59 protein-coding genes and 1 pseudogene (1 of these 60 cut by a window edge) are annotated in these 54887 nt (G+C 69.7%); 27 read left to right on the top strand and 33 right to left on the bottom strand.

Annotation, left to right across the window (positions count from 1 at the left end):
- Positions 1-109, top strand: the final stretch of a protein-coding gene (locus ABZ824_RS29960) for an MFS transporter (protein WP_356967021.1). 2459 nt of this gene lie to the left of the window's left edge; only the last 109 of its 2568 coding nucleotides appear in the window; its start codon lies beyond the left edge, outside the window; the stop codon is at positions 107-109.
- 103 nt (positions 110-212) lie between these two features.
- Here ABZ824_RS29960 and ABZ824_RS29955 read toward each other — a convergent pair whose 3' ends face one another.
- Positions 213-1232 carry a crotonase/enoyl-CoA hydratase family protein gene (locus tag ABZ824_RS29955; protein WP_356967019.1) on the bottom strand — a complete coding sequence of 340 codons (1020 nt, stop codon included), beginning with the start codon at positions 1230-1232 and terminating at the stop codon, positions 213-215.
- 108 nt (positions 1233-1340) lie between these two features.
- Between ABZ824_RS29955 and ABZ824_RS29950 the strand changes: the two genes are divergently transcribed.
- The gene (locus ABZ824_RS29950) at positions 1341-1940 is read left to right on the top strand and encodes a TetR/AcrR family transcriptional regulator (protein WP_356967017.1); all 600 of its coding nucleotides are present in this window, start codon (positions 1341-1343) and stop codon (positions 1938-1940) included.
- 262 nt (positions 1941-2202) lie between these two features.
- The gene (locus tag ABZ824_RS29945; protein ID WP_356967173.1) at positions 2203-3063 is read left to right on the top strand and encodes a cutinase family protein; all 861 of its coding nucleotides are present in this window, start codon (positions 2203-2205) and stop codon (positions 3061-3063) included.
- A gap of 1 nt (position 3064) precedes the next feature.
- Here ABZ824_RS29945 and ABZ824_RS29940 read toward each other — a convergent pair whose 3' ends face one another.
- The gene (locus tag ABZ824_RS29940; RefSeq protein ID WP_355075745.1) at positions 3065-3514 is read right to left on the bottom strand and encodes a MarR family transcriptional regulator; all 450 of its coding nucleotides are present in this window, start codon (positions 3512-3514) and stop codon (positions 3065-3067) included.
- A gap of 92 nt (positions 3515-3606) precedes the next feature.
- Between ABZ824_RS29940 and ABZ824_RS29935 the strand changes: the two genes are divergently transcribed.
- Positions 3607-4392: a class III extradiol ring-cleavage dioxygenase gene (locus tag ABZ824_RS29935; RefSeq protein WP_356967015.1), complete on the top strand. Its 786-nt coding sequence runs from the start codon at positions 3607-3609 to the stop codon at positions 4390-4392.
- A gap of 9 nt (positions 4393-4401) precedes the next feature.
- Here the strand turns inward: ABZ824_RS29935 and ABZ824_RS29930 are convergent, their stop codons facing one another.
- Entirely contained in the window at positions 4402-4770 is a 369-nt protein-coding gene (locus ABZ824_RS29930) for an Rv3235 family protein (RefSeq protein WP_356967013.1), read from the bottom strand.
- 345 nt (positions 4771-5115) lie between these two features.
- Between ABZ824_RS29930 and ABZ824_RS29925 the strand changes: the two genes are divergently transcribed.
- From ABZ824_RS29925 to ABZ824_RS29910, 4 genes are all read left to right on the top strand, one after another.
- Positions 5116-6363: an alpha/beta hydrolase gene (locus ABZ824_RS29925; RefSeq protein WP_356967011.1), complete on the top strand. Its 1248-nt coding sequence runs from the start codon at positions 5116-5118 to the stop codon at positions 6361-6363.
- Between the two features lie 102 nt (positions 6364-6465).
- Positions 6466-7560: an LLM class flavin-dependent oxidoreductase gene (locus tag ABZ824_RS29920; protein ID WP_356967009.1), complete on the top strand. Its 1095-nt coding sequence runs from the start codon at positions 6466-6468 to the stop codon at positions 7558-7560.
- Positions 7557-8162 carry an FMN reductase gene (locus ABZ824_RS29915; RefSeq protein ID WP_356967007.1) on the top strand — a complete coding sequence of 202 codons (606 nt, stop codon included), beginning with the start codon at positions 7557-7559 and terminating at the stop codon, positions 8160-8162. The genes ABZ824_RS29920 and ABZ824_RS29915 overlap by 4 nt, the downstream gene beginning before the upstream one ends.
- A gap of 70 nt (positions 8163-8232) precedes the next feature.
- Positions 8233-8781 (top strand): YceI family protein, encoded by a 549-nt coding sequence (locus tag ABZ824_RS29910; RefSeq protein WP_356967005.1) that lies wholly within the window; start codon positions 8233-8235, stop codon positions 8779-8781.
- 42 nt (positions 8782-8823) lie between these two features.
- On the opposite strand, the gene ABZ824_RS29905 is transcribed toward ABZ824_RS29910, so the two are convergent.
- Genes ABZ824_RS29905 through ABZ824_RS29895 form a run of 3 tightly spaced genes read right to left on the bottom strand, consistent with a single transcriptional unit; the run spans position 8824 to position 12042 of the window.
- Positions 8824-9663: a DUF72 domain-containing protein gene (locus ABZ824_RS29905; protein ID WP_356967003.1), complete on the bottom strand. Its 840-nt coding sequence runs from the start codon at positions 9661-9663 to the stop codon at positions 8824-8826.
- 48 nt (positions 9664-9711) lie between these two features.
- The gene (gene glpK / locus ABZ824_RS29900) at positions 9712-11229 is read right to left on the bottom strand and encodes a glycerol kinase GlpK (RefSeq protein ID WP_356967001.1); all 1518 of its coding nucleotides are present in this window, start codon (positions 11227-11229) and stop codon (positions 9712-9714) included.
- A 48-nt stretch (positions 11230-11277) separates the two neighbouring features.
- The gene (locus ABZ824_RS29895) at positions 11278-12042 is read right to left on the bottom strand and encodes an IclR family transcriptional regulator (protein WP_355075728.1); all 765 of its coding nucleotides are present in this window, start codon (positions 12040-12042) and stop codon (positions 11278-11280) included.
- Between the two features lie 256 nt (positions 12043-12298).
- Here ABZ824_RS29895 and ABZ824_RS29890 point away from each other — a divergent pair, with 256 nt between their 5' ends.
- From ABZ824_RS29890 to glpD, 3 genes are read left to right on the top strand one after another with little or no spacing between them, the layout of a single operon-like run.
- Positions 12299-13108, top strand: coding sequence for an MIP/aquaporin family protein (locus tag ABZ824_RS29890; RefSeq protein ID WP_356966999.1), 810 nt, complete (start codon positions 12299-12301; stop codon positions 13106-13108).
- 38 nt (positions 13109-13146) lie between these two features.
- A complete protein-coding gene (gene glpK / locus ABZ824_RS29885; RefSeq protein WP_355075724.1) occupies positions 13147-14667 on the top strand; it encodes a glycerol kinase GlpK in 1521 nt (506 codons plus the stop codon).
- A 51-nt stretch (positions 14668-14718) separates the two neighbouring features.
- Positions 14719-16398: a glycerol-3-phosphate dehydrogenase gene (gene glpD, locus ABZ824_RS29880; RefSeq protein ID WP_356966997.1), complete on the top strand. Its 1680-nt coding sequence runs from the start codon at positions 14719-14721 to the stop codon at positions 16396-16398.
- A gap of 48 nt (positions 16399-16446) precedes the next feature.
- Here the strand turns inward: glpD and ABZ824_RS29875 are convergent, their stop codons facing one another.
- Positions 16447-16611, bottom strand: a complete 165-nt coding sequence (locus ABZ824_RS29875) for a hypothetical protein (protein ID WP_355075720.1) — start codon at positions 16609-16611, stop codon at positions 16447-16449.
- A 114-nt stretch (positions 16612-16725) separates the two neighbouring features.
- On the opposite strand from ABZ824_RS29875, the gene ABZ824_RS29870 reads away from it, so the two are divergent.
- Positions 16726-17400, top strand: coding sequence for a class I SAM-dependent methyltransferase (locus ABZ824_RS29870; RefSeq protein WP_356966995.1), 675 nt, complete (start codon positions 16726-16728; stop codon positions 17398-17400).
- A 6-nt stretch (positions 17401-17406) separates the two neighbouring features.
- Here the strand turns inward: ABZ824_RS29870 and ABZ824_RS29865 are convergent, their stop codons facing one another.
- From ABZ824_RS29865 to ABZ824_RS29850, 4 genes are all read right to left on the bottom strand, one after another.
- On the bottom strand, positions 17407-18669 hold the full coding sequence (locus ABZ824_RS29865; RefSeq protein ID WP_356966993.1) for an acyl-CoA dehydrogenase family protein: 1263 nt from the start codon (positions 18667-18669) through the stop codon (positions 17407-17409).
- Between the two features lie 7 nt (positions 18670-18676).
- Positions 18677-19672 (bottom strand): phosphotransferase family protein, encoded by a 996-nt coding sequence (locus ABZ824_RS29860; protein WP_356966991.1) that lies wholly within the window; start codon positions 19670-19672, stop codon positions 18677-18679.
- Positions 19669-19965, bottom strand: a complete 297-nt coding sequence (locus ABZ824_RS29855; RefSeq protein ID WP_356966989.1) for a DUF6285 domain-containing protein — start codon at positions 19963-19965, stop codon at positions 19669-19671. Before ABZ824_RS29855 ends, ABZ824_RS29860 begins: the two co-directional genes overlap by 4 nt.
- 72 nt (positions 19966-20037) lie before the next feature.
- The gene (locus ABZ824_RS29850) at positions 20038-20442 is read right to left on the bottom strand and encodes a GNAT family N-acetyltransferase (RefSeq protein WP_356966987.1); all 405 of its coding nucleotides are present in this window, start codon (positions 20440-20442) and stop codon (positions 20038-20040) included.
- Positions 20443-20636: 194 nt separating this feature from the next.
- On the opposite strand from ABZ824_RS29850, the gene ABZ824_RS29845 reads away from it, so the two are divergent.
- Positions 20637-21860: an Ig-like domain-containing protein gene (locus tag ABZ824_RS29845; RefSeq protein ID WP_356966985.1), complete on the top strand. Its 1224-nt coding sequence runs from the start codon at positions 20637-20639 to the stop codon at positions 21858-21860.
- Between the two features lie 245 nt (positions 21861-22105).
- Here the strand turns inward: ABZ824_RS29845 and ABZ824_RS29840 are convergent, their stop codons facing one another.
- A complete protein-coding gene (locus ABZ824_RS29840; protein ID WP_356966983.1) occupies positions 22106-22576 on the bottom strand; it encodes a helix-turn-helix domain-containing protein in 471 nt (156 codons plus the stop codon).
- Between the two features lie 106 nt (positions 22577-22682).
- Here ABZ824_RS29840 and ABZ824_RS29835 point away from each other — a divergent pair, with 106 nt between their 5' ends.
- Positions 22683-23936, top strand: coding sequence for a cytochrome P450 (locus ABZ824_RS29835; RefSeq protein WP_356966981.1), 1254 nt, complete (start codon positions 22683-22685; stop codon positions 23934-23936).
- A gap of 1 nt (position 23937) precedes the next feature.
- Here ABZ824_RS29835 and ABZ824_RS29830 read toward each other — a convergent pair whose 3' ends face one another.
- From ABZ824_RS29830 to ABZ824_RS29820, 3 genes and pseudogenes are all read right to left on the bottom strand, one after another.
- Complete coding sequence (locus tag ABZ824_RS29830; protein ID WP_356966979.1) at positions 23938-24591, bottom strand: SDR family oxidoreductase; 654 nt, start codon at positions 24589-24591, stop codon at positions 23938-23940.
- A 31-nt stretch (positions 24592-24622) separates the two neighbouring features.
- The gene (locus ABZ824_RS29825; RefSeq protein WP_355075977.1) at positions 24623-25075 is read right to left on the bottom strand and encodes an SRPBCC family protein; all 453 of its coding nucleotides are present in this window, start codon (positions 25073-25075) and stop codon (positions 24623-24625) included.
- A 399-nt stretch (positions 25076-25474) separates the two neighbouring features.
- Positions 25475-25870, bottom strand: a pseudogene (locus ABZ824_RS29820) (FUSC family protein); the annotation flags it as partial.
- 943 nt (positions 25871-26813) lie between these two features.
- Here ABZ824_RS29820 and ABZ824_RS29815 point away from each other — a divergent pair.
- On the top strand, positions 26814-28232 hold the full coding sequence (locus tag ABZ824_RS29815; RefSeq protein WP_356966977.1) for an amidase: 1419 nt from the start codon (positions 26814-26816) through the stop codon (positions 28230-28232).
- A 44-nt stretch (positions 28233-28276) separates the two neighbouring features.
- Here the strand turns inward: ABZ824_RS29815 and ABZ824_RS29810 are convergent, their stop codons facing one another.
- The 7 genes from ABZ824_RS29810 to ABZ824_RS29780 all read right to left on the bottom strand — a co-directional run bounded on the left by ABZ824_RS29810 (position 28277) and on the right by ABZ824_RS29780 (position 33754).
- Complete coding sequence (locus ABZ824_RS29810) at positions 28277-29278, bottom strand: cation diffusion facilitator family transporter (RefSeq protein WP_356966975.1); 1002 nt, start codon at positions 29276-29278, stop codon at positions 28277-28279.
- Positions 29279-29411: 133 nt separating this feature from the next.
- The gene (gene crcB, locus ABZ824_RS29805; protein ID WP_356966973.1) at positions 29412-29780 is read right to left on the bottom strand and encodes a fluoride efflux transporter CrcB; all 369 of its coding nucleotides are present in this window, start codon (positions 29778-29780) and stop codon (positions 29412-29414) included.
- A complete protein-coding gene (locus ABZ824_RS29800; protein ID WP_356966971.1) occupies positions 29777-30271 on the bottom strand; it encodes a CrcB family protein in 495 nt (164 codons plus the stop codon). The genes crcB and ABZ824_RS29800 overlap by 4 nt, the downstream gene beginning before the upstream one ends.
- Before the next feature lie 60 nt (positions 30272-30331).
- Positions 30332-30781 carry a universal stress protein gene (locus ABZ824_RS29795; protein ID WP_356966969.1) on the bottom strand — a complete coding sequence of 150 codons (450 nt, stop codon included), beginning with the start codon at positions 30779-30781 and terminating at the stop codon, positions 30332-30334.
- 58 nt (positions 30782-30839) lie between these two features.
- Positions 30840-32192, bottom strand: a complete 1353-nt coding sequence (locus ABZ824_RS29790) for an FAD-dependent oxidoreductase (RefSeq protein WP_356966968.1) — start codon at positions 32190-32192, stop codon at positions 30840-30842.
- A gap of 287 nt (positions 32193-32479) precedes the next feature.
- Positions 32480-33061, bottom strand: coding sequence for a TetR/AcrR family transcriptional regulator (locus tag ABZ824_RS29785; protein ID WP_356966966.1), 582 nt, complete (start codon positions 33059-33061; stop codon positions 32480-32482).
- A 6-nt stretch (positions 33062-33067) separates the two neighbouring features.
- Positions 33068-33754: a crotonase/enoyl-CoA hydratase family protein gene (locus ABZ824_RS29780; protein WP_356966964.1), complete on the bottom strand. Its 687-nt coding sequence runs from the start codon at positions 33752-33754 to the stop codon at positions 33068-33070.
- A 226-nt stretch (positions 33755-33980) separates the two neighbouring features.
- Here ABZ824_RS29780 and ABZ824_RS29775 point away from each other — a divergent pair, with 226 nt between their 5' ends.
- Positions 33981-35228, top strand: coding sequence for a hypothetical protein (locus tag ABZ824_RS29775; RefSeq protein WP_356966963.1), 1248 nt, complete (start codon positions 33981-33983; stop codon positions 35226-35228).
- 5 nt (positions 35229-35233) lie between these two features.
- On the opposite strand, the gene ABZ824_RS29770 is transcribed toward ABZ824_RS29775, so the two are convergent.
- From ABZ824_RS29770 to ABZ824_RS29755, 4 genes are all read right to left on the bottom strand, one after another.
- A complete protein-coding gene (locus ABZ824_RS29770; protein WP_356966961.1) occupies positions 35234-36442 on the bottom strand; it encodes an ROK family transcriptional regulator in 1209 nt (402 codons plus the stop codon).
- A gap of 29 nt (positions 36443-36471) precedes the next feature.
- Positions 36472-37710 carry an ABC transporter permease gene (locus ABZ824_RS29765; protein ID WP_356966959.1) on the bottom strand — a complete coding sequence of 413 codons (1239 nt, stop codon included), beginning with the start codon at positions 37708-37710 and terminating at the stop codon, positions 36472-36474.
- Positions 37707-38480, bottom strand: coding sequence for an ATP-binding cassette domain-containing protein (locus ABZ824_RS29760; protein ID WP_356966957.1), 774 nt, complete (start codon positions 38478-38480; stop codon positions 37707-37709). The genes ABZ824_RS29765 and ABZ824_RS29760 overlap by 4 nt, the downstream gene beginning before the upstream one ends.
- A 71-nt stretch (positions 38481-38551) precedes the next feature.
- Positions 38552-39628 (bottom strand): substrate-binding domain-containing protein, encoded by a 1077-nt coding sequence (locus ABZ824_RS29755; RefSeq protein ID WP_355075677.1) that lies wholly within the window; start codon positions 39626-39628, stop codon positions 38552-38554.
- Between the two features lie 405 nt (positions 39629-40033).
- On the opposite strand from ABZ824_RS29755, the gene ABZ824_RS29750 reads away from it, so the two are divergent.
- Genes ABZ824_RS29750 through ABZ824_RS29740 form a run of 3 tightly spaced genes read left to right on the top strand, consistent with a single transcriptional unit; the run spans position 40034 to position 42637 of the window.
- Positions 40034-40357, top strand: a complete 324-nt coding sequence (locus tag ABZ824_RS29750) for a hypothetical protein (RefSeq protein WP_355075675.1) — start codon at positions 40034-40036, stop codon at positions 40355-40357.
- Positions 40354-41658, top strand: coding sequence for a hypothetical protein (locus ABZ824_RS29745; protein ID WP_356966955.1), 1305 nt, complete (start codon positions 40354-40356; stop codon positions 41656-41658). The genes ABZ824_RS29750 and ABZ824_RS29745 overlap by 4 nt, the downstream gene beginning before the upstream one ends.
- Complete coding sequence (locus ABZ824_RS29740) at positions 41645-42637, top strand: hypothetical protein (RefSeq protein WP_356966953.1); 993 nt, start codon at positions 41645-41647, stop codon at positions 42635-42637. The genes ABZ824_RS29745 and ABZ824_RS29740 overlap by 14 nt, the downstream gene beginning before the upstream one ends.
- A 46-nt stretch (positions 42638-42683) precedes the next feature.
- Here ABZ824_RS29740 and ABZ824_RS29735 read toward each other — a convergent pair whose 3' ends face one another.
- Entirely contained in the window at positions 42684-43094 is a 411-nt protein-coding gene (locus tag ABZ824_RS29735) for a nitroreductase family deazaflavin-dependent oxidoreductase (RefSeq protein WP_355075669.1), read from the bottom strand.
- 113 nt (positions 43095-43207) lie between these two features.
- Between ABZ824_RS29735 and ABZ824_RS29730 the strand changes: the two genes are divergently transcribed.
- Together ABZ824_RS29730 and ABZ824_RS29725 are read left to right on the top strand one after the other, a co-directional pair.
- Entirely contained in the window at positions 43208-43864 is a 657-nt protein-coding gene (locus tag ABZ824_RS29730; RefSeq protein WP_356966951.1) for a response regulator transcription factor, read from the top strand.
- Positions 43861-45024 (top strand): HAMP domain-containing sensor histidine kinase, encoded by a 1164-nt coding sequence (locus ABZ824_RS29725; protein WP_356966949.1) that lies wholly within the window; start codon positions 43861-43863, stop codon positions 45022-45024. The genes ABZ824_RS29730 and ABZ824_RS29725 overlap by 4 nt, the downstream gene beginning before the upstream one ends.
- Positions 45025-45063: 39 nt before the next feature.
- Here the strand turns inward: ABZ824_RS29725 and ABZ824_RS29720 are convergent, their stop codons facing one another.
- Positions 45064-45441, bottom strand: a complete 378-nt coding sequence (locus ABZ824_RS29720; RefSeq protein ID WP_356966948.1) for a hemophore-related protein — start codon at positions 45439-45441, stop codon at positions 45064-45066.
- Positions 45442-45606: 165 nt separating this feature from the next.
- Here ABZ824_RS29720 and ABZ824_RS29715 point away from each other — a divergent pair, with 165 nt between their 5' ends.
- Complete coding sequence (locus ABZ824_RS29715) at positions 45607-46419, top strand: DUF1460 domain-containing protein (protein ID WP_356966947.1); 813 nt, start codon at positions 45607-45609, stop codon at positions 46417-46419.
- Positions 46420-46439: 20 nt separating this feature from the next.
- Here ABZ824_RS29715 and ABZ824_RS29710 read toward each other — a convergent pair whose 3' ends face one another.
- Complete coding sequence (locus ABZ824_RS29710; RefSeq protein WP_356966945.1) at positions 46440-47945, bottom strand: NAD(P)/FAD-dependent oxidoreductase; 1506 nt, start codon at positions 47943-47945, stop codon at positions 46440-46442.
- A 34-nt stretch (positions 47946-47979) separates the two neighbouring features.
- On the opposite strand from ABZ824_RS29710, the gene ABZ824_RS29705 reads away from it, so the two are divergent.
- Positions 47980-49053, top strand: coding sequence for an AraC family transcriptional regulator (locus ABZ824_RS29705; protein ID WP_356966943.1), 1074 nt, complete (start codon positions 47980-47982; stop codon positions 49051-49053).
- Between the two features lie 136 nt (positions 49054-49189).
- Positions 49190-51136: a UvrD-helicase domain-containing protein gene (locus ABZ824_RS29700; protein ID WP_356966941.1), complete on the top strand. Its 1947-nt coding sequence runs from the start codon at positions 49190-49192 to the stop codon at positions 51134-51136.
- Positions 51137-51201: 65 nt separating this feature from the next.
- Here ABZ824_RS29700 and ABZ824_RS29695 read toward each other — a convergent pair whose 3' ends face one another.
- Positions 51202-52182, bottom strand: a complete 981-nt coding sequence (locus ABZ824_RS29695; protein WP_356966939.1) for a sigma-70 family RNA polymerase sigma factor — start codon at positions 52180-52182, stop codon at positions 51202-51204.
- A 156-nt stretch (positions 52183-52338) separates the two neighbouring features.
- On the opposite strand from ABZ824_RS29695, the gene ABZ824_RS29690 reads away from it, so the two are divergent.
- The 3 genes from ABZ824_RS29690 (at position 52339) to ABZ824_RS29680 (ending at position 53952) form a co-directional block, all read left to right on the top strand.
- Positions 52339-52728 carry a PPOX class F420-dependent oxidoreductase gene (locus ABZ824_RS29690; protein ID WP_356966937.1) on the top strand — a complete coding sequence of 130 codons (390 nt, stop codon included), beginning with the start codon at positions 52339-52341 and terminating at the stop codon, positions 52726-52728.
- A 62-nt stretch (positions 52729-52790) separates the two neighbouring features.
- Positions 52791-53165, top strand: coding sequence for a hypothetical protein (locus ABZ824_RS29685; protein WP_356966935.1), 375 nt, complete (start codon positions 52791-52793; stop codon positions 53163-53165).
- Positions 53166-53223: 58 nt separating this feature from the next.
- Positions 53224-53952, top strand: coding sequence for a VIT family protein (locus ABZ824_RS29680; RefSeq protein ID WP_355075648.1), 729 nt, complete (start codon positions 53224-53226; stop codon positions 53950-53952).
- Between the two features lie 97 nt (positions 53953-54049).
- Here the strand turns inward: ABZ824_RS29680 and ABZ824_RS29675 are convergent, their stop codons facing one another.
- Genes ABZ824_RS29675 through ABZ824_RS29665 form a run of 3 tightly spaced genes read right to left on the bottom strand, consistent with a single transcriptional unit; the run spans position 54050 to position 54849 of the window.
- Entirely contained in the window at positions 54050-54223 is a 174-nt protein-coding gene (locus ABZ824_RS29675; RefSeq protein WP_355075646.1) for a CsbD family protein, read from the bottom strand.
- 9 nt (positions 54224-54232) lie between these two features.
- Positions 54233-54388, bottom strand: a complete 156-nt coding sequence (locus ABZ824_RS29670) for a DUF6131 family protein (RefSeq protein WP_086006372.1) — start codon at positions 54386-54388, stop codon at positions 54233-54235.
- Between the two features lie 23 nt (positions 54389-54411).
- Positions 54412-54849, bottom strand: a complete 438-nt coding sequence (locus tag ABZ824_RS29665) for a hypothetical protein (RefSeq protein ID WP_356966932.1) — start codon at positions 54847-54849, stop codon at positions 54412-54414.
- Between the last annotated feature and the right edge of the window lie 38 nt (positions 54850-54887).

The following is a 54887-nucleotide window of genomic DNA, read 5'->3' as shown; positions in this document are numbered from 1 at the left end:
CGCGGTGACCAGCCGGATCACGGTGAGCGGCGGCGAGGTGGCCCACGACGTGCGGCTGGGCTACGACGTCGAGGACGAGGCGACCGGGAAGGTCCCGCCCGTCCGCTGACGGATTTTCCGGCGTACGGAGGAGGGGCGGTGGTCACCGGACCACCGCCCCTCGCCGTTCGCGCCGGTGGATTCGGCCGATTCTCACTCGGCTCAGAAGCGAATCATCCCTCCGGCCGGCCGCGTTTGTGGTCGCCGAATGGTTCGTCGCGTTCCCGGACCGCCGTGCGGAAACCGGCGGTAGCAGCGCGGGTTTGGAAGGCGTAACCCTCCGTGGTGTGCCGGGAGATCCCGTCGAAGACGGTGCTGATCATGCCGGAGTTCGCCACACCCTGGGCGTACAGCGCCGAGTTCAGCGCCAGTTTGGCCATCATCAGCTGGTTGATCGGCATGCGCGCGATCCGCGCGACGAATTCCTCGGTGCGCGCGTCGAGTTCGTCGGCCGGCCAGGATTCGATCGCCAGGCCCCATTCCACCGCTTGCCTGCCCGTAAGGCAGTCGCCGGTGAACAGCAGACGCTTGGCGCGCTGGTCGCCGAGGCGATGCGCCCACATGCCCGCCGCCGGGACACCCCAGACCCGGGTGGGCGGGTAGCCGATCTTGGTGTCGTCGGCGCAGATGATCTGATCGGCGAACAGGGCGATGTCGCTGCCGCCCGCCACGGCGAAGCCGTGCAGTTTGGCCACGGTCGGCTTGTTCGCGTGCATCAGGCTGGCGAAACCGCGGTTGAACCGACTCATCATCGCGTAGTCGATCATCGGGTCCCAGGTCCGCGCCGGATCGTGATTGCGGCCCTGCACCACCGGGTCGACGACCGTCCCCGCCGCGTCGCCGGGACCGCCTGCCACCGTGAAACTCTGCTCGGCGAACATGCTCAGGTCGTATCCGCCGCAGAATCCCTTGCCGCGCCCGGACAACAGGATCACGTGCACCCGCGGGTCCAGATCCGCGCGTTCCACCGCGTGCGCCAGGTCGTTCGGTGTGTCGGGCGTGATCGCGTTGCCCTTCTCCGGCCGGTTGAAGGTGATGCGCGCGATGCGGCCGTCCCGCTCGTAAGTCAGCGTCCGGTACTCGCGTGCGTCGTCCGGGTCCGGGCGTCCGGCCCACTGTGAGTCCGGCTGCTCGGTCCACCCGCGATACCACGCGCCCGAGTCGCCATCGGCCCTGATGTCACTGTCCGTCATCGCTTTCCCTTCGACGCTGGTCCCGAACCCGTCTCCGCAGTCTGGCGCAAACGGCGATTGACAGTCAATATTGACTGTGAAAACGTCGCGCCGACGGAGGGAGCCGGAATGGCCGGACTACGCGAGGAGCAGAAACGGGCGACCCGCGCCCGCATCCTCGACGCCGCCGCCGACCTGCTGGCCGAACAGGGCTACCGGGCACTGTCCACCCTCTCCGTTCAGCGTGCCGCGCAGGTCAGCCGCGGAGCGCTGCTGCATCACTTCCCGACCCTCGGCGCGTTGATCACCGACCTGGTCGGCCATCTGGTCGCGCGCAACGAAGCGGCGGTACGAGAGATCGCGGCCGGACTCGGCGACGGAGCCGATCCCGTGCTGCGCGCCTTGACCGCCCTCTACGAATCGATGGCGCGACCGGCGGCGCAAGCCGAGTTCGAACTGTGGACGGCCGCGCGGACCGATCCGGCGCTTGCCGAGGCGTTGCGCGTGGCCGAACGAGAAGCCGGGCGCGACTTGCGGCGCGTGGTGGACGCGCTGTTCGGCCCGAGCCTCGTCGCCCACCCCGGCTATCCGGCCGTCCGCGATCTCACCATCGCGATCCTGCGCGGCACCGCGATGTCCCGTCCGCTGCGCACTTCGGAGCGCGCCGCCACGGCAACCATCGACCGATGGGCACAGGCCATCGCAGTTCTGCTCGCACCAGGCATTTAGCAATTAGGGAGCGTCGAGGCGACCGAACTCGCTGTGATACGCGTCACTTGCGCCCCGGATTGTGCCGTCTCACACACTCTCGCTATCCTGGCTGCACTTTGAGACCACCGAGTCTCAATGCAGCCTTCGACGGGGCCGGGTTCGACCACCGCGCGGCGCCGGCGAAGGCCTTTCCTGCCGGGGAGCGCCTGCGGCGCCTGTACTACCAGGAGCAAACGCCATGCGATCGAAGTGGATCTCGGCGGCCATCGGTTTCACGGCGATGGCGCTGTCGTGCGTAGGGCCGGGCAGCGGGCCCGCCGTCGCCGAGCCCGAGTGCCCCAGCATGTACGTGGTGGCCATCCCGGGCACCTGGGAAACCACCACCGATGGCGAGCGCCCCGGCCCCGGGATGCTGGCCGGAGTCACCAACGGCCTGCCGTCCTCGGTGCGGGTCGACTACGTCAGCTACGCCGCGACCGCCTTCCCTTGGGAGACCGAGGTTTACGGCGCGTCCAAACGCGAGGCCGTCGACAACGCGCGCGGCATGATCGGAGCGATGGCCAGGGCGTGCGGCGCGACCAAGATCGCATTGCTCGGCTACAGCCAGGGCGCGGACGCCGCGGGCGATCTGGCCGCCGAGATCGGCACCGGGATCGGCGTCGTGCCGCCGTACCGGATCGCGGCGGTCGGACTCATCTCCGATCCGCGCCGCTCCCCCACCGATGCGCTGGTCGGTCCGCCGGTGGGCGGCGCGGGCGCGGGTGGTCCCCGCATCGGCGGCTTCGGCTTCGTCAGCCCGCAGACCCGCACCATCTGCGCGGTCGGCGATCTGTACTGCACCACGGCGTCGGACGATTTCGTGACCCGGTTCGCCGGCTTCCTGGCCCAGACCTCCCATCCCGACCCGGCCGATCTCTGGCGCTACCAGATGGAAATGGGCGCCATCGTCGGCGATCTGATGTCCAACGGCGGAATCCCGTTGCTGCAGAGCCAGTTGTCGGAGTCGGCGAACCAGGAACGGGCCCGGTTGCTGGACCAGTTCTACCGCTCCGAGGCGCACACCGCCTACGGCAGCTACCGCGTCGGCGGCGGCGCGACCGCGCTGTCGTGGATGCACGACTGGCTGGCGTCGCTGGCCTGAGTCAGGGCGCGAGCCGCCGCGCGACCTCGCCCAGGCCCTCCGCGACGGCGCTCTGCTGAGCGGCGCTGAGCACGTCGACGAGGACGCGGCGGACGGTCGCGACATGGTCCGGCGCGATCTGCGCCAGCCGTTCCCGGCCCGCGCCGGTGAGCACGGCGATGACCCCGCGCACGTCGGTCGGGCAGGCCTCGCGCACCAGCAGTCCGGCCTTCTCCAATTGCGTCACCTGATAGGTCAGCCCGCTTTTGGAGGTGTAGAGCGCGTCGGCGAGTTCGGTCATCCGCAGGCGGCCCTCCGGCGCGTCCGCGAGCCGCACCAGCACCTCGTACTGTGTGTGCGACAGCCCTTCCCGCTTGAGCTGCCGTTCCACCTCACGGCCCACCAGCGCGCCCGCCGCGAGGAAGCTGTGCCACACCTGCATCTCGCGCGCGTTCAGCCACCTGGTCTCCACAGCTCCACCCTAACCATATTGTTCAAATTTGAACAATCAGCTACAGTTGAGTTCGAATTCGAACTACCTGCGGCCGAGCGAGGAGGAGTGCCATGACCAGCGTGAACACCGGAAGAATGCCGGTGCTCTATCTCTCCCACGGCGCTCCGCCACTGGCCGATCACGCGAGCTGGCCCACCGAGCTGGCGGCGTGGTCGGGCGCATTGCCGCGCCCCCGGGCGATCCTGATCGTCTCCGCGCACTGGGAGGCCGCGCCGATCGCGCTCGGCGCCACCGAGACGGTGCCGCTGGTCTACGACTTCTGGGGCTTCCCCGAGCGGTACTACCAGGTGCGCTATCCCGCGCCGGGCGCGCCGGAGCTGGCCGAGAAGGTGCGAAACCTGTTGCGCGGACCCGGCGTCGCCGTGGCCGACGTCCCGGAGCGCGGGCTCGACCACGGCGCCTACGTGCCGCTGAAGGAGATGTACCCGGACGCCGACGTCCCGGTGTTGCAACTGTCCATGCCGACGCTGGACCCTGGGGCGCTGCTGGACATCGGACGGAAGCTGGCGCCCCTGCGCGACGACGGCGTGCTGATCGTCGGCAGCGGTTTCTTCACTCACAACCTGCGCGCCCTGACGGCCGACGACGAACACGTGCACTCCTTCACCGCCGAATTCGACGAGTGGGGCCGCGACGCGCTGGCCGCACACGACCTGGACGCACTGCTCGATTTCGAGCGGAAAGCTCCCGCCGCGCGCCTGGCCCACCCCCGCGCCGAGCACTTCGCACCGCTGTTCGTCGCACTCGGCGCGGGCGAAGACGACCTCGGCGCGCTGCGCACCGTCATCGACGGCTACTGGTTCGGCATGGCGCGCCGATCCGTCCAGCTCGGCTGACGCACCACGTCATCGGATGCGCAGCGCCGTCAGCCGCCAGCCCGCCGAGCGCGTCCGGACGATCCTCGCCGCCACGGCGAAACGGCGACCGCCACGGGCATATGCGGCGAAGACCTCGGCGGTCCTGGCATCCACGAGCGCCACGCTCACCCGGATCGGCACCGCGACGCCGAGTGCGTGACCGGGCACCAGACCGGCGTCGAGCAATGTGCGCACCGCGGCGACGACCGTGGCGTCGGCGACCGCGGCCAGTTGCGGTACGGGTCTCCTACGGTCGAGTACCTCGAGGACGATGCGCACCGCCGACTCGGCGAACCGGCGTGCCGCCGAGCGGGTTTCGTCCCCCGTCTGCGCGGCAGACGCATGACTACGCCGCACCGCGCTACGGATCCCGGCACTCGACCGGCCGGACACGGCGCGCGGCCGCGTGCGGCAAGGTAGCGCCCGAGCGGGCGCAGGATCGCGAACTTCGGCGCGCCCGCGGCTGTCCAAGGGCGGCTCCGGATTCGGAGCAGGCGCCAACCAATCGTGATAACCAGCCATGCAAATCCCTTCGAAACCCCGATGTCGAAACCCTGTGACGACCGATTCTGCGGACGAGACACGGGAAAACGCGCGTAGTCGGCTACCCGATTCCGCCCCGGCTCACCAGCACCCGCATCCGGCACGCACGAAGACCGACCTAGGTTGGAGGGCAGCCCCGACCGGAAACGGAGACCTTGGATGACCGACGAGCCAGGAGCGGATGTGACCGTGCCCGGAGAATCCGCGACCCCGCCTCGCCTGGCCCGCCTCGCGCTGCTGGTATCCGCCGGAGTCCTCGCCGGGTATCTCGCGCTCGGCCAATTGATCGCGATCCTGCCGGTTTCCTGGATGATGCCGCTGCTGGGCAACGCGATCGTGCAGTCGGCGGTGCTCTTGCTCGGCTCGGTCCGTGACGCGCTCGGCTCGTGGAACATGGTGCTGGCGGTGGCCGCGACCGGGCTCGCGCTCACCGCGCTTCGCTCCGGCGAGCGGGGACGGCGCCCGGCGGCCGCGGTGACCGGAGTGGCCGTCGTCGGCCTGGTGCTGTCCGTAGTCACGAGCGCGACGCTGGTGTTCGCGGCGCACGACGCGGCGGGCGTCTGGGTTCCGTTCGCCCCGGCCGTCCCGTTCAGCACCGTCGGTGACGCGCCGGACGAGACCGTCACCTACGCGACCGTCGACGGGCAGCCGATCCAGGCGGATCTGTATCTGCCCGCCCCGGGACCGGCCCCGGCCCCACTGGTGGTGAGCATCCACGGCGGCGCGTTCGTCGCGGGCAGCCGCAGCACCGACGCCTACACGACCTGGCTGGCCGACAACGGATACGCCGTCCTCGACGTCGACTACCGCCTCTCCGGCGCGACCGAGCACCGCTGGGACACCGCGGACGCCGACGTCGCCTGCGCGCTGACCTGGGCCGCCGCGAACGCGCAGCGGTACAAGTGGGACCTGCGGCGGATCGCCACGTTCGGTGAGTCCGCGGGCGGCAATCTGGCCGTCAACGTCGCGAACAAGATCAACGCGAGCGCCTTGCGGCCCAGCTGTGGCAGCGCGGAGGAGCTGCCCGAGCTGCGCGCCGCGGTCGCGCTGTACCCGGCGGTCGATCTCACCGCTTCCGGCACCGAGACCGCGCTCGGCGTCGACGCGGCCCGGCAGTATCTCGGCGGTACGCCCGAGCAGTATCCCGAGCGCTACACCGCGAGGAGCTCCGCTCCGCACGTCAGCGCAGCCTCCCCACCCACCCTGTTGATCCAGGGGTCCAGCGATCACCTGGTGCGCGCCGAGCACACCGCGGCCTACGCCGCCGCGCTCGAGACCGCGGGCGTCCCGCAGCGCTACGTCGAGCTGCCTTACGTGGAACACGCCTTCGGCACCACCGAACTCGACACGGGCGCGCGGGTCACCCGCGAACTCACCAGGACCTGGCTGGCGGAATACCTGCCGTAACCGGCGTCACACCGCCGCGCGGGGAATACTCGGGCGCCCCACCCGGTTCCTTTGGTTGCCATATCCACCAAATTGAGTCAGACTGAGAACGAAGGAGGCGTCGTGCAGTTCGGAATCTTCACGGTCGGTGATGTGACGACCGACCCCACGACCGGCCGGACGCCGAGTGAGCACGAACGCATCACCGCCATGGTGACGATCGCGCGCAAGGCCGAGGATGTCGGTCTGGACGTGTTCGCCACCGGCGAGCACCACAACCGGCCGTTCGTGCCGTCGTCGCCGACGACGATGCTCGGCTACATCGCGGCGCGGACCGAGCGGCTCCAGCTCTCCACCGCGACGACCCTGATCACCACGAACGATCCGGTGAAGATCGCCGAGGACTTCGCGATGTTGCAGCACCTGGCCGAGGGGCGCGTCGACCTCATGCTCGGCCGCGGCAACACCGGCCCGGTCTACCCGTGGTTCGGCAAGGACATCCGCGACGGCATCCCGCTGGCCGTCGAGAACTACCACCTGCTGCACCGGCTCTGGCGCGAAGACGTGGTCGACTGGGAAGGCAAATTCCGGACGCCGTTGCAGTCGTTCACCTCCACGCCGCGCCCGCTGGACGACGTTCCGCCGTTCGTCTGGCACGGCTCGATCCGCAGCCCCGAGATCGCCGAGCAGGCGGCCTACTACGGCGACGGCTTCTTCGCCAACAACATCTTCTGGCCGAAAGAGCACTTCCAGCGACTGATCCGGTTGTACCGGCAGCGCTACGAGCACTACGGCCACGGCTCCGCCGACCAGGCGATCGTCGGCCTGGGCGGACAGGTGTTCATGCGCAAGAACTCCCAGGACGCGGTGCGCGAGTTCCGCCCCTACTTCGACAACGCGCCGGTGTACGGACACGGCCCGTCGCTGGAGGAATTCACCGAGCAGACCCCGCTCACCGTGGGCAGCCCGCAGCAGGTCATCGACAAGACGCTCACCTTCCGCGAAACGTTCGGCGACTACCAGCGCCAACTGTTCCTGATGGACCACGCGGGCCTTCCGCTGAAGACCGTGCTGGAGCAGCTGGACCTGCTCGGCGAGGAAGTGGTGCCGGTGCTGCGCAAAGAGTTCGCGGCCCTGCGCCCGGCGCACGTGCCGGACGCCCCGACGCACGCGAGCCTGGTCGCCGCCCGCGACGCTGCCGTGGAGGCGACCCGATGACCCGCATCGCCGTCGTCTCCGCGGGCCTGTCGCAGCCCTCGTCGACCCGGCTGCTCGCCGACCGGCTCACCGCGGCCACCGCGGCGGCGCTGTCCGCGTCCGGCGCGGACGTGACCGTCGACGTGGTCGAGGTGCGCGAGCACGCGCGGGATCTGGCCGACAACCTGCTGACCGGATTCGCGCCGACCGGGTTGCGCGCGACGCTCGACACCGTGGCAGGCGCCGACGGCCTGATCGCCGTCACGCCGATCTTCAACGCCTCCTACAGCGGCCTGTTCAAGACGTTCTTCGACGTGCTGGAACCGGACGCGCTGGCAGGGATGCCGGTGCTGCTCGGCGCGACCGGCGGCTCGGCCCGCCACTCCCTCGCGTTGGAACACGCGCTGCGACCGATGTTCAGCTACCTGCACGCGGTGGTCGCGCCCACCGCGGTGTACGCGGCGTCGGAAGACTGGGCGTCCGCGGCGACCGAGGGGTTGAGCTCTCGGATCGACCGCGCCGCAGCGGAATTCGCCGCCGCGCTGACCAACACGCCGCGAGCGCGTGGCACCGATCCGTACGACGACCCGGTACCGTTCGCACAGCTGCTCGGCACTCACTGATCTTCCCCCGACCGATCCCACCCCCATTCACACCCAACTAGTTCAAATCTCAACTATCAAGGAGAACGCCATGTCGACCGGAACCACCAACGCTCTCACCGCGGGCACCTGGGCCATCGACCCCGCCCACTCCACGCTCGGCTTCTCGGTGCGCCACCTGATGGTCAGCAAGGTGCGCGGCCGCTTCACCGACTTCTCCGGCAAGCTGGTGATCGGCGAGGACGGCAGCGCCTCGGCCGAGGCCGAGATCCGGGTCGACTCGGTCACCACCGACAACGAACAGCGCGACGCCCACCTGCGCACCGCGGACTTCTTCCAGGCCGAGCAGTTCCCGGTGGCCACATTCAAGTCCACCGGTTTCCGGGTGAAGGGTGACGATTTCGTGGTGGACGGCGAATTCACCATTCGCGGTGTCACCAAGCCGGTATCGCTCGAGGTGGAGTTCCTCGGCGTCAACCCCGGCATGGGCCAGGGGCCGGTCGCGGGCTTCGAGGCCAAGACCGTGCTCAACCGCCGCGACTTCGGCATCACCATCGACATGCCGCTGCCCGACGGCGGCGCGGTGATCGGCGACAAGATCACGCTCACCCTCGAGGTCGAGGTCGGCCTGCAGGCCTGAGCCGCGCGGTCCCGCGGCTCGATGCCGCGGGACCGTTTTCCGTCAGAACAGCGTCATGGGCTCGGCGGCGGCGGGCTCGGGCAGCGGCTCGAGCCCGGGCAGCCGGGCCCTGACCGCGTCATGGAAACGGCGGGCCAGCTCCAGCGAGCCCGCATTGTCCGGCGTGTGCAGGAACACGGTGGGCGAGCGGCCTTCACGCAGCCATTCGGCGACCGTGCCGACCCACGGCCGCCAGCCGTCGACGGTGCGCTGGACGTCGTCGCGGCCGTGATAGCGCACGATCGGGTATTCGGTCAGCGCGCGCATCCTGCGCCGCACCCGCGGCTTCTTCGCGGCCGCCTCCTGTTCCGCCGCGCTGGCGGGCGGACCGTCGAAAAGCACAGTGGTGTCGAACGGCACCCATTCTGCGCCGACCCTGGACAGTACGTATTCCAGCCTGCGCGCCGCCTGCTCGTCCTCGAAGAACGCGGGGTGACGCACCTCGACGGCGACCCGGTACGAGCGCGGGAAGTCGCGCAGGAAACCGGCCAGCGCACCGAGATCGGTGGGTCCGAACGAACCCGGCAGCTGGATCCACAGGGCGTGGATGCGTTCGCCGAGCGGCTCCATCGCGGCGAGGAAGGACCGCAGCTCCTGCTCGACGCCGGTCAGTCTGCGTTCGTGGGTGATCGGCTTCGGCAACTTGAGCACGAAGCGGAACGCGGGATCGCATTGCGCCGCCCATGATTCGACTGTGCGCAGCGACGGCGTTGCGTAGAACGTCGTATTGCCTTCGACCGCGTTGCACCACGTGGCGTACCAGCGCAACCGCTCTCCCGGGGAGAGCTGACGTTCCTGCCAGGCCGCGTGCGTCCACATCGCACATCCCACGTGAAGCCGCATGCTCTCGACGCTAACCCACGCTCCCGACACGAGCGCCGGGCCCCGGACTCACCGCCGCGCCCGCTTCTTCGACCGCACCCAGCCGAAGGTCAACTCGACCGCGCGTTTCCAGTTCTCGTACTCGTCCTCCCGCAGCTCCGCGTCCATGCGCGGAACCCATTGGGCGGCAAGGCGCCAATTGTTGCGCAATCCCTCGAGGTCGGGCCAATACCCCACGGCGAGACCCGCGGCGTACGCCGCGCCCAGTGAGACCGTCTCGGCGACGAACGGACGCAGCACCGGAACATCCAGCACATCGGACACGATCTGCATGAGCAGGTTGTTCGAGGTCATCCCGCCGTCCACGCGCAGTGCCGCGGCTTGCAGGCCGGAGTCGGCGTTCATCGCCTCCACCACGTCCCGGGTCTGCCAAGCGGTCGCCTCCAGCACGGCGCGCGCGATGTGGCCCTTGGTGATGTAGGAGGTCAGCCCGGCGATGAGACCGCGCGCGTCGCTGCGCCAATGCGGCGCGTACAGCCCGGAGAACGCGGGCACGACGTAGCAGCCGCCGTTGTCTTCGACGGTGCGCGCGAGGGTTTCGATCTCCGGCGCACTGGTGACCAGTCCGATGTTGTCGCGCACCCATTGCACGAGCGATCCTGTGACCGCGATCGGCCCCTCCAGCGCGTAGACCGGCTCGGGGCCGATCTGGTAGCCGATCGTGGTGAGCAGGCCGTGCTCGGAACGCACCAGGTCGCGTCCGGTGTTCATCATGAGGAAGCCGCCGGTGCCGTAGGTGCACTTGGTCTCCCCACGCGCGAAACAGGTTTGGCCGAACAACGCGGCATGCTGGTCGCCGAGGGCGGCGGCGATCGGGATGCCGGGCACGACCCGGCGCGTGTTGCCGTAGGACGCGATCGAGGGCTGGATGCGCGGCAGCATGCGGGCGGGGATGCCGAAGAACTCCAGCAGTTCGTCGTCCCAGGCGAGGGTGCGCAGGTTCATCAGAAGGGTGCGGCTGGCGTTGGTGACGTCGGTGCAATGCAGCCCGCCGTCGGGGCCTCCGGTGAGGTTCCAGATCAGCCAGGTCTCCATGGTGCCGAACAGCACCTCGCCCCGTTCCGCGCGCTCGCGCAGACCTGGCACCGAGTCCAGCATCCAGCGCAGCCGCGGCGCGGCGAAGTAGCTGGCCAGTGGCAGGCCGCACAGCTCGCGGATCCGGTCGGCGCCCGGCTTGTCCCCGAGCTCGCGGACCAGTTCCTCGGTGCGCACGTCCTGCCAGACGATGGCGCGTCCGATCGGCGTGCCGGTGCGGCGGTCCCACACCACGGTGGTCTCGCGCTGGTTGGCGATGCCCAGCGCGGCGATCCGGTCGGCCGTCACACCGGAATCCCGCAGGGCCTGCGGCACGATCCGCTCGACATTGCGCCAGATCTCCAGCGCGTCCTGCTCCGCCCAGCCCGGCCGCGGATAGTGCTGCCGGTGCGGGCGCTGCGCGACGCCGACGAGCCGGGCACGCTGGTCGAACAGGATGCACCGCGTGGAGGTGGTGCCCTGGTCGATGGCCAGCACGTAACGCTGCTTCATGCTCGGCTGCTCCTGATCGACATCGGACGGTCACCGCGGGGACGAAAGTCAGTGACTCGTACCGAGATCGCGCGACACCGCCCGTGCGGCGTCGAGCACCTGACCGACCAGCGCGGGCCGGTGCCGCAACTGGGCGTCACAGAGCCGGTCCACCGCGCCGGTGATGCCGATGGCGCCGACCACGAGGCCACCGGGCGCCCGGATCGGCGCCGCGATACCCGCCTCGCCCGTCCGGAATTCCTCGGTGTCGCCCGCCCATCCGGCCTGCCGGACGCCGCCCAGCGCCCTTGCGAGCGCGGTGCGGTCGACCAGGGTGCGGTGTGTGAGCGGGGCCAGCTCGGCGCGGCGCGTCGTGGCGGCCAGCTCGGCGTCGTAGGCGAGCAGGACCTTGCCCAGCGCGGTGGCGTGCGGCGGCAGCAGTTCGCCGAGTTCGAGCGCCTGCTGGGTATTGTCCGGCCGGAACACGTGATGCACCACGACCACCGCGCCGTCCATCGGCGCGCCGATCCGCACCGATTCGCCGGTGCGCGCCGCCAGCGCGTCGGCCCAGTTGATCGCGCGGGAGCGCAACTCGTTCGCGTCGAGGTAGCTGGTGCCCAGGTGCAGCAGCGCCGCGCCGAGTTGGTACTTGCCGGTGGCCGGATCCTGTTCGACGAAGCCGACGCCTTGCAGCGTGCGCAGGATGCCGTGCGCGGTCGGCTTGGGCAGGTCGAGCGCGCTCGCGATGTCGCCGACGCCGAGCCGCCCTGAGCCGCGGGCCAGCAGCCGCAGAACGGCCGCCGCCCGCTCGATCGATTGGATCGCACCTGGCATATCGGGGAACCTACCCGTGTGGTGATTCGACAATGTCGAACGGCTGGTGATACCTGAGCAACATCATTGAAACCCAGTGTGAGCTGCGCCATACATCCTCCTCGCGCGTCGGACGGTAGCGTCGCCGCCTTCCGGCAACCAGTCGAGGCGTTCGACATTGTCGAACGGCAGCTGTATCCGGGTTCCGTATCCCGCCGTAGTTTCCGTTTCACGCACGGTCGCGTCCGCGACCTGCGGGGCGAACGGAGGCTCAACGATGAACTTCGGCTCGATCTTCCTCAGTGAAGCACTCGGCACAGGCGTGCTGGTGCTGCTCGGGGTCGGTGTGGTCGCGAACGTACTGCTGGCGAAGTCCAAAGGATTGGACGGCGGCTGGCTGCTGATCAACATGGGATGGGGGTTCGCGGTCCTGGCGGGCGTCTACGTCGCCTACAAGACCGGCGGCCATCTCAACCCCGCGGTCACCGTCGGCATCCTGTTCAGCGGGGCCGACGAGTTCGCCCCCGGCATCGCGATCTCCGGCTCGACGACACTCGCGTACCTGAGCGGCCAATTCGCCGGCGCCTTCCTCGGCGCGACCGTGGCCTACGTCGCCTACAAGCGCCACTTCGACGCCGAGACCGACGAGGAGAAGAAGCTCGCGGTGTTCGCCACCGGCCCCGCGATTCGCGCCCTGCGCTGGAACTTCGTCACCGAAGTGATCGGCACCTTCATCCTCGTCCTGGTGATCCTCACCTTCGGCCACACCCCGAGCGGGCTCGGCCCGGCCGCCGCCGCGCTCCTGGTCGTCGGCATCGGCGCCTCCCTTGGCGGGCCGACCGGATACGCCATCAACCCCGCTCGCGATCTCGGTCCGCGCATCGCGCACGCGCTGCTGCCGGTGAGCAAGCCCGCCCCCGCCGACGCGGTCCTGGTCCCCGTGGGCGCGGGTGCGCCCGCTCCGGCCGAATCGCCCGACGCCGCACCGCACGGCAAGGACTCCGACTGGGGTTACGCCTGGGTGCCGGTGCTCGGCCCGCTGCTCGGCGGCGCGCTGGCCGGACTCGCCGCGCAGTTCCTGTTCTGAATCCTGCTCTTTCCCAGTAATTTCCCGAAAGGACCGCGATGAGCCAGTACGTCGGCGCCATCGACCAGGGCACCACGAGCACCCGCTTCATGGTGTTCGATCACGGTGGCAACGAGGTCGCCCGCCACCAGCTCGAGCACGAGCAGATCCTGCCGCGCCCGGGCTGGGTGGAGCACAATCCGACCGAGATCTGGGAGCGCACCCGCGCGGTCATCCAGACCACCTTGACCAAGGCCGATCTGGTCGCGAGCGACCTGGCCGCGGTCGGCGTCACCAACCAGCGCGAGACCACGGTGGTGTGGAACCGCAAGACCGGGCGGCCGTACTGCAACGCGATCGTCTGGCAGGACACCCGCACCGACCGGATCGCCGCCGAACTGGAACGAGCCGGGCACGGCGACATCATCCGGCGCAAGGCGGGCCTGCCGCCCGCCACTTACTTCTCCGGCGGCAAGCTGCGCTGGATCCTGGACAACGTTCCCGGGGTGGCGGAGGACGCCGAACGCGGCGACGCGCTGTTCGGCACCACAGACACCTGGCTGCTGTGGCAGCTGACCGGCGGTGTCGACGGCGGCGTGCACGTCACCGACCCGACCAACGCCAGCCGCACCATGCTGATGAATCTGGAAACCCTGGACTGGGACGACGAACTGCTGTCCCTGTTCGGGGTGCCGCGCGCGATGCTGCCCCGGATCGCTCCCTCGGCAAACCCGGAACTGTTCGGCACCACCCGCGCCGACGGACCGTTCGGCGGCGCGGTGCCGCTGGCGGGCGTGCTCGGCGATCAGCAGGCCGCCACCGTCGGACAGGTCTGCTTCCGTCCCGGCGAGGCGAAGAACACCTACGGCACCGGCAACTTCCTGCTGCTCAACACCGGAACCGAGATCGTGCGCTCGCAGCACGGCCTGCTGACCACGGTGGCCTACCAGTTGGGCGGGGAGAAGCCGGTGTACGCGCTGGAAGGTTCCATCGCGGTGACCGGGTCGGCGGTGCAGTGGCTGCGCGACCAGCTGGGCATCATCTCCGGCGCGGCGCAGAGCGAATCGCTCGCCCGGCAGGCCGAGGACAACGGCGGGGTGTATTTCGTGCCCGCGTTCTCCGGACTGTTCGCGCCGTACTGGCGCTCGGACGCGCGCGGCGCGATCGTCGGTCTGTCCCGCTACAGCACCAACGCCCATCTCGCGCGGGCGACGCTGGAATCGATCTGCTACCAGACCCGCGACGTGGTCGAGGCGATGCAGGCCGACTCCGGAGTGCGGCTGGACGTGCTGCGGGTGGACGGCGGCGTCACCGCCAACGAGCTGTGCATGCAGCTGCAGGCCGACTTCCTCGGTGTGCCGGTGTCGCGTCCGGTGGTCGCCGAGACCACCGCGCTCGGCGCGGCCTACGCGGCGGGGCTCGCGGTCGGCTTCTGGAACGACACCGACGAGCTGGAACGGAACTGGAACGAAGCCAAGCGCTGGCATCCGACCTGGTCGGAAGAACAGCGCGAGCGTGGCTACGCGCGCTGGAAGAAGGCCGTCGCCCGCACCCTCGACTGGATCGACGTCGACGAATGAGGGGCGACGCCGTCCTACCCGAATAACCCCGAAACAAGGAGAGATACCGCTGTGTCCGCACGATTGGACGCCCAGTACCGCGCCCGCGCGGTGAACGCACTCGGCGACACCGAGATCGATGTACTCGTCATCGGCGGCGGCGTGGTCGGCGCGGGCGCCGCCCTCGACGCCGCCGCCCGCGGCCTCACCGTGACCCTGGTGGAGGCCAGGGACTTCGCGGCAGGCACCTCGAGCCGCTCCAGCAAGCTCATCCACGGCGGGCTGCGCTACCTGGAGCAGCTGGACTTCTGGCTGGTGCGGGAGGCGCTGAAGGAACGCGGCCTGCTGTTGCGCCGGCTGGCCCCGCACCTGGTGCGGCCGGTGTCGTTTTTGCTGCCGCTACGCCATCGCGTCTGGGAACGCGCCTACATCGGCGCGGGCGTCGCCCTGTACGACACGATCGGCGGTGCTCGCGCCTTGCCGATGCATCGGCACCTGTCGCACACCCGCGCGCTGGAGCTGGCGCCCGCGCTGCGCGAGGACGCGCTGACCGGAGCGATCCGGTACTTCGACGCGCAGGTCGACGACGCCAGGCACACGATGATGATCGCGCGCACCGCCGCCCAGCACGGCGCGACCGTGCTCACCCGCACCAAGGTGACGGGGCTGCTGCGCGACGGTGAGCGCGTCGTCGGCGCGGAGGTCACCGACCTGGAAACCGGCCGGGTGCACACGGTGCGCGCGCGCCGGGTGATCAGCGCCACCGGCGTGTGGACCGACGAGATGAACCGGATGACCGGCGTCGAGTTCCCGTTCCACGTCCGCATGTCGAAAGGCGTGCACATCCTGGTGCCGCGTCATCGCCTGCATCTGGACACCGGCCTGATCATGCGCACCGAGAAGAGCGTGCTGTTCGTCATCCCGTGGCACGGCCACTGGATCATCGGCACCACCGACACGGACTGGTCGCTGAGCAAGGACCATCCGGCCGCCAGCGACGCCGACGTGCAATACCTGCTCGACCACGTCAACCAGGTGCTGCGCGAGCCGCTCACCCGCGACGACATCGTCGGCACGTACGCGGGGCTGCGCCCGTTGCTGTCCGGCGCGTCGGCCGACACCGCGACGCTCTCGCGGGAGCACGCGGTCGCCGAACCGGCTCCCGGTCTGTTCGTGATCGCGGGCGGCAAGTACACCACCTACCGGGTGATGGCCGCCGACGTCGTGGACGCGGCGGTGGCGGGACTTGGCCGCGCGGTCGCGCCGTCGGTGACCGAGCACCTGCCGATCCTCGGCGCGGTGGGTTACCAGGAACTCGCGGCCGACCTCGACAGCCTGGCGCAACGCGCGGGCCTGCCGCGGGCGACGGTCGAGCGCCTGCTCGGCCGCTACGGCTCGACGATCACCGACCTGTTCGACCTGATCGCCCGCGAACCGGACCTGGGCCGTCCGCTCACCGGCGCGCCGGAGTACCTCGGCGCGGAGGCCGTGTACGCGGTGACGCACGAAGGCGCGCTGCACCTGGACGACGTGCTCACCCGCCGCACCCGCGTCTCCATCGAGGCCGCCGACCGCGGTCTGGCCGCCGCGCCCGAGGTGGCCTGGCTGATCGGCGCGCACCTCGGCTGGGACGCCGCCGCCACCGAGCGGGAGATCACCCGGTACCGCGAGCGGGTGCGCGCCGAACTGGCCGCCAACCAGGCGGCCGACGACGAGTCCGCCAACGCGGCTCGGATGGTCGCCGTCGCCTGAGCGCGGTCGCGTGGCACGGTTTCCGCGTGGAACCGTGCCACGCCGTGCTCACCGATCCATTCCGCCGTGGCCGCGCGGGGTCGATTCGTCGGTCTCGAGCTGCTCACCGGCTGGGTGCTCGTCGGCGTGCGTCGGTTTGGTGTGCTCCTCGGCGAAATCCGCGTCCTGCTGCATCGACTCCGCCGTTTCGGGATCGATATTCGGTGTGCTCATACCCGGCGCGTACCCGCGACCGTCGCGTCGACGCAGCGTACGTGGTCCGGACCTCGCACAATCCCGGCCGCGTCGGGTTGACCTCAACGGCGGTTGAGGATGAAGCATGGTGGCATGACTCGTCCAGCTGATTTCTGGAACACCGTCTATGACAACGACACCGCACCCTGGGTGATCGGCGAGCCGCAACCGGCAATCGTCGCGCTCGAGCGGGACGGCGGCATCACCGGACGCGTGCTCGACCCGGGCTCCGGCGCGGGTGAGCACACGATCCTGCTGACCCGCCTCGGATACGACGTGCGGGGCATCGACATGTCGCCGAGCGCGGTGGCGTACGCGCGCGCCAACGCGGCCGAACAGGGTGTGCCGTCGGCCGTGTTCGAGGTGGCCGACGCGCTGGCTCTCGGCGACCGGCCGGACTTCTCCGGTGACCCGCCCGGCTCCGCGCCCGCGTTCGACACCGTCGTCGACAGCGCGCTGTTCCACGTCTTCGGGACCGAGGACGAGGCGCGCGCCGCGTACGTCCGCAGCCTGCACGCCGTCTGCAAGCCGGGCGGAACGCTCTACGTTCTCGCGCTCTCGGATGTCGAGCCGGGGTTCGGGCCGCGGATCAGCGACACGTTGATCCGGGAGTCGTTCCGCGACGGCTGGTCGGTGGAGGACCTACGAGCGACCCAGTACCGCGGACGGGTCACCGATTTGGTCGCGCAAGAAGCGACGGACCTGGAGATCTCCGAGTCCGGCCAGGTCGACGCCGCCGCATGGCTGGCCCGGATCCGCCGCCTCTGACCCGGCTCATACGCCCTTCGGCGCTTTGCTGCCCATGAAGCCGAACAGGTAGCCCGCGACGCGGCGCATCTGGATCTCCTCGGCGCCCTCGGTGATCCGGTAGCGCCGGTGGTGGCGGTAGATGTGCTCGAACGGCTTGTGCCGGGAGTAGCCGAGGCCGCCGTGCACCTGCATCGCGCGGTCGGCGGCCTCGCAGCACAACCGGTTGGCCCAGTAGTTGCACATCGAGACCTGCTCGGAGACGGCGAACGTGCCGTAGGTGTCCATCGACCAAGCGGTCTTGTGAATGAGGGCGCGCAACATCTCGCACTGGGTGTGCAGTTCCACCAAGGGGAACTGGATCGCCTGGTTGGTGGCCAGCGGCTTGCCGAAGGGCTTGCGCTGTTTGGCGTAGGCCACCGACTGGTCGATGCAGTACTGCGCCGCGCCCAGACTGGACGCGGCCTGGCGGATGCGGTTCTCGTTGAAGAAGTGCTGGACCACCGCCAAGCCGCGTCCCTCGCCGCCGAAGACGGCGGAGCCCGGGAGCCGGACGCCGTCCAGCGCGACCCGGGCGTGGTCGGTGGGCATGTTGAAGGTCCAGAGATACTCCTCGACGACGAACCCGGGTGCGTCGGTGGGCACCAGGAACGCCGTGATGCCCGTCGCGTCGCCGGGGCCGCCCGAGGTGCGCGCGAAGATCAAGTCGGCGTCGGCGATGTGCACACCGGTGTTCCAAGTCTTGCGCCCGGTGATCACCCAGTCGTCGCCGTCGCGGACCGCCGAGGTCTCCATGTGCGTCGCGTCCGAGCCGTGCTCGGGCTCGGTGATGCCGAAGGCGAAGAACTTCGTTCCCGAGGCCAGTCCGTCCACCCACTCCGCCTGCTGCTCGGGTGTGCCGTACTCGAGCATGAGCAACAGGCCGACATTGTTGGCCACGATGGCGTGCTCGTTCTGCAGATCGCAGTGCAATCCGAGGCCACGCCGGGCCAGGTGCTCGCGGATCACCGCCATGCCGAGGTTGGTGCCGTCCCGCCCGCCGTAGTGCGCTGGGAACGCGTAGCGCAGGTGACCGGCGGCGTCGGCGCGCCTGCGGACCTCGGCCAGCAGTTCCTCCCACGCCCCGTTCGGCAGGCCGCCGCGCTCCCAGTCGGTGCGGGCGTCCTCACGGCGGTGGTCGAAGAAGCGGATGTTGTCGTCGGCCTGCTCGAGCGGGGTGATCTCCCGATCGATGAACGCGTCGAGTTCGGCGAGATAATCGACCAGTTCCGCAGGTAGCTCGAAATCCATCGGGCATTCAGCCTTTCGCAGTGGGTCGGATCTGCATCAGCAGGTCCCATTCGATTTCCGACACGCGGCGTCCGCTGGCCGCCATCACGATGTCGCGCACGCTGCCGTCCAGATGGGCCGCGGCCTGCCCGGCCAGTCCGACGCCCCAGCCGAGCGTGCACAGCACCTTCCACCAGCGGAACCGGTCTTCGTCGAAGCTCCCGCCACCGCGGTGGTAGCCGCGCACGAACGCCTCGCGGCCCGCCAGGCCGCCGAATTCGCGGTCGTCCGCGCGGAAGCGCCACATGCGCAGCGCGGGCCAAGCCACGTCGCGCATCGGATCACCCTGACGCTGCGCTCCTTCCCAGTCGAGCACGGCGCGCAGGCCGTCGGGACCGACGACGATGTTGCCGTTGCGCAGGTCGGTGTGCAGCAGCGCGGTGCGGGGCGGCGCGGGCGGGCAGTGGCGTTCCAGCCAGCGCAGCGCGAGGGGGAATACCGGACGGTCGGGCAGGAGTGCGCGCACCTGCTCGTCGGCCTCGATCAGCTGGCGCTCGGGATCGGCCGCCGCGACGGGCAGCCGTGCGGGCGCGTCCGCCGGGTCGATCGCGTGCAGGCGCCCCAAGGCCTCACCCAATTGCTCGGCGACCCGTTCGCCGATATCCGACGCCTCGACCAGCCGTAACACCTTGCGCGGCACGGTTTCCCCATCGACGCGCTCGGAGATCACGAACGGGCCCCCGACATAGGCGGCGTCGGTGCAGATCGCCACCACGGGCGGCACCGGAACACCGTGCGTGCGCGCCAGTTCCCGGACGGCGGCCTCCACGTCCACCGGAACCAGCTCGATCGCGCTCGGCACGATGGTCGCGACCAGGCGACGCGTCCCGCCGCCCAGATCGGCCTCGAAGGCGACGTTGCGGCGGCGGGCGCCCGCGGAGAGGTATTCGAGGTTCGACACCGTCACCTCGCGGGTTCCCGACCCGAGGAATTCGGCCAAGCCGCGCGCCGGATCGGCGCTCACTCGGCCGCCCAGGCGTCGTAGCCCGGCTTGGCGATCGCCAGATCCGCCCGCACGACGGAGACCAGGGCCGCCCAGAGTCGCTCGTCATCGCCCTCGGCCACCGCGGCGAGCAGCTCGCGCTCCCGCTCGTCGGCGCCGGGGCCCGATTCGATCTCCCTGCGCACGATCCTGGCGAGGTTGGCCCCCACCCGCGCCTTGTGCTGCAACCCCGCGGGCAGGGCGGGTAGCAGCGTCTCCTCGAGCAGCTCGGCGAGCGAGTCCAGCAACTCCGCTGCCGATGGGCGATTCTGCATTCGTTCCCCTCGGTCGACTCCGGCCCTCAGCATGGCACGCGCCGGCGCGGTCCCGATCGGTACTTTCGGCCGTCAGCCGTGGCCGCGCAGTCGCAGAAGTCCGGCTGTCGTGGCGCGGAAACCGCAGGCATCGAAGTAGAACGGCGCGAGGCGATCCTCGAAATCGACGTGCAACCAGGTGCAGCCCGCCGTCCTGGCGCCGTGCGCGGCCCTGGCGACGAGTTCGGTGCCGATGCCTCGATGCTGCCATTCGGACCGCACCTTCGGGTCGAGCAGGAACGCGTGGTCGCCGCCGTCCCACGCCACGTTGACGAAACCGGCAAGCGCGTCAGCGCCGGTCCGGGCGGTGACCCAGCCGAGGCTGTGCCGCGCCGCGCGGTCCCACCATCCCGGGTCCGCGTCGCCGCCGTGCGATCGCGTCAAGTCGGCCAGTTCGCTGTCGGTCAGAGCGCCTCGCCATCGGTAGTCGATCTCCATACGCCGTGACGGTAGAAAGGTCGACCGCCCGGGAGCCAGCGGTTTTCCGCCGAGGCCCTTCCTGTGTAGTGGCTGGGAGTCTGCCGTGGGCCCGCTCCGCACGGGTTCGCGCGCGAAACGGGTCGGTAAACTGCGAGGGGGATAGACAGGCGCGGGTGCGCCATTCGTTGCGCTGGGCGGATACAGGAGATTTCATGGCGACCAGTCGCGTCCGATCCGGAATCGTCGCGGGGTTCGCCCTGATCATGGCGGTGCTCGTGGCGGCGTGCTCGTCCTCGTCGGGGCCGGGGAAGACACCGGGTGCGGCGGGCCCAGCGCCCGCGCCGATCACGATCACGCCCTCCTCGGGCGCGGGCAATGTGGATCCGCTGGCGCCGGTGCAGGTGAGCACGGCCGACGGCCAGCTGACCCGGGTCACCATGACCAACGAGCAGGGCAAGACGGTCGACGGGATCATGACGCCGGACAAGACGGCGTGGAAACCCACCGAGCCGCTCGGCTACGGCCGCACCTACACGGTGACCGCGGAGGGTTTGAGCATCACCGGCAGAACCGGCCCGACCACCTCGACCTTCTCCACGCTGACCCCCAACAACCAGACGAAGGTGTCACTGACCACCACGGGCGGCACGCCACTGTCCGACGGCGGCACGTTCGGCGTGGGCACCGTGGTGGTGGCGCACTTCGACGAGAACATTCCCGACCACGCCGCCGCCGAGAAGCACCTCGCGGTCACCACCGATCCGCCGGTGGAGGGCTCCTGGTACTGGCTGGACGACCGCAACGCGCACTGGCGTCCGAGGGAGTACTACGCGCCGGGCACCAAGGTCAGCGTGGCGGCGAACGTCTACGGCCAGGAACTCGGCCGGGGGCTCTACGGCCAAGAGGACACCAAGACCACGTTCACTATCGGCGCGGCGCACGTCTCGATCGCCGATGACAACACCAAACAGGTCCAGGTCTTCGAGAACGGCAGGCTGATCCGCACCATGCCGACCTCGATGGGCAGGGGCGGCAGCGAGGTCGTCGGGGGCAAGACGATCACGTTCTGGACCCAGCCCGGGATCTACACGGTGATGGACAAGGCCAATCCGGTGATCATGGACTCCTCCACCTACGGACTGCCGATCAACTCCCGGCTCGGCTACAAGGAGGCCATCGGCTGGGCCACCCGGATCAGCACCGACGGCATCTATCTGCACCAGCTCGACTCCACCGTCTGGGCTCAGGGCAACACCGACGTCTCGCACGGCTGCCTCAACCTCAGCGGCGAGAACGCGCAGTGGTTCTTCAATTTCGCCGTCCCCGGTGACGTGGTGGAGATCCGCAACACGGGCGGCGCCCCGCTGGAGGTCTGGCAGAACGGTGACTGGGGTGTGCCCTGGGAGCAGTGGGTGCAGGGCAGCGCGCTCCACTAGAGCCGACACGCTGCCCGGTGTTGCCGATGGTGGGAAGCTGCACTACATTCCTGCACTCGCGAGACCACCCGGTCTCCCATCCCTGCGCGACGTTCCCGCGACGGCACCGCGTGGGACCCGCGTTGACGATCGGAGCCGGCTCGATGGCGATGCTGCTGTACTACCTACTCCTACCGCTGTACTTGGCCGAGGCGTTCGTCAACCAGCTGGATTGAGCGCGGAGCAAGTCCGGGTTCCCGCATCCCTCAACCGGCTTGTTCGGCCCCGGGTGGCTGGTGGAAGCCGGGCCCGGCCTTGGGTTCCACATCGCGCGGATCGATCGGTTCGCGGCAGTGGTCGCAGACCAGCATGGGCGAGGTCTCGTGTCCGCAGGTGCGATGTTCCAGGACGATCGGCCTGCCCTCCGGCCCGGTCAGGTGGTTGTCGCCCCACACCATCATCGCGGTGACGATCGGATACAGTTCGCGGCCCGCTGCGGTGAGGTGATAGTCGACCCGGCCGCCGCCGTGGTCGGTGCGGGTGAAGATGCCCGCGTCGATCAGCATGCGCAGGCGGCTGGTGAGCAGGTTGCGGTTGGTGATGCCGATATTGCGCGCGAAATCGCTGAAACGGTGCACCCCGAAGAACGCCTCGGCGATGAGCAGGATGGTCCACCGGTCGCCGAGTAGTTCGACGACGCGGGTGACCGAATCGTCGACCGGGCGCCGCAGTGTCATGGCGACATTTTCGCATCCCGCATCGGTATTGCTTTCCTACCGATGGTATCGGAATAATACCGAGCAAGACCGGTGCCCGCTCCGGGCCGGACAGCTGGGAGTGTCGATGACGACCACGAACCACCCGACCGACGACTACGTGCGCCTGCTCGACCCCGCCGTGCGGCCGGACCCGTACCCCGTCTTCGCGCGGCTGCGTGACTCCGGCGCGTTCCGGATCGGCACCGCTCCGGTCGTCGTGCTCACCCGCTACGCCGACTGCGCCGCCGTGCTGCGCGATCCGCGCGCGAGCGTCGACCGGTCGCTGGCCCGGTTGCAGCTGGGCTCGATGCCGATCCACGACGGCACGCGGGAAGACGGTGCGGCCCAAGCGAAACCCTCGTTCTTGTTCCTGGATCCGCCCGATCACACTCGCCTGCGCCGCCTGGTGTCCAAGGCGTTCACCCCGCGCGTCGTGCGGCAACTGGAGCCTCGGATCATCGAGATCGTCGACGACCTGCTCGACCAGCGCGCCCGCGCGGGGAGCTTCGACGCCGTCGATCACTTCGCCTATCCCCTGCCGGTGACCGTGATCTGCGAATTACTCGGCGTCCCGCTGGCGGACGAAGCCAAGCTCAGCGCCTGGTCCGCCCTGCTGTCCCGCACGCTCGACCCGACTTCTCGCGCGGCCGCCCAATTCCGCGCCGACCCGGCGGAGATCCAGCGCGCCGGGACCGAGTTGTACGCCTACTTCGAAGAACTCACCGACCGCCGCCGCCACACTCCCGGCCCCGATCTGCTGTCCGAACTCATCGCCGCCGAAGACGCCGGAGACGTGCTCACCCATGCGGAACTGATCTCGACCTGCGCGCTGCTGCTGGTCGCCGGGCACGAGACGACGGTCAACCTGATCGCCAACGCGACCCTCGCCCTGCTGCGCAGGCCGGACGAACTCGCCGCCCTCCGCGCGGAACCGGACCGCGCGGCCGGCGTCGTCGAGGAGACGCTGCGCTTCGACCCGCCGGTCCAGTTGATCCCGCGCATCGCCGCCGACGATCTGACGATCGGAGGCGCGGACATTCAGCGCGGCGATCTGGTGGTGCTACTGATCGCCGCCGCGCACCGCGACCCCGCGATGTTCAACGACCCCGACGGATTCGACCCGGCGCGCGAAAACCGCCATCTGGCCTTCGGCCTCGGGGCTCACTTCTGCGTCGGCGCTCCCCTGGCCCGCTTGGAGGCGCGGGTGGCGTTGACCCGGTTCGCGCAACGAGTCGAGTCACCGAGGCTGACGGTCGACCCGCCACCGTATCGGGAGCACGTCAATCTGCGCGGGCCCGCGCACCTGCCCATCGAGTTCACGGCGATCCGGCCCAGGTAGGTCAGCCGTCGTAGGAGACGTGTGGCGTCCATCCTTCGGCGGGGCGGGTGGCCGCCGCGTACAGCGCCCCGGCGACCCGGTCCCTGGTGAACGCTCCCTCGCCGAGAACGCCGTTGATCTGCACCGCGACCGCTCGGATGCCCTCGGGCGCGAGGGTGGCGTCCACACTGGTCACCAGGTTGCGCACCGCCGCCTTCTGGACACCGAGCGAAGCGGCCCGATGCCAGGGCTTGTCCGCTGCCGCGCTGCCGGTGACCAGCACGCGGGCGCCCTCGGACAGGAAGGGACGCGCCGCTTGCACGGCGGGCAGCAGCGCCCCGGCGCCCACGGTGAGGTCCTCGAGCAACTCGGCGACCGACAGCCGCAACGGATCGGCCTCACGGAAGACGCTGGGATTGAAGTGCAGCACGTCGATGCGGCCGTGCCGCTCACCCACCCCCGCGACGACTCGGGCCACGTCGGCGGGATCACGCAGATCCACGCCGATGCCCTCCGCGTCGAACCCCTGCTCCCGCAATTGTTCGGCCAGAGGCTCGGCCTCTTCGGGCAACCGGCAGGCCAGCACGGCGGTGAAGCCGTCGGCGGCGAACAGGCGGGCGACCGACAGCCCGACACCGGGACCGGCGCCGAGCACGAGGAGCACGGGAGCGGTCATGCTTTCCCGCCTCGGGTCTCGTGCGTCCCGATCATTCGACGACGGCCTTGATCCGGTTGAGGGTCTCGCGCATTCCCTCGACGTTCGTCTTGCCGCGCGCCCACCCGGCCAGCAACCAATACAGCCGCAGCACCGGATTGCTGTGCAGCTGAAACGACTCGGTGACCTCGGTGCCGCCGTCCACCGGCCGGAAAACATAGCGCCACGTGTTGATCGGCATGCCCTGTGGTCCGAGCACGGTGAAGGCGAACTCGCGACCCGGCTCGCAGGCGACGATGCGGCACACCGTCGCGTATTTCAGTCCCCAGCCGTTGCGGTTGACATGGCCGCGGAACTTCACGCCGACCGCGGGCCCTGTCGCGCCGCCGAGCCACTCGGCGGCGAACGTCTCCGGACTGAATCGCCCGGTGTTCTCGATGTCGCTGACCAGTTCCCAGATCTTGTCGGCCGGGGCGGCCATCCGGACCGTGACGCTGTCGTGCATGCGCCGAACGCTAGCAGGCGGTCCGGACGCCGCTCCCGGCTCCGACCGGGCCGCGGCCAAGCGGGCCGCCCAGCCGTCCACGTCCGCCAGCCGCTGGCCCGGCCGCAGCACCCAGCAGGCGGCGAGCAGGTCATGACCGAAGTGCGCCAGTGCCGTGTGCTCCGGCCAGTATTCGCGGGTCCACTCCGGATCGTCGGTCGCCGAGTCGATGCCGCTGCGCACCACGCCGACCAACTCGAATTGCAGATGCTGGACCAGCACCCACGCTTCGGCGTCCATCGGCTTACGGCGCAACCGGTCGAGCAGGGTGCGCGCGGTGGTGCGCACCCGGTCTTCCAGCCGGCGAAAGGTGCGCCGGTGCCCGTGGGGTGCGACGCCGTGCAGCGCGAGCACGGCGACGGCGACACCGAGCAGTGTCTCCCACAACCGATCACGGATCACGGGTGCGATCGGCCCGCCCGTCGTGGCGACTCCACCCGCGATCAGGGCGACCGGCGTGATGAAGACGACGGCCAGCGCGTAATTGCGCGGCACGAACAGTTCGATGCAGAACTGCAGCGCGGCGACCAGCGCGATCAGCGCGTAACCGGTCGGCCCCAGCTGGTAGATGAGCGCGAACAGACCGAGGCCCGCGATGGTGCCGACGAACCTGTGGATGGCCCGCACCTGTCCGCGCACTCGATCCGGTCCGGTCTGCAAGACGATCAGGGCGCTGAGCACCGCCCAGTGCGGCCGCTCCAGACCGAGCAGCGCGCTCAGCGCACCCGCGCCCAGGCTGCCCACGGCGACGCGCATCGCGCTGATCGCCGCGTGCGAGGAGAACGACAGGGAACGCTCCAGCCGGAAACCGATGCCCGGGCGGGCGAACGAGACCAACGGATCGACCAGCAGATCGTCGGTGTCGTCGTCGGGGGCGTGCCCGGCGAGGTTGCGCCGCGCCTCCTGCAAGGTCGCCAGCAGCTCGGCTTCCCCTGGGTCCGAGGGCAGGCCCGCGTCGTAGACCGCGGCCCACGCGTCCGCCATCGCGGCTCCCGCCCGGTGGCGCAGGTCGATAGCGGGCGTTCCGGCCTCCCGCGCCGCGACATAGGCGTCGACCGCCCGGACCGCAGCGCCGACCGCCACCCGTTCGGGCTTGCGACGATCTCGCAGCACCCCGGCCATCGAGACGATAATCGACGCGACGACACCGCAGGCCGTGCAGAACAACAACGTCAACACCGAGGTCCCGACCTCGGCGGCTCTCATCGCGCCCGCGCAGACGAGCGCGAAGAACAGCGCACCGGGCGGACCGAGCCGCAGCGCATCGATGACGAACACGGCCACGACCGCGATCGCCGACACCACGACGACCATGAGCAGCGATGACCCGAACCCGGTGTCCAGCAGACTGCCGACCACCGCACCGACACCGCAGGCGGCCAGCAGCGCCGAGCCCGCGGCGAGGACCACCCGGCCGCGCACCCGGAACGGCCGCCCTTCGCCGTAGAGCACGGCGAAGGCGCCGAACATGACGAACACCGCCGCATCCGGATGGCCGAGACCGGTGATGATCGTGGCGGGAGCGGCGAACGCGAGCGCGGCACGCAACGCCACGCTCCACCGTCGGCCCGCGGGCGGCAAAGCGAACAACAGCGAGCCGACTCGGCCCTTCGGTGGCACCGGATCCGGGTATGTCGCGGCCACCTGCTGTCCTTTCTGTTCTGGACGATCTACCTGCTGGACACATTAGATTCGGGTCATGACCGCCGACGCTCATCTTCCGCTACCCTCGCGCGTCCACGCCTTCGCCGACGACGCACTCGGTGATCACGACGCCGTCGCCCTGGCCACGCTGGTGCGCGACGGTGCGGTGTCGCCGCGCGAACTCGCCGCCGCCGCGGTGGCGCGCGCCGAGCGGGTGGAACAGCTGGCGGCCGTCGCCTACCGGAGCTACGCGGAGCCGCTGCTGCCCGCCGAGCGGACCGGCGCCTTCTACGGCGTGCCCAGTTTCGTCAAGGACAACACGGACGTCGCGGGCATGCCGACCAATCAGGGCACAGCCGCGTTCCGCGCGCGGCCCGCCCGCGCGCACAGCGGCTACACCCGGCAGTTCCTCAGCACCGGCCTCACCGTGCTCGGCAAGAGCGCCATGCCCGAATTCGGCTTCAACGCCAGCAGCGAGACCCCGCATCTCGCGCCCACGCGCAACCCGTGGCACACCGGCCATTCCGTGGGCGGCTCGTCGGGCGGGGCGGCCGCGCTGGTGGCGGCGGGTGTCGTCCCGATCGCGCACGGCAACGACGGCGGCGGTTCGATCCGGATTCCGGCGGCGTGCGCGGGGCTGGTCGGCTTGAAGCCGACGCGGGGGCGGCACGTGGTGTCCGGGCTCGCCCGCACGCTGCCGGTCGACATCGTCAGCGAAGGTGTGCTGACCAGGACGGTGCGCGATACGGCCGCGTACGCCGCTGCGGCCGAACAGTATTGGCGCAATCCCGCGCTCCGGCCGATCGGCCGCGTCGACGGTCCCCCGACCCGGCGCATGCGGGTAGCGCTGGTGCTCGACAATCTCGCGGGGCCGCTGGCCGCCGGGCCCACCCGGGCGGCCGTCGAAAATGTCGCGCGCACACTCGAATCAGCCGGCCATTCGGTCGAGCCGGTGCCGCTGCCGTTCGATGCCGCGATCGAGAGCGCCTTCCTGCACTATTGGGGCCTGCTCGCGGCCGCGATCACCACGACGGGCCGGTTCCTCGACCGCCGGTTCGACGCGCGCCGCGTGGACGACCTGACCGTGGGCCTGCGCGCCTTGTTCCTGCGCCGGGCACTGCACGCCCCGCTCACGCTCTACCGGCTCCGCGCGGCGGCGGCCACCTACGAGCGGGCGCTCGGACCCTACGACGCGGTGCTGCTCCCCACGCTCGGTCACACCACGCCGGAGCTCGGCTATCTCAGCCCGACCGTGCCATTCGACGAACTCATCGAGCGGTTGCGCGCCTACGTCTGCTTCACGCCGATCAACAACATCACGGGAACGCCGGCGATCACGGTTCCGGCGGGCCTGACCGACGCGGGACTGCCGATCGGCGTACAGTTCGCCGCCACCCGCGGCAACGAGCGCACCCTGCTGGAGCTGGCCTACCTGATCGAGGCCGAACGACCGTTCCCCCGCCTGGATCGCTGAGCCATCCGATGTTCGCGTCGTCCGTGCGCGTGGCGGTCGGTGGGTCAGACGACATTCGCCGCGGACGACGGACGGTCGCGGTGCACCGGGCCGTGGGCGTCGTCGCAGTGGTCCTCCAGCACCGGCAGCAGGCGCTGCGCGTCCACCGCGGGCGAGGAGGCGACGGCATGGGAGTGGTCGACCTGCAACGTGGTGTGGGTGATGCCGTAGTCGTGGTCGAGCAGGTGCTCGATCCGCTGGCGCAGGCCGTGGCAGTCGGCGCCCGGCCGGACCAGCACATGCGCCGACAGCGCGATGTCACCGGAGGTGATCTGCCAGACGTGCAGATCGTGCACCTCGTCGACGCCGTCGATGCCCACCAGCCCGCGCCCCAACGCGTCCGGATCGACGCCCGCGGGAGCGGCCTCCAGGAAGATCCGGCCGGATTCGCGTACCAGCCCGAGCCCCGCCTTGACCATCAGCGCGACGACGATGAGCGTGGCGATAGCGTCCGCCCTGGCGAAGCCGGTGGTCAGCACGACGAGGCCGGCCACGGCGGTGGCGATGAACCCGTACAGGTCGTTGAGCACATGCTGGAAGGCGCCTTCCACGTTGAGGCTGGCGCGGTTGGCCTTGCTGATCGCCCAGGTGGCCGCGATGTTGACCACCACACCGGCCAGCGCGGTCGCCAGCACGAGCCCGCCGGTCACCTCGGGCGGCTCCAGCAGGCGGCGCACGGCCTCGTAGGTGAGCCAGCCCGCCAGGACGAGCAGCGTGACGCCGTTGGCCTGCGCCGAGAGGATCTCGGCGCGTTTGTAGCCATAGGTGTACTTGCCGTTCGCCGGACGCGCCGCGAGCCGGATCGCGACGAGCGCGAGGACAATGGACGCGGCGTCGGTGAGCATGTGCGCCGCGTCGGACAGCAGGGCCAGCGAGTTGGCCAGCAGACCGATCACGACCTCGACCGACATGAAGCCGACGATGAGGGCGAGCGCGATGGTCAGCCACCGGCGATCGGCCTGACCGGAGAGCGCGTGCCCGTGCGCGTGACCGTGTTCGTGTCCCATCGACCCAGCCCTTCCCACACCTGATGTATGCGCATATCTGCATCTGTTCCGTCAGCTTAACCCACCACCAGCGGCGGGCGACAGAGCAGCCGCGTGAGCTGGATCACGTCGCAGAGGTAATCGACGGAACGCCTCACCCGACCAGGGCGTGCACCAACGCATAAGTCGACACAGTGGCGATCAACCCCGCGGAGACGCTGACGACCACGTTCATCGCCGCGTAGAAATACGCGGCCCGCTCGGCCAGTCGCACGGTTTCGTAGCTGAACGTGCTGTACGTGGTCAGCGCTCCGCAGAACCCGGTGCCGAGCAGCAGGAAAAGCGGCGAGGACAGCGCCGATCCCGCTCCGCTGAGGGCGCCGAGGACGAGACACCCGATCAGGTTGACCATGAAGGTGCCCCACGGGAACAGGCTGTCGCGGCGATCCTGCACCACGCGATCGATGAGATACCGCAGCGGTGCGCCGATCGCGCCGCCCACCAGGACCAGCAACACCGTCATCGAGCCGCCTTTCGCGCGCATCGAAGGCGTTCGTATCCCGCCCTCGTGAGCCACATGGCGGCGAGGGTCGCCGACAGGGCGCAGATCAGCGTGCCCGCGAGGTAACCGGCCGCGACGACGATCGTGCCGGGCCGCAGTAGGGCGCGGATCTCGTTGACGTAGGTGGAGAAGGTGGTGAACCCGCCCAGCACACCCACTCCGAGAAAGGGACGCAGCAACCGATGGGCAGCCCAGATCTCGGTTACCGCGACCATGAGCACTCCGATCGCGAAACAGCCCGTGACATTCGTGATGAAGGTGGCCAGCGGAAAGTGCCCGGGGCGAGCGGGCAACGCCTGCGCCAAGCCGTAGCGGGCGAGCGCGCCGAGCGCCCCGCCGAAGGCGACGACGACCGATGCCGGGCCGTGGGTACGCCAAAATTCCCACCGGCGAGCGCGGCCGGCCGCGCGATCGGCGATGCCGGTCGGTTCCTCGGTCAGTTCACCCGCCACGCAGATCTTCTACCCGACCGTCCGCGGCGGCGCCACCGCCGGGCACCACTGCCTCCGCACTCACCGGCGCTCGGTCCCCGCGTCGCCGTCGTGCGCGACGAGAACCGAGCAACCGACGTGCCGGGCGGCCTTCTCCGCGGTGCTGCCCATGAACCGTCCCCAGATGCCCGAGTGCCCGGTGCGCCCCAGCACCAGCAGGTCGGCATCGTGATCGGCGGCGGCCGTGGCGAGTTCGCGCGCGGCCTGACCCGCCCGCACCTCGGCCCGCACCGCTATGCCGTGCTGTTCGGCGGTCTCGGCCGCCGTGGTGAGCCAGCGACGACAGGTGACCTCGCCGATCGAGCGTTCGTCCTCGATCTCGCCGACCACCGGTCCGTAGTGCGGCAGGTACTCCTCGACCGCGACGACCGTGAGCGTGGCGTGGTGTACCGTCGCCAACTCGAGCGCCATCGTCAAGGCGGCCCTGGCGCCGGGTGAATCGTCGTAACCCACCACGATCCGCTGGAACACCTCTCCATTGTGAGCCCTCGGCTGGGTCAGAGCCAGCGTTCCAGCAACACCGCGGCAATCACGCCGTGGCCGTGGAGCGATCGGACGCGAGCACTTCGGCGGCCGCGCGCTCGCCCGAGCGGATCGCTCCCTCGATGTAGCCCGACCACTCCGTCGCGGTTTCGCTTCCGGCCCAGTGGATCGCACCGACCGGGTCGCGCAGCGCGGAGCCCGCGGTGGTCAGGACGCCCGGGGGGAAGAAGGCCCCGTAGCCGCCGCGCGTGTACGGATCGTCCGCCCATACCTTCTCGTGCCACTCGATCGGCTCGCGGGCGGCGTGCCCGAAGGCTCGGACGAGCGAACCGATGATCATGGCGCGTCGCTCGGCCGGGGGCAGGGCGGCGAGCCGCTGAGCGGCCCGGCCGGGCACCAGCGCGCCGAGTACGCCAGGACCGCCGGGCCGGGTCGCGTCGAAGGTGACCGGCACCGGATCGTGCAGGTTCAGCGATTGGCCGGTGAGCAGGTCGTCCCGCCAGAACGGCCGCTCGTAGACGGCGAACGCTTTCAGCACCGAGCCCATCGGCATGCGCTGGGTCAATTGGTCGCGCGCGGCGGGCAGCGGCGGATCGTAGGCGATACGTCCGGCGAGGGTGGGCGGCACCGCCACGATCACGTGCTCGGCGTGCACGTCACCGGAGTCGGCACTCACCACAACGCCATCCGCTCGCCTGCGGATACGCGTCACCGGCACACCGAGACGCACCGCGTCCCCCAGTTCGGCGGCGACGGCCAGCGCGGGCCCGTCGGCGCCGTCGACGAACAGGCGGTTCACCGTCTCGGCGGCGACCCCGGCCTCGACGCCGCCCGCCGAACGGATCGTGGTGAGCAGACCGAGCATCGAGATGCTCCCGACGTCAACGCACAACTCCTCGCCGATCATCACCTCGGCCAGGTTCCGCGCCCGCCGCTCCGGCAGATTCCGGCGCAACCAGGTGGCCGCCGTCATCGCGTCCAGCCGATCGGCGCCCGGTGCGGCCCATGGCCGCGTGAGATCCACCCGTGCGGCCATCCGTTCCAGCCGCCACATCGCCTGGGCGAGCACGACGAGGACGAACGTCGGAAGCGGTGGGCGGGCTCCGGTGAAGCGCCGCCGGACCACGCCCTCGACCAGCAGGTCGACTCCTTCCGGCGGCGGGTAGGTCGCGGCCCCGTACTCTTCGGCCAGCGTGGCGAATCGCGTGTGCGCGCCCGAGATCCACTGGCCGCCGAGGTCGACGGCCCATCCGGCGCCGACCCGCGCGGTCCGGGTGCGACCGCCGACGCGATCGCTCGCCTCCAGGACGACGACATCCCGGCCGGCCGCTCGCAACGCCCGCGCCGCGCACAGCCCGGCATATCCCGCACCGACGACAACGACGTCCGTACGGTCCATGGTGGCCTCCCGTCGCAGCACCGAAACTCGACAACCACTGTTGATCACCCGTCGCCGTTCCGCAACCGATTCGCCGGGCATCGACCGGGCGCCGATGCTCCCGACTCCCCGCCGCCGGGCGCGGTCCGACTGCACGCGAGACCGACCGGCGGTTCGGTGTCATCGACGGCTGACATCTCGGGCTCGCCGAGGAGGGACGCGCCACTCGGCCGAAGCCGTAGGAATCGCGGTATTCGCCGCATCGCCACCCGAACCCGCTGCGCCGGTTGGCCTACGGTGGCCGCCGCCTAGCGAGTCAGCGTGGCGAGGGCGGCGATGGCGGCCTCTTGAAAGATCGCCGTCAGCGTGCGCGGCCGCGCCGTGACACGTCCGCGCACCCATTGCCTGCAGTACTCCTGCGCCGGTCCGGCACAGATCGCATGGGCCATCGGATAGCCGCCGCCACCCGGTTCCGCGGTTCCGAGCAACTCTCGATACCGGCGTGCCAGCGCATCGAAGAAGACCCGATTGTGCTGGGTGAGTTCGGGTTCCGCGAAGCCGGTCACCTCGTCCGGCAAGGTGGCGAACAGAAACCGGGCCAGGTCGCGATGGTCTTCCACCCAGCCGAGATGGGCCGCGAGCATCGCGCGGATCGCTTGCTCGGCGCCGACATCCGGCGCACCGAGGCACGCCAGCATCGTCCGCTGGTAGTCGAGCATCCCGGAGACATAGACCGCGGCCGCCAATTCGGCTTTCGAACCGAACGCGTGGAACATGCTGCCGCTGGACAAACCGAGCCGATCCCGCACACCGGCCACCGTGAACGACGCGTACCCCTTGGCCAGGAGCTGTTCCGTGGCTTCGGCCAGAATGCGCTCGCGGGTGCGCACGGCGAGCTACCCGCCGAACTCGGCATCGATGCCGGAACGGACCGCGGCGAGCACCTGAGCGCGCACACGCAGCTTCGTACCCGTGTGCGCCGCGGAGTCGATTCCGGTCAACCGGTGCGCTTCGGCCGTCGCGCGCGTGCGCAGGTCGTCGGCATCGGTGGTGAGCACGTCGAGAAAGCCCAGTTCTCTGGCTTCTTCGGGCGCGACCAGGATCCCGGTGTTCGCCGCCCGGTCGAAGCCAGGCGCGGTGAGCCGGTGCCGCGCCAGCTCCACACCGTAGTGCGGAATGGTCAGCCCGATCGCGACCTCGTTGAGACCCAGCTTGAAATCCCCCGATACGCCGAACCGTACGTCCGTGGCCAGCAGCGTGAACGCGCCTTGGGCGATGGCATGCCCAGGGCATGCCGCCACGACGGGATACGGGAAGCCGAGCAGCCGGTGCACCAGGTTGCCGCCGGCACGCAAGGTGCGGCGGATGTCGTCGGCGGATCGGGAGAACGTCGCCAGGTCGTAGCCGGCGGAGAAAACGCGCGCGCGGCCGGTCAACAGGACGACCGCCCGGTCCGCCTCGGCCCGGTCCAGGGCGGCGGCGATGGCGCCGAGCATGTTCTCGGACATCACATTCGCCTTGCCGTCGTCCAGCGTGATCGTGGCGACACCGCCGTCCAGCCGGTAGGTGACGAGTTCGGTCATGGCAGCCTCCTCTAGAGCAGGACTCTAGAGTAGCACTCTAGGGGCCGCTGGCTAACCGCGAGCTGCGGGGTCGGACGACCGGACCTGAACAAGGTGTCGTTGTGACAACGACGCGAAACAGCGGCCAACGGTCGCCCGATACAGGAAACACACGATGCTGCCGAAAAAGCCTGGCGCGTCCGGGCTTCGGGCTAGCCTCTGGACAGGCTCAGGTGAAGGAAGCGACATGACCGCAGCAACCGTCATCCGCCCGCTGGCGCCGAGCGAGGCGATCTTCGCCAACAGCGAAGTACTCGTCGGCTACTCGATTCGGGTCGCGGGTCGGTTGGATCTCGCCGCGCTGTCGGCGGCGTTCGAAGCCGTGGTTCGCTCACGTCCCATACTCGGCGCCCACCTCGAGCCGGACGGCCGCGGCGGCCACCTGCTGCTCGAATCCCACGGCGCCACACCTGAGCTGACGATCGCCGCGGGCGATCCCGAGCGGTTGCTCACCGGAGCCAGGCTGGACCAGCGCAGGGCGCTCTCCTCGCTGTGCGTGGTGCGGGACGGCGACACCGCCGGAATCACGTTGGTGACCCACCACAGCGTCGCGGATGCCTATCATTCGCTGGCCGTGTTCGGCGAGCTGTGGTCGTGCTACACCGACCGCACCGAGAGGCGATCCGCCGAACTGCCGCCGCACGGCTTCCCGCGGTCGGTGGAGGACCTGCTGCGCGAGCGCGGCGTGCGGAAGATCGACACACCGGTCATGCCGCACCGCCCGGTGGGCGTCGCTCGGAGCTACTCCGGCCCGGACGATCCCGATTACCTCGTCCCGCGCACCGCGCGCTGCAGACTGACCCGGCAGCAGACCACCGCGCTGATCGAACTCGGGCACCGGGAGCACACCACGATCAACGGCCTCGCCTCGGCCGCGATCCTGCTCACCGAGGCCGAGCTGCGCGGATTGCCGCTGACCGAGCTGGCCTACACCTACTCGGTCGACCTGCGCACCCGGGTGTCCCCGCCGATCGGGATGACCGAAGGCACCAACGTGCTCGGCTTCGCGAATTTCATCCCCGCGCTGCGGACCGGCACGACGCTGGTCGAACTGGCCCGCGGCATCAGCGACACGCTGCGCGCCGGCCTGGACACCGGCATCGTGCAGCAGACCCCACTGCACATACCCGAGATCGCCGCCGGACCCCCGCCGCGCGCACCGGGAATCGTGCTGGCCACCAATTGGGGACGAGTGCGCAGGCCTAGGGTGCCGGACGAGTTGCGGATCACCGACTTCCGCTCGATCATGCTCGGCAAGCCCGACAAGACCGGGCACCGGCTCCAGCAGCCGAGCGGCACCATCATCATCAGCACCTTCGACGACCGGCTGAGCATAGAGATCCACCACCCCGAGGAAACCACCGAGGAACAGCGGGTGCGGGTACGACTGCTCACCACCCACCTGTCGGAGTTCAGCGCGGCGGGCGCCGCCTGAACCCGTCAAGCGCGCGCGGCCTGCTTGCGGGACAAGGTCTGCAACGGATCGGTGAGCACGTCGGTGAAGGCCAGTTCCGCGGCTCCGATCAAGGTCGCGTCGCCCGCCAGCGCGCTGGTGCGCAACCTGACCCGCTCGCGGACGGCTTGCAGGCCGTTCACCGCGACGCGGCTGCGCACCTGGGCCGCCGAGGCCAGATAGATCTCCCGCAGCACGCCACCGAACACCACCATCGACGGATTGAAGATGTTCACCAGATTGGCGACGCCGTAGCCGAGCCATTCACCGACCTGGTGCAGCGCGTCGCGGGCCACCGCGTCGCCGCGGGCGGCGGACTCGACGATCGCGTCGACCGCCGCCTGTCCCGCCGGATCGGTCCGTCCCGCCGCCGCGATCAACCCGAGTTCACCCGCTTCGGCCTCGAGGCAGCCGCGGGAACCGCAGGCGCACGGCCGCCCACCGGGATTCACGATCATGTGCCCGACTTCCCCGCCGTAGCCGCCTTCCCCGCCGAGCAATTCGCCATTCATGATGATGCCGCCGCCGATGCCGACATCACCGTGCAGGTAGATCAGGTTCGCCAAGCCTTCGCCCACACCGCGTTCGCGTTCGGCCAGCGCGCCGAGGTTGGCGTTGTTGCCGACCGCGACGCGGAGGCCGAGTGCGAGTTCCCGCGTCAGCTCGGCGCCGAACGCGACGTCCACCCAGCCGAGATTCGGCCCGTACCGCACGACGCCGTCCGCCTCGCGGACCATGCCGCAGAACGCGACTCCGACGCCGACGCACCGGGCGTCCGGCGCGGCCGCCGCGATCATCTCCCTCGCCATCGCCGCGAGCGCGGCGATCACGTCGTCCGGGTCGAACGCGCCGCCGGGACGGGCGGTCGCGGTGCGCTCGAGCACCGACCCGCCCAGCCCGACGCGTGCGGCGGCGAGCCGGTCCGCGCCGACGTCCAGCGCGACGACGTAGACCCGCTCGGCCTGCGGACGCACCACCAGCGACGGCCTGCCCGCCCGTCCGGTCTGGCCCGGCAATTCCTCGCTGACCAGGCCTGCCGCCGCCAGATCCGTGGTGAGCGCGAGAATCGTGCTGCGATTCAGTCCCATTCGCTCGGCGAGCGCGGCACGCGACACCGCCCCGTCACGGTGGACGTGCCGCAGCAGCGCGGCGAGGTTGCGCGTGCGGATCTCATCGGGCGAAGGTGCTGCTCGCATTCACCGGGCTTTCGTCACAGGGCTGGGATTCATCGCCGCGGGAGCGCACGCTTACGGGAGAGGGCGTCCACTCCGGCCGCCAAGAGCAGCACAAATCCTGTCACAACGAATTTCGTGCCCGCGCTGTAGCCCATCAGCCCCATGCCGTTGTTGATCACGGCGACCACCGCGGCGCCGAGCACCGCGTCCAGCATCCGCCCGCGGCCGCCGAAGAGGCTGGTGCCGCCGATCACCGCCGCGCCGACCGCGGTGAGCAGCACGTCGCTGCCGCCGGTGTTCGGGTCGACGGAGTTGGCGCGCGAGGCCGCGATCAGTCCGCCCACCGCCGCCATCGTCGAACACAGCACGAAGGCGGTGATCTTCACTCGATCCACCGCGATGCCCGCGCGCCGGGCGGCCTCCGCGTTGCCGCCGACGGCGTAGACGTGCCGCCCGAACGCGGTGCGGTCCAGCACGAACGTCCACAGCAGCAACAGCGCGGCGATCATCGGCACCACGATGGGCATCCCCGTCAGCGAGTGCACCGCGGGATTGCGGCTGCGCTCGCCGTTGAGCACCAGCACCGCCGCGCCGGCCACGAGCGCCAGCAGCACGACTCGCACCACGACCACCCGCGCCGTCGTGCCGGTGAGCCCGAGTTTCGTGCGCGCCCGCCACTTCCGGTATTGCACGAGGGCGAAACCCGTGACCAGTGCCGCGTACAGCGCCCAGCCGAGCAAGGGCGGCACGTTCTTGTTCGCGATGGCGACGATCGTCTCGTCGCGGATGGAGATGTTGCGGCCGTTGTCCATGATCTTCAGCGCCACGCCCTGCAACGCGAGGAATGCCGCCAGCGTCACCACGAACGACGGGATCCCGATCTTCACCACGACCGTGCCGATCACCAGTCCGATCACCATCCCGGTGAGCAACGAGACCAGCACCGCCGAATACCACGGCCACCCTTCGTCGGTGAGCAGCACCGCGAGCACAGCGGCGCAGACCCCGCTGGTGAACCCGGCCGACAGGTCGATCTCCCCCAGCAGCAGCACGAAGATCAACCCCATCGCGATCACCGCGATCGCCGCGCCCTGGGTGAACAGATTGGCGAAATTGGCCTCGGACATGAAGACCGGGCGCGCCGCCCAGAAGACGCCCGACAGGACGACGAGCGCGATCACCGAGGGCAACGCCCCCATGTCGCCGCCGCGCACGCGGCCGACGTAGTCGCTCATCAGGTCGGTCACCGGCGCCGCCACCGGTCGCCGCTCGGTGGTCACCGCGGTCATCGGGTCGCTCCGCTCGCCTCGAGGCCGAGCGCGCCGCTACGGCCTGCCGTGATCAATTCGACGACCTGCGCGTGCGTCACGTCGGAGGTTCGTACCTGGGCGGCCATCCGGCCGAGATAGAGCGCGGCGATCCGGTCGGACACCGCGAAGACGTCGTTCATGTTGTGCGAGATCAGCACCACCGCCAGGCCCTGGTCGGCGAGCTTGCGAACCAGTTCGAGCACCTGCTGGGTCTGCGCGACGCCCAGCGCGGCCGTCGGCTCGTCCAGGATCACCACTTTGCTGTTCCACAGCACGGCTTTCGCGATGGCCACCGTCTGGCGCTGGCCGCCGGACAGGCTGGCGACCTGCTGCCGGACCGACTTGACGGTGCGCACCGACAGGCTCGCCAACGTCTTCTCGGCCAGTTCCTCCATCGCGTACTCGTCGAGCACGAGACCGCGCTTGCGCTCCCGGCCGAGGAACATGTTCTGGACGATGTCGAGGTTGTCGCAGAGCGCGAGGTCCTGGTAGACGATCTCGATGCCCAGCGCCGCCGCGTCGCGCGGGCTGTGCACCTGCACCGGCGCGCCATCGAAGAGGAACTCGCCCGCATCGATCGGATGGGTGCCGCCGATGCATTTGACCAGCGTGGACTTGCCCGCGCCGTTGTCGCCGACAAGTGCGGTCACTTCGCCGGGGAAGGCGCTGAAGGTGACCTCGTGCAGGACGTGGACCGGACCGAAACTTTTCTCTAATCCGCGTAATTCGATGACCGGCAGTTCGGACATGGGGTGGCTCCTCCGAAGAATGGAGCCCCTTCCGCAATCCCCTCATCGAACCGCGGAAGGGGCGTGCGATATCAGATCCCGTTGTCCGCGCAGAGTTTCGCGAACTCGCCAGTGCACAACTCGGTCTTGGTGACATAGCCGTCGGCCACCACGTCCTTGACGTTGCGCGGGTAGATGGCCTTCGGTTCCAGCAGCACCGACGGCACGTCGGCGTTCGACTCCGGATCGCGCACGGTGCCGTTGGTCGTGCCGGGTTCCCCCTTCACCAGGCCAACCGCCAGTTTCGCGGTCGCTTCGGCCTCTTTCTGGATCGCCTTGTAGACGGTCATGCACTGGTCGCCCGCCAGCACGTTCTGCAGTCCCTGCACCGTGGCGTCCTGCCCGCTGACCGGCACCTGACCGTTGAGCTTCTGCTTCTTCAGCACCGCGATCGCGGCGTTGGCCAATCCGTCGTTGGCCGCGACGACGCCTCCGATATCCGGCCTGCCGGTGAGCATCTGCTCGAAGATGGTGCCCGCTGTCGTGTTGTCCCACTCCGGGACAGCCTGATCGGGGCCCTTGACGTACTGGCCCGCGTCGAATCGTGGCTTCAACACACCGTCGTAGCCGGTCTTCAGCAGGGCGGCGTTGTTGTCGGTCGGTCCGCCGTTCAGGTACGCGACCACCGGGCGCACCGCGTTGCGATCGGTCAGGCACTGCGCGACTCCCGCACCGAGCAGGCTGCCGACCTTCACATTGTCGAAGGAGACGTAATACTGCGCGCCGCCGCCCAAGGTGAGCCGGTCGTAGTCGATCACGGTGACGCCCTGCGACTTCGCCTTCTGGATCACCGCTTTGCCGGTGCCGCTGTCCAGGTTGGTCATCACCAGGACCGAGACGCCGTTGGTGATCATCTGGTCGGCGATGGTCTGGAAGGCGTTCTTGTCGCCCTGGGCGTTCTGGATATCGGCCTTGACGCCAGCGGCTTCGAACGCCTGTTGCAGGTACTTGCGGTCCGCCGTCTCCCAGCGGGCGGAGGTCTTGCTGTCCGGAAGGATCACGCCGATCTGGGTTTTGCCGCCGGAGTCCCCGGAGTCGCCGCACGCGGTGAGCGTGGCGGCCAGGAGCGCGAACGACAGCGCGGCGGCGCTGAGGATGCCCTTACGCATAAGTGGGCCTTTCATCACCGGCCGGGACGATGCCCCGGCCGGTCGGAGTGGAACAAATGTTGTTCACAGCAACATATTGGACTGTGACGCAGCGCACAACAGCTAATTTGTTGTTCCGAATAACAATCTCGACACGCACGCGTTCGCTCGGGTGGACGCCACTCCGGCCGGATCGGCAAGGGACACAGGAGGGCTCGTGAACAGGGAGGTCGGCCGTCGCGCCAGGACGCGCCCGCGGACGCTTCGAGATGCCGCCCGCGCCGCGCGGACGGTCGGACACGCGAAAGCGTGGCCTACGCGCGAAACCGACCACCGAGGAACAGGCGCATGGCGAGGCTTCGGCACAGTACCCTTGGCGGTGAATCATGGCGCGGTAGCGACAGACTGGGATCCGGGAGGGGAACAGTGGATACGCTCAGGCTCGACCCGGCGGCGGTGGCCGCCTACACCGCGATCGCGGACGCGGTGTCCGAACAATTGGCGTCGGCGGCCACGGTCGCCTCCGGCGCGGTGGATCCGGAACGGCTGGCCGCCGATCTCGGCGTCGTCGGCGCGGAATTCGCGGCGCGCTTCTCCGCGGCCGTGTCCGAACACGCCGAAGCGTTGTCGACGGCCGGACAGCTGGTCAGCGCATACGGCCGAGTGCTGCGCGGTTACAGCGAGAACGCGCAGGATGTCGACGCCGCGACGGCGAGCGCGATCACGCGGTCCGGAGAGGCACCGGCATGAGAAGCCTGATGGGACTGCGCAAACGCACCCACACCACCCAGCCCGCCGCCGAGACCACCAGGCCGGTGAGCACCGAACCTGGCGTCGATCCGCCGATCGTCGCCGCGCTGGTCAAGCCACTGCTGACGCTGCGCTCCGCACTCGGCACCGGTGTCGGCGTGCCGAGCGCGGCCGCGACCGGGGCGCTCTCGGCCGCATCCGCCCAGGCGGCCGACACCGAAGGCCCGCACCGCGAAGGGCTGCACGCCCTGGAATCGACCTGGACCTCCCAGGCCGCCGACAGCGCGGTGCCCGCGATGCGCACCACGCAGACCCAGATCGGCGACATCTCCGACCGAGGTCCGGCCTACCTGTCCGTTCTCGCCGACGCGCACGCCACCTCCGGGCGCGCGGCGCGGCGCGTCGACCAGATCATCGCCGACTTCCGGCGCGACGCGCGGGAGATCCTGGACAACGCGACCTCCGCACCGGAGACCGACGCCGTCATCACCCGCGCCACCCAGGCGCTGCGCGACGCGCTCACCACCGTGACGGCCGCGCGCACCGAAATGGACGACCACACCAGGAAACTCGACGAGATGGGACCGCTCACGGTCACCACGCCGTCCGGCGTCAGCCAGGGGCAAGCCGTCTATCCCGGTGGCACCGGGCAAGTCGTGCCCGGCACCACGACACCCGCCACCACACAGCCCATGGACCCGGCCATGGTCGCGCAACTGCAATTGCAGCAGCAGCTCATCTCCGCGGGGGTGGACCTCGGCACCACGGCCATCAACGCGGGCGTCGACATCGGCACGCACATCATCGACAAGATCGCCGAAGTCGGCATCCACGGCATCGACACCGTCGCCGCGGCCGCGGACAAGGCGATCCCGGAGCTGATCAACCCGGGCTCCACCACCAACTCCGGCACGACCGGCGACGACTCGAAGAATTCCTCGAAGTTGTTCGACTTCGGTGGATCGCCGGAGCACAAGTCGTCGACCAGCGGCCCGGGTTCGCTGATCCCGCCCGGCAATTCGTCGCCCGCCGCGCGAGCGGATGCGCCGAAGCCGGAGAGCAGGCCCGCGCCCGCGGTCGCGCCGCCCGCCGTCGACTCCGCGCCACCCGCGCCCGCGAGCAGCCCGGACCATCCCGCTCATCCCGGCCCGACCGGCGGCATGGTGGTACCGCCCGCTCCGCCGCCGGGCGGCGAAGACCAGGAGCACAAGCCGCGCGACGGACAACTCGGCGTGACCATCCCGTCCGCCGTGACAGCGGTCGTACCGGTGCTGGGCGAATTCGACGATGACGCCCCCTGACCGGGAGCATCCCAGTCAGGGCGCGAGCCAGGCCAATCCGTTCGACACGGGTCTGCCGATGCTGCGCATTCCGGCAGGCAAGCCGTCCAAACGACGTCGTTCACCCGGCCGGCGCAAGCAGGTTCGTCGTCGTGAGCCGCAGTACGAGGCGCAGGAGCCACCGCGCCCGCCGGAGCGGCAAGACGCCCGGCCGCGCCTCGGCGAGTGGGAGCAATGGCTCGAACCCGCGCCCGCCGCGGTGCGACCGCCGCAACCCGTTGCCCCGCAGCAGCGCGGCGCACCCACCGAGCCGGTGCAGGCCGAGCCCGAGGACGGCCACGTCACGGCGCCCGCCATCGTCAACCGATCCGGCATTCATCCCGGCACCCCGGTGCGCCACCCGCGGCGCACCGAACAGCAACGCGGCAACCGCTCGCTGACGGTCTTGATCGTGCTCGCCATCGTGATCGCCACCGTCTCGATCGGCCTGGCCATGATCTATGGCTCCGAGGCGAATTCGCGCACGACGGCGGCGACGTCACCGCCGCGCGCGGCCGGACCCGCGCCGACCACCTCGACGTCCACCTCACGGGTCAGGCCGCCGTGGGCCATCGCCACGCCGGGATGCGAGCAGAAACGCACCGCCGACGTCGTCTCCGGCACCGATCCGGGCGGCACCGGCAACGGCCCCGACGCCATCTTCGCCTTCGAGTACGCCTACTACGCCGAACGATCCGGGTACCGGGCTCGCGCGGTGGTCGCCCCCGACGCGGCGGTATCCCCCGCCGATCAGATCCAGCGCGGCATCAACCAGGTGCCTGCGGGCACCCGATACTGCGTGCAGATTTCCCGGGCCGGGGACGGACCCGACGGCCAGGCACGGTGGGAAGTCCGCTTGACGCAGCAGTTCCCCGGCGAGGAGGCGAACACCTTCACGCAGTTCATCACGACCCGTACCGGCACGGATCAAACGCTGATCACCGGAATCACGGCAGGCTGACGCTTCGGTTCGGCCACGACCGGGAACGGCACCGCCCCAGCTCCGCTCAGTGCGGCGTCAGCTTGACGACGGGAATCACCCGGTCGGTCTTCTCCTGGTATTCGGCGAAGCCGGGCATCACCTCGACCATCGCGGCGTAGAGACGGTCGCGCTCCGCGCCTTCGGTGACCGGAGTCGCGGTCGCCGCCAGGGTCTCGGTGCCGATCTCGAGCGTGACCTCCGGGTTCGCCCGCACGTTGTGGAACCAGTCGGGATTGGTCGGAGCGCCCGCTTTGGAAGCGATCACCACGATGTCGTCGCCGTCGCGAACGAACGCGAGCGGATTGGTGCGCGGGCGACCCGACTTCGCGCCGGTGCTGGTCAGCAACAGCAATTCGCGACCGGCGAAGGGGCCGCCGACCTTGCCCTGGTTGGCGCGAAATTCCTCGATGATCTGGGTGTTCCAGTCGCCTGCCATGGCTTGTCTCTCCTGGGAGTCGGGTGCGCCGGTTCGTCCGCGAGCCTACCCAGATCTGCCCGCCGGGACCGGACTAACGTCCACCCAACAGCGGTAGAGGGCACGATGGCGGGGTGCGGGTGCTTGTTGTCGAGGACGAGAGATTGCTGGCCGACGCGATCGCCGACGGGTTGCGCAGACACGCCATGGCGGTCGACGTGGTGTACGACGGCGCCGCGGCGCTGGAACGTACCGGCGTGCACGACTACGACGTGGTGGTACTCGACCGGGATCTGCCCGGCGTCTCCGGCGACGAGGTGTGCGGCACGCTGATCGAGTCCGGCGGCTCGGCCCGGATCCTGATGCTGACGGCCGCGAGCGCCGTGGCGGAGCGAGTAGCCGGTCTGGGGCTTGGCGCCGACGACTATCTGACCAAGCCGTTCGCCTTCGCCGAGCTGGTCGCCCGGATCCAGGCGCTCGGGCGGCGGGCACGCAGCGCCGCTCCCCCGGTGCTGGAGCGGTCCGGCATCCGGCTCGACCAGCACCGGTTCGCCGTCACCAGGAACGGTGAACCGGTCACCCTGTCGCGCAAGGAGTTCGCGGTGCTGGCCGAACTGCTGCGCGCGGACGGCGGCGTCGTCTCGGCCGAGCAGCTGCTGGAGAAGGCATGGGACGAGCACATCGACCCGTTCACCGGCGTGGTGCGGTACACGATCATGAACGTGCGGCGGAAGCTGGGCGACCCGCGGCTGATCGAGACCGAGCCCGGCGTTGGATACCGGATCCGATGAGCGGGCGCACGATCCGGCTGCGGCTCACGCTGCTGTACGCGACGGCGTTCTTCCTCGCCGGCGCGGTACTGATCGCGTTGATGTACTTCTACCTGAATCAGGCGCTGGAGCGACGGCCCGGCGGCGGTGCGCAGCAAGTGGTGCGGGAGTATCTCCTCGAGCGGGCGGAGCGCAACCGTGCTCCGGTGTCCACGGAACTATTCAAGGCGCTCGGCGAGCAAGCCCAGCGGAATCGGCGGGACACTTTGCGCGCCATGCTGGTGTGGTCGCTGGTTTCCTTGGGCGCGGTGGGGATCGCCGCGGGTGGATTCGGCTGGTTGCTGGCCGGACGTGCCCTGCATCCCTTGCAGCGGATCACCGCGACCGCGCGGCGCGTGGCCGACACCAGCCTGCACGAGCGCATCGCCCTCGACGGTCCGCAGGACGAGATCAAGGATCTGGCCGACACCTTCGACGCGATGCTGGAGCGCCTGGACCGGGCCTTCGACGGACAGCGCCGATTCGTGGCGAACGCCTCCCACGAACTGCGCACACCGCTGACCATCAACCGGACCCTGATCGAGGTGGCGTTGGAAGACCCCGAGGTTCCCGAGTCCACCCGCAGGCTCGGCGCCACGCTCCTCGAGGTCAACCGCCGTCACGAACGGCTCATCGACGGCCTCCTGGTGCTGGCCACCAGCGAACAGCGGCTGACCGAACACCGCAGCGCCGACCTCGCCGACCTCGCCGCCGACGCGGTCGGGACCAGAGCCGAACGGCCAGGGGCCGAGATCACCGCCGATCTCGAAACCGCGCCCGTGCAGGGAGATCCGCTCTTGCTGGAACGCCTCGTCCACAATCTGCTCGACAACGCCGTGCGCTACAACCTGCCCGAGAACGGCTGGGTGAGCATCCGGACCAGGACGGCAGGCCAGCGCGCGGTGCTCACCGTGGCGAACAGCGGTCCCCCGGTGCCCGCGTTCGAAGTCGACAGTCTCTTCGAACCGTTCCGCAGACTCGCCACCGCCGAACGCTCCGCCGATTCCGATACCCGCGGCGCCGGGCTCGGCTTGTCGATCGTGCGCTCGGTCGCACAGGCCCACGGCGGCGTCGTTCACGCGACGGCCCGCCCGGAGGGCGGTCTGGCGGTCACCGTCGACCTCCCCTGCGCGCGGGCGTAGCGAGGTGCGGGCGAGTCCGACGCCTCGCCCGCAGCGTGCTCAGTAGTTGTGGCAGCTGTCGGCGATGACGCGCAGCTTCTCGCGGTGCTGCTGCGCCTCCGGCGAGTTGCGGCGCTCCTCGAACCTGGCCTTGGCCTCCGGGTGCTTGTCCAGGAATTCCCTGGCGCGCTGCTTGCGCTGCTCGACCGGGAGACTCAGGAGTTCCTGGAGTTTCGCCTTCCGGTCCGGGTGCGCGTCGAGCCGGGCGGCGGCGTCGGGGAACTGGGCATGGACGGCGGCATCGATCTGGGCGAAGCTGCACGTCGTCTCCAGCAGTCCGCCCGGCTGCGGCTGCGCGGAGGCGGTCGCCGGAACCAGCAGCGCGCCCGCGGCGAGCAGACCGCCCAGAGCGAAGGTGGCTCGAACGATTCTCGTCATGTCGGATAACCCTTTCGGTGGGGACGTGGGGCCACCACCTCGTGACCCGGCGTTCAGTCCAACAGAAGGGGTGTTTGGACGGCGCTAGGTCTTGCCGACCCTCATCACCTACCGTTGGTGTCGCTGTCGTGTACGGATCGGCCGGCCCACTCCGCTGGAGGCGTCTTGCGCACCATCGCTCGTGTACTGCTCGTCCTCGTGGCCATTGTCTGCGCCGTGGTGTCCACACCGACCGTGGCACTCGGCGCTCCGGAGGCCGTGCGCCTCGACGACGTCACCGCGAGAAAGCTCGACGAATTGCTGTCGCTGCGCGCTCAGGCGCCCGCGTCCGCGAGCAAGGCGGAACTGATCGAGCTGCTGTCGCGCCGGTTCCTCGGCACGCCCTACGGCGCGAACATGCTCGTCGGATCGGCGACCCAGCCCGAACAGCTGGTCATCGACTTGCGCCGGGTGGACTGCTTCACCTTCCTCGATTACGTCGAGGCGCTCACCCGCTCCACCGACCGCGAGCAGTTCACGACGAACCTGATCCGCACGCGCTACGCGGGCGGCCGCGTGGACTTCCAGCAGCGCAAGCACTTCTTCACCGACTGGTCGAACGTCCCCGACGTCGCGGCCACCGACATCACGGCGACGTTGAGCACCGCTGCGGTGACCGTCACCGAACACCTCAACGCGAAAGCCGACGGCGGCACCTATCTTCCGGGGCTGCCCGTGGTCGATCGCGCGATCACCTACATTCCCAGCGCCGCGGTCGGCCAGGACGTCGTGAGCGGGCTGCGCACCGGCGACTACATCGGCGCCTATGCCGACCAACCGGGCCTGGACGTCACCCACGTCGGCATCTTCGTCATGACCGACGCCGGTCCGGTCTTCCGGAACGCGTCCTCGCTCGCGGGCAATGACAAGGTGGTGGACTCGCCCTTCGCGGAGTACGTGCGGTCGGCACCGGGCATCGTCGTACTCCGGGCGCGCTGACCCCACTCCTCCGTGACGGGTCAGGCGACGGGCACCGGCCGCCGGACGGCCGATTTCGGCGTCGCGGTGAGCGTCTTGTCCAAGTCGGTGCGCAGCGTGGTCGCCGAGTCGAGCAGGTAGTTCTGGCGCACCTTCCACGGATGACGGCCGCCTTGCCGGGGAAAGTCGCCGATGGAGCGCTGGACGTAACCGGAGGCCAGATCCAGCAGCGGGTGCTCCTCGAGCGTGCCCCGTGGCTCTGGCACCACGGAGGCGTAACCCTTGCGGTCCATGTGGTTGAGCACCTTGCAGACCAGCCGAGAGGTGAGGTCGGCGCGCAACGTCCACGACGCGTTGGTGTACCCGATGCACACGGCGAAGTTGGGGACGCCGGTGAGCATGGCTCCCTGCCAGACGAACTGCTCGGACAAGTCGACCCGCACGCCGTCGACACTGGGCGCGATGCCGCCGAAGGCGAGCAGTCGCAGACCGGTCGCGGTGATCACGACGTCCGCCTCCAGCACCCGGCCGGACTTCAGCCGGATGCCCTCCGGCACGAAGCTGTCGATGTGATCGGTGACGACCTCGGCCTTGCCCTTCTTCATGGCTTTGAAGAAGTCCGCGTCCGGGACCGCGCACAGACGCTGGTCCCAGGGGTTGTAGCTGGGCGTGAAGTGCTCGGCGACGGCCTGTTCGTCCTTCAGGATGCGCGTGGTGAGGCCGGTGAGCAGCTTGCGCGCCGCCTCCGGCCTGCGACGGCAGTACTGGTAGAAGCCGATGCCGAACAGGATGTTCTTGGTTCGGATCAGCCGATGCGCGGGCCGCGGCGGCAGCAGCTCGCGGATCTTGTCGGCCACTTTGTCCCGCCCCGGGACGGCGCTGATCCAGGTCGGCGAGCGTTGCAGCATCGTCACCAGCTCCGCCTGCTCCGCCATCGCCGGGACCAGGGTGACCGCGGTCGCGCCGCTGCCGATCACGACGACGCGCTTGCCGCGATAGTCGAAGTCCTCGGGCCAGAACTGCGGGTGCACCACCTCGCCCGCGAACGACGCGATGCCGGGGAATTCCGGTGCGTGCGGCTGGTCGTAGTTGTAGTACCCGGCGCAGGCGTACAGGAAGCCGCAGGTCAGCGTGCGCGTCTCGGTGGAGCCGGTCGCGTCGCGCTGCTCGAGCGTCAGCGTCCAGCGCGCGGCGCCGCTGTCCCAATCGGCCGCGAGGACCTTGGTGCGGAAGCGGATGTGCCGGTCGATGCCGTTCTCGGTCGCGGTCTCGGTGATGTAGCGCAGGATCGACGGACCGTCCGCGATCGACTTGGCGTCCCGCCACGGCTTGAACGGGTAGCCGAGGGTGAACATGTCGGAGTCCGAGCGGATGCCCGGGTAGCGGAACAGGTCCCAGGTGCCGCCCAGCGTGTCGCGGGCCTCGAGGATGGCGTAGGTCTTGCCACGGCACTCGGTCTGCAAGCGGTAAGCAGCGCCGATACCGGATAGTCCCGCGCCGACGATCACGACGTCGAGGTGTTCCGGTGCTGTGTCGGTCTGCGTCATGTGTCCAGTGTGCGAGCCCCACGGGGTCGCTATCTTGACTTTGCGCGACAACTATTTGATCCTCGACGACATGTCGGTGATTCGATCCGCAGGGCTGCGCGGTTTCCGCGCGACCGTGGCCGAACTCGGTGGCGACGCGGAGGCGCTGGCCACGGCGTGCGGTCTGCCGGTGGCCGCCTTGGACGCCGACGATCTGCTCGTGCCGGACGAGCGCGTCGCGGCCGTCCTCGAACTGGCCGCGCACCAGCTGCGCTGCCCCGACCTGGGTCTGCGGATCTCCCAGCGGCAGGATCTGGACATGCTCGGCCCGCTGGCGCTGGCCATCCGGAATTCGCCGTCGCTGGCCGACGTGCTCGAGTGCACGGCGCGGTACCTGTTCCTGCACGCGCGGTCGCTGAGCCTGACGCTGGAACCGGACCCCTACGGGGATCGCGGCGTGATCGCGCTGCGCTACAGCGTGCGGCCGGGACTTCCCACCCCCGTCCAGGGCACCGACCTGGGCTTGGCGTTCGTGCATCGCACCATTCAGCGCTTGGTGGGCGACCGATACGGGTTGCGCTCGGTCGAGCTGCCCTATCGGCCCGAGGCCGCGCTCGCCGGTTACGAAGAATTCTTCAGCGCCCCGGTGCGGGTCGAGCGGCCCTTCGCGGCGCTACGTATGCCGCGCAGCCTGGCGGGCAGGCCGCTCACCGGCGGTGACGAGAATCTGCACCGGCTGGCGATGGCCTTCCTCGCGGAGCAGTCCGGTGACGCGGCGGCGGCGCTCGCCCCGCAGGTGCGCGCCGCCGTCCAGCAGCTCCTGGGTACATCCGCGCCCGAGATAGGCGCGGTGGCACGGCTGCTCACCGTGCACCCGCGCACCTTGCAACGACGCCTCGCCGCCGAACACACCTCGTTCGCCGCGATCCTGGACGAGGTCCGCCGGGACGCGGCCCGGCGTTATCTGACCACGACGGATATGCCGATGAGTCAGGTCGCCTCGCTGATCGGGCTGTCGGAACAAGCGACCTTCACCCGATGCGCCCGAAGATGGTGGGGCACAACGCCGACCACTCTGCGCCGCGTGGAATCCGACGGAAGAACACAGCAGCACAACACTTTCGGGTGACAGGCCGACAACGGTCCGGTGTCCGATCCGCCCGTTTCGATAACGGTTGTCCCGGAAAGCCCTCGGCGCATTCCCTCCTCGACGCGGTGTCTTTACCGTCGAAGACGGGGTAGGTGTGCACCGGAAGGGGGACTCCATGAACGCCTGGCATTCGCGTGTCACGGACACGCTGACCCGCATTCCCGGCCTGACATCGCACCAGCGCACATTTCTCGCCGAGGCGCTGGCCGAACCGGGCCGATACCTGCTCGTCCATCGCGACCCCGCGGACCTGCCCGCCACGCACGCCCATGCGTTGCTGTTCTGCGAAACAGGTCTTTTCGCGTTGCGCTTCGCCGAGGGCGTCCCGGCCGAACTCGACGAGATCCACCGCGACGTCGAGGCGCGATTCGGCCGATTGCAGTTCGGGCGCGAGAAGCTGGTCCCCCATGACGTGCAGCTCGTCCTGCTCGTACCCGCCGGAATCGGGGTGCGCGTGGACGGCCGGTTCGCCGTGGCCGGGCCGGGCGAGCTCGATCGGGTGATCCGCGCACGGCAGCGGCACTTGCGACCCACCCGGGTACAGGCCATCGCGAACACCGTCGCCCACCAGTCGGCCCGCGAATACGACTTGCTCGAGTTCGAGGAAGCGGCGCAGGGCGCACCGGATCCCGCTCTGCTCGATCGGTCGGAGGTGCTTGCGCCGCAGCGGAATACGGCGTTGCAGAGGCCGTTCCAGCACTGGATGACCTTCCTGGATCCCGAACAGGAGATCCTGGTCGCGCGCAACTACACCGGTCCCGCCCGGCTGACCGGCCCTGCGGGCACCGGGAAGACCGTCGTGGCGCTGCACCGAATGGCCAGGCAGGCGAGGCGATCCACCGGCCGTCAGCTGTACACGACGTTCGTGAAGACGCTCGCGAACTGCCAGGAGACCTACTTCCGCAGGCTCGCCCCGGGAACCGAGAGCCGCGTCCAGTTCGCCGGTCTGCACGCCTGGGCCCTGGATTTCCTCGCACAGCGGATCGCCGCGCCGAAACTCGACCCGCACGGAGCCGACCGCGTGTTCGGCCGCGTCTGGGAACGGGCGAGGGCCGACTTCGAGGACATCGAGCCGCGCGCGAGCTATTGGCGGGAGGAGATCGACCGGGTGATCAAGGGGCGTGAGATCGACGACCTGGACGTCTACCAGCGCGCGGACCGATACAGGCGCAACGGTGTTCGTCTCGGCGACGACCGGCGCGCCGACGTGTGGCACAAGCTGTACGTGCCGTACGTCAGCGAGATGCGCGAGCGGGGCATCTCCGACTACAGCGACGTCATCGCCATCGCGCTGGCCGAGATCCGCAACGAACCGCTCCCGGAACCCTATGACGCGGTCGTCGTCGACGAGGTGCAGGACATCACGCTGGCCGGGCTGCGGCTGGCCCACGCCATCGCGGGCGGCAACGGGTCGAGTCCGCTGCTGCTGCTCGGCGACGGCCAGCAGCAGGTGTACGCCGGAGGCTGGCGCATGGCCGAGGCGGGCATCGATCTGCGCGGCCGTGGCGAGATCCTGCGGGTGAACTACCGCAACCGCCGCCGCGTCTGGGAGAACGCCGCGGGCATCGATGCGGTGAACGAGCTCGGCGATTTCGACGACGCGCCCGGCGTGCCGCTGCGCGATGCCGACGTCACCCTGCCCGACGGCGTGGTGCGGATCTGGCGCGGACCGGATCAGTACCTGGAGGCCGCGCTGGTCGACGGTATTCGCGGATGCGGAAAGCCGTTGTCGGATATCGCAGTACTCACCCGGACGCGGCACGAGGCCGGGCGGCTCGCCGGGGCGCTGGAGGCCGTCGGCATCGCGACACTGCCCCTGGAGGACTACGACGGAACACCGCGGGCGGCGGTCAAGGTCGGCACGGTGCATCGCGCCAAGGGGCTCGATTTCGCGGCGGTCTTCCATCCGACCTGGCCCGCGGGCGCGGACTCACGCACCGGCGCGGGACGCGAACGAGCCGAACTCGCCGAACGGCAGAAGCTCGTCGCGATCACCAGGGCGCGGGATTACGCCTGGATCGGCATTCGAGACGACCGGCCGGAGATCCAGCGCGGCCGATAGCGCTCCACGACCGATCCGACTCCCGGCAACAAGTACCGCGCACGTGCGAGTATCGCGACCTTCGTTCACCCGAGGACCGGGGCGAATCCGAACGCGGTGACCAGATCCGGGTCGCCGAACGCGGTGATCCGGATGATCGAGTCCGTGGTCGTGGTGAGCACCGCGACGCCGAAAGCGCGGTAGACGCAATCCGATTGCCGGTGATAGGCGACCGCGGCGAGCTGCCCGTTCGCCGCGGCCGGGAACAGCAACCACGCGCCGGGAGCGCCGAGGACGTGCTCGGCCAGGTAGGCGACGCACGTCCGCTTACCCGAGAACCAGGTGGCCGACGGCGGCATCTCCAGCACGGCGTCCCGGTGCAGCAGTCGTTCGATGGCGGCCGGGTCGGCGCGTCGGAAGGCCGTCAGATACTCCTCGAGCAGCGCGCGCTGCCCCGGCTCGCTCGGCGGCACCGCCTGCTCGGCCGCCGCCGATACCTCCGTCAGCCGGGCTCGCGCGCGCTGCAATGTGCTCTTCACCGCCGCGGTGCTGGTGTCGAGCACTCCGGCGACTTCGGCCGCGGGCATACCGAGCACGTCGCGCAGCAACAGCACCGCACGCTGCCTGCCGTTCAGGTGTTGCAGGCATGCGATCAGCGCCAGGCGCAGGCTGTCGCGAGCCACCGCGACGCCCGCCGGGTCCGCCGACTCCGGCGTCACCAGGGTGTCCGGCAGCGGCTCGAGCCACCGTACGCCCGCCGCGGCCACGGGCCGCGCCGACGGGTCCGTGCCCGCAGCGCCGAGACCGGACGGCAGCACGCGCCGACCGTGGTGCTCGAGCGCGGTCAGGCACGCGTTCGTGGCGATCCGGTAGAGCCAGGTCCGTACCGAGGAGCGGCCCTCGAAGGCGCCGAACGAGCGCCAAGCCCGCAAATAGGTCTCCTGCACCACGTCTTCGGCGTCGTGGATCGAGCCGAGCATGCGATAGCAGTGCGCGAGCAGTTCCCGGCGATACGGCTGAGTACTGCGAGTGAATTCGGCGTCCGGTAGCGCACTGGTCGAGGTCATCCGCGAGTCCTTTCCCGGTTCACGACGCGTGAGCCGTCGCAGATATGGACCGGACGGGACCCGAAAAAGAATCGCTCTGGGCGATTCCTTCCGATCGCGGCGGAAGTCCGCATTACGGGAATCACCGTGATTCCGCACCGACCGAGGAGACTTCCGATGCAACTCGACGACATCGTGCGCACCCTGATCGACGGCCCGCACGCCGCCGTACTGGCCACCGCGAACGCGGACGGCCGTCCGCAGTCCTCGGTGATCTTCGTCGACCACGACGGCGACACCCTGCTGTTCAGCACGATCGAAGGACGCCTGAAGACCCGCAACATGCGGCGCGATCCGCGGGTGAGCCTGCTGGTGCTCAGCCGCGCCGACGGCCGCTACGCGGAGGTGCGCGGCCGGGTGGAGCTCACCGACGACCCGGACAAGACCCTGCTCACCGCGATGTACGCCAAGTACATGGGCGGCGCGACGCCGCCACCGGAACCGGAGGCGCGGCGGGTGATCGTGCGGATGGTGCCGGAGCGCGTCTACGTCTTCCCGCCCGCTTGAATCGTCACTGGGAAGGCGCGATTCGGCCGCTAGACTCTCCGGACGACTGGGAAGGGGGCCGCATGGACGCGGTTATCAAGGAGGTCGCCGAGGAGGGCAAGCGGCTGATCGACCGGGCTTGGCTCGGCGAGCTCAGCCGCGACCAGGCCGTGCACATGTTCGTCCAGGTCGGCGACGGCATGGTGCGCTACGAGACGGCGCTGACCATCATCGACGACGGTGTGCAACGGCTGGCCGCCAACGCCAGGCGGCTGCGGATCCTGCGCTGGTGCGCCGTGCTGGAGTTTCCGGTGTTCGGCGCGTTCGCCGTACTGGCGGTTCTGGTCGGGGATTTCACCACCGCCGGACTCTCGGTGCTGTTCCTGCTGATTCTCCAGATCATCCACCGCACGATGCCGCCGCATCCGTTGGCGATCCCCCGCCAACCCCGCGCTTAACCGTTCGAGCTGTCGCGATTCCCGCCCGCGTCACACGGTGGTGATTAGGGTGCGTTTCATGGATCGCACGACCGACGCCTCCGGCGCACATCCGCACGAACCGCACGGCAACGGCTTCGCGTCCAAACTCAACTGGCTGCGCGCCGGTGTGCTCGGCGCGAACGACGGCATCGTGTCCACCGCGGGTCTGGTCGTCGGCGTCGCGGCGGCCACCACCGATACACCGGCCTTGTTCACCGCGGGCATCGCGGGTCTGACGGCTGGCGCGATCTCCATGGCGGTGGGCGAATACGTCTCGGTCAGCACTCAGCGCGATTCCGAGCGGGCTCTGCTGGCGAAAGAGCGCAGGGAGCTGCGCGACGAGCCGGACTACGAGCTGATCGAGCTCACCGGGATCTACCAGGCAAAAGGGCTGACGCCCGAAACGGCGCGCAAGGTCGCCGAGGAACTCACCGCGCACGACGCCTTCACCGCGCACGCGGAGGCCGAACTGGGCCTGAATCCCGCCGAGCTGACCAACCCCTGGCTGGCGGCGTTCTCCTCGGCGGTGGCCTTCACCCTCGGCGCGCTGCTGCCGTTGCTGGCCATCCTGCTGCCGCCGGTCGACGCGCGTATTCCGGTGACGTTCGCGGCCGTGCTCGCCGCGCTCGCGCTCACCGGGTCGGTCAGCGCCCGGTTGGGGGGAAGTGCCCGTGGCCGGGCGGTGGTCCGGGTGGTGCTCGGCGGCGCGCTGGCGATGGCCGTCACCTACGGCATCGGACAACTCGCCGGAATCGCCGGAGTCTGACGCGCACGCGAGAATTCGAACTTTTCCTTCGCGAGAACACGACAATGCCGGGCGGAGGCCATCGGCCTTCGCCCGGCACCGGTCGAGCGGTGCGCGGTCAGCGCTTGAACGCGTCCCGCACCTTGTCCGCGGCGCGTTTCAGATTGCCGCGGGCCTGCTCCCGCCGCCCCTCGGCCTCCAGCCGGGAGTTGCCGGTCGCACGGCCGACGAATTTCTTCACGCTGCCCCTGGTCGCTTGCACTTGATGCGCGAGGCGATCTTCGAACTTCATGCGGAATCCCTAGTAGTACCAGCGGCGGCCACCCACCGGACGGCCCACCGAACCGGCCACCAGCAGCACGAGCCCGATGATCAGCACGATGATGCCCGCCGTGGTGAGCAGCCCGATTCCGAGCAGCCAACCCAAGACCAGGAGGATGAGGCCGAGAATGATCATTGTCGTATTCCTTTTCTTCTCAATTATTTCGCGGTCACGGGTTTCGAGGTCGATACCGTGGCGCCGCGATCGGTGCGGGCAGTACCCGAACCGCCTGTGCGCAACCACCGCCGCCAAGCCGGCTCCTGCGAGGTGCGTTCCACCGGCGCGGTAGTGCCTGCGGCCAGATCGCGCCGCACCGCCGCCATCTCGCGACGGGACTGTGCGAGTTCACGACGCGCGGCCACGCCGCGGCGGGTGACCCGCCAGGCGCCGGATAGGACGAGGGCCAGTCCGAACGCCCCGATCGCACCGAGCGTTACTCCGTAACCGAACAGTGCTCCGGTGGAACCGTGGAAGTGATAGTCGAATACCGCGAAATCGCTCGTCAGTTGCTGAGCGGGGCCGGTGTTGCCCACTACCGCGGCCACTCCGATAATCACGGCCGCGATCAAGGCGATGAGCCCGATGATGATGATCATGGCAATCCCTGTTGCGTCGAGTCGTTTGACAACCCGGC

It is taken from the genome of Nocardia sp. NPDC047038, from assembly GCF_040644075.1.
Lineage (GTDB): Bacteria > Actinomycetota > Actinomycetes > Mycobacteriales > Mycobacteriaceae > Nocardia > Nocardia sichangensis.
This window is presented reverse-complemented; position numbering and strand designations above follow the sequence as displayed.

Coding starts and splice junctions, on each gene's coding strand:
- ABZ824_RS29770 (WP_356966961.1), bottom strand. CDS start 36,442: ATGCGAGCAGCACCTTCGCCCGATGAGATCCGCACGCGCAACCTCGCC.
- glpK (WP_355075724.1), top strand. CDS start 13,147: ATGAGCCAGTACGTCGGCGCCATCGACCAGGGCACCACGAGCACCCGC.
- glpK (WP_356967001.1), bottom strand. CDS start 11,229: ATGAAGCAGCGTTACGTGCTGGCCATCGACCAGGGCACCACCTCCACG.
- ABZ824_RS29760 (WP_356966957.1), bottom strand. CDS start 38,480: ATGTCCGAACTGCCGGTCATCGAATTACGCGGATTAGAGAAAAGTTTC.
- ABZ824_RS29780 (WP_356966964.1), bottom strand. CDS start 33,754: ATGACCGAACTCGTCACCTACCGGCTGGACGGCGGTGTCGCCACGATC.
- ABZ824_RS29865 (WP_356966993.1), bottom strand. CDS start 18,669: ATGGATTTCGAGCTACCTGCGGAACTGGTCGATTATCTCGCCGAACTC.
- ABZ824_RS29720 (WP_356966948.1), bottom strand. CDS start 45,441: ATGACGAGAATCGTTCGAGCCACCTTCGCTCTGGGCGGTCTGCTCGCC.
- ABZ824_RS29850 (WP_356966987.1), bottom strand. CDS start 20,442: ATGGAGATCGACTACCGATGGCGAGGCGCTCTGACCGACAGCGAACTG.
- ABZ824_RS29690 (WP_356966937.1), top strand. CDS start 52,339: ATGCAACTCGACGACATCGTGCGCACCCTGATCGACGGCCCGCACGCC.
- ABZ824_RS29670 (WP_086006372.1), bottom strand. CDS start 54,388: ATGATCATTCTCGGCCTCATCCTCCTGGTCTTGGGTTGGCTGCTCGGA.
- ABZ824_RS29695 (WP_356966939.1), bottom strand. CDS start 52,182: ATGACCTCGACCAGTGCGCTACCGGACGCCGAATTCACTCGCAGTACT.
- ABZ824_RS29755 (WP_355075677.1), bottom strand. CDS start 39,628: ATGCGTAAGGGCATCCTCAGCGCCGCCGCGCTGTCGTTCGCGCTCCTG.
- ABZ824_RS29735 (WP_355075669.1), bottom strand. CDS start 43,094: ATGGCAGGCGACTGGAACACCCAGATCATCGAGGAATTTCGCGCCAAC.
- ABZ824_RS29740 (WP_356966953.1), top strand. CDS start 41,645: ATGACGCCCCCTGACCGGGAGCATCCCAGTCAGGGCGCGAGCCAGGCC.
- ABZ824_RS29925 (WP_356967011.1), top strand. CDS start 5,116: ATGACCGACGAGCCAGGAGCGGATGTGACCGTGCCCGGAGAATCCGCG.
- ABZ824_RS29815 (WP_356966977.1), top strand. CDS start 26,814: ATGACCGCCGACGCTCATCTTCCGCTACCCTCGCGCGTCCACGCCTTC.
- ABZ824_RS29685 (WP_356966935.1), top strand. CDS start 52,791: ATGGACGCGGTTATCAAGGAGGTCGCCGAGGAGGGCAAGCGGCTGATC.
- ABZ824_RS29700 (WP_356966941.1), top strand. CDS start 49,190: ATGAACGCCTGGCATTCGCGTGTCACGGACACGCTGACCCGCATTCCC.
- crcB (WP_356966973.1), bottom strand. CDS start 29,780: ATGACGGTGTTGCTGGTCCTGGTGGGCGGCGCGATCGGCGCACCGCTG.
- ABZ824_RS29830 (WP_356966979.1), bottom strand. CDS start 24,591: ATGACCGCTCCCGTGCTCCTCGTGCTCGGCGCCGGTCCCGGTGTCGGG.
- ABZ824_RS29855 (WP_356966989.1), bottom strand. CDS start 19,965: ATGCAGAATCGCCCATCGGCAGCGGAGTTGCTGGACTCGCTCGCCGAG.
- ABZ824_RS29890 (WP_356966999.1), top strand. CDS start 12,299: ATGAACTTCGGCTCGATCTTCCTCAGTGAAGCACTCGGCACAGGCGTG.
- ABZ824_RS29910 (WP_356967005.1), top strand. CDS start 8,233: ATGTCGACCGGAACCACCAACGCTCTCACCGCGGGCACCTGGGCCATC.
- ABZ824_RS29935 (WP_356967015.1), top strand. CDS start 3,607: ATGACCAGCGTGAACACCGGAAGAATGCCGGTGCTCTATCTCTCCCAC.
- ABZ824_RS29835 (WP_356966981.1), top strand. CDS start 22,683: ATGACGACCACGAACCACCCGACCGACGACTACGTGCGCCTGCTCGAC.
- ABZ824_RS29845 (WP_356966985.1), top strand. CDS start 20,637: ATGGCGACCAGTCGCGTCCGATCCGGAATCGTCGCGGGGTTCGCCCTG.
- ABZ824_RS29870 (WP_356966995.1), top strand. CDS start 16,726: ATGACTCGTCCAGCTGATTTCTGGAACACCGTCTATGACAACGACACC.
- ABZ824_RS29825 (WP_355075977.1), bottom strand. CDS start 25,075: ATGCACGACAGCGTCACGGTCCGGATGGCCGCCCCGGCCGACAAGATC.
- ABZ824_RS29675 (WP_355075646.1), bottom strand. CDS start 54,223: ATGAAGTTCGAAGATCGCCTCGCGCATCAAGTGCAAGCGACCAGGGGC.
- ABZ824_RS29790 (WP_356966968.1), bottom strand. CDS start 32,192: ATGGACCGTACGGACGTCGTTGTCGTCGGTGCGGGATATGCCGGGCTG.
- ABZ824_RS29955 (WP_356967019.1), bottom strand. CDS start 1,232: ATGACGGACAGTGACATCAGGGCCGATGGCGACTCGGGCGCGTGGTAT.
- ABZ824_RS29810 (WP_356966975.1), bottom strand. CDS start 29,278: ATGGGACACGAACACGGTCACGCGCACGGGCACGCGCTCTCCGGTCAG.
- ABZ824_RS29895 (WP_355075728.1), bottom strand. CDS start 12,042: ATGCCAGGTGCGATCCAATCGATCGAGCGGGCGGCGGCCGTTCTGCGG.
- ABZ824_RS29875 (WP_355075720.1), bottom strand. CDS start 16,611: ATGAGCACACCGAATATCGATCCCGAAACGGCGGAGTCGATGCAGCAG.
- ABZ824_RS29905 (WP_356967003.1), bottom strand. CDS start 9,663: ATGCGGCTTCACGTGGGATGTGCGATGTGGACGCACGCGGCCTGGCAG.
- ABZ824_RS29915 (WP_356967007.1), top strand. CDS start 7,557: ATGACCCGCATCGCCGTCGTCTCCGCGGGCCTGTCGCAGCCCTCGTCG.
- ABZ824_RS29765 (WP_356966959.1), bottom strand. CDS start 37,710: ATGACCGCGGTGACCACCGAGCGGCGACCGGTGGCGGCGCCGGTGACC.
- ABZ824_RS29775 (WP_356966963.1), top strand. CDS start 33,981: ATGACCGCAGCAACCGTCATCCGCCCGCTGGCGCCGAGCGAGGCGATC.
- ABZ824_RS29945 (WP_356967173.1), top strand. CDS start 2,203: ATGGCGCTGTCGTGCGTAGGGCCGGGCAGCGGGCCCGCCGTCGCCGAG.
- ABZ824_RS29745 (WP_356966955.1), top strand. CDS start 40,354: ATGAGAAGCCTGATGGGACTGCGCAAACGCACCCACACCACCCAGCCC.
- ABZ824_RS29710 (WP_356966945.1), bottom strand. CDS start 47,945: ATGACGCAGACCGACACAGCACCGGAACACCTCGACGTCGTGATCGTC.
- ABZ824_RS29665 (WP_356966932.1), bottom strand. CDS start 54,849: ATGATCATCATCATCGGGCTCATCGCCTTGATCGCGGCCGTGATTATC.
- ABZ824_RS29725 (WP_356966949.1), top strand. CDS start 43,861: ATGAGCGGGCGCACGATCCGGCTGCGGCTCACGCTGCTGTACGCGACG.
- ABZ824_RS29840 (WP_356966983.1), bottom strand. CDS start 22,576: ATGACACTGCGGCGCCCGGTCGACGATTCGGTCACCCGCGTCGTCGAA.
- ABZ824_RS29950 (WP_356967017.1), top strand. CDS start 1,341: ATGGCCGGACTACGCGAGGAGCAGAAACGGGCGACCCGCGCCCGCATC.
- ABZ824_RS29680 (WP_355075648.1), top strand. CDS start 53,224: ATGGATCGCACGACCGACGCCTCCGGCGCACATCCGCACGAACCGCAC.